Source organism: Micromonospora palomenae, from assembly GCF_007829925.1.
GTDB classification, from domain to species: domain Bacteria; phylum Actinomycetota; class Actinomycetes; order Mycobacteriales; family Micromonosporaceae; genus Micromonospora; species Micromonospora purpureochromogenes.
The window spans coordinates 1-55501 of sequence record NZ_VIXA01000003.1; the positions used below are offsets into that span (position 1 = coordinate 1).

The following is a 55501-nucleotide window of genomic DNA, read 5'->3' on the forward strand; positions in this document are numbered from 1 at the left end:
GGGGGCCGGCGCGGCCGGGTTGGCGGTGGCGACCGGCGGGGGCGACGCCGCCGACATGATCGGCGCGTACCGGACCGGGGTGGCCGGGCAGGCCGGCATCACCCTGGTCAGCCTCGCCTACGCGCCGAACGCCACGGTCTGGTCGACCGCCTACCTGCTCGGGCCCGGCTTCGCCGTCGGCGCCGGCACGGCGGTACGCACCAGCGAGGTCTCGGTGGGCGCGCTGCCGGCCGTACCCCTGCTGGCCGGGCTGCCCAGCGGCCCGGTCGACGGGTTCGGGGCGGCGCTGCTCGCGGTACCGGTGCTGGCCGGGATGGCCGCGGGCTGGCTGCTCGCCCGGCGCCTGCTCCGCGACGCGGACGAGCGCGCGGTGCCGGCGTGGGCTGCGCTGCTCGGCCCGGCGGCGCTCGCCGGCCCGGTGGTCGGCCTGCTCGCCGGTCTCGCCGCCGCGGCCTCCGGCGGGCCGCTCGGCGGTGGCCGGCTGGCCGAGATCGGCCCGGTCCCCTGGCAGGTGGCCGCCGTCTCCACCGCGGTGGTCACGGCCGGCGCGCTGCTCGGGGCCGCCGCCGCCCGGGTGCTCGCCCGCCCGGCACCTCGCGCCTGACCCCGTCCGCCGCCCCGCGCCTCGGGGCCCGACCCGCCGGCCCCCCCGCGCCTGGAAGCCTGGCCCACCGGCCACCCTGCGCTCTCGATCGACTCCGTTTGCGGCGTGTCGCGCTGTCCCGGCCCGCCAACACCGCCACACGCCGCAAAGCGAGTGGATCGACGAAGGGGCGCCCCGGAGATCCGGGACGCCCCTTCCGGGTGTCGACTCGACTCAGGAGTTCGGCAGGGCGATGTTCGCGGCGAGCGCCACGATCTGCAGGATCCCCAGCACCAGACCGATCGCGCCGCAGATCAGACCCGCGAGGGCCTGACCGCCGTTGCTGGCCAGCCCCTGGGCCGCCTTCTGCCGGCCCAGCCATCCGGTGATCACCGCGGCGATGCCCAGCGGGATGCCGAGGTAGCAGCAGACCATCGGGATGGAGACGATGCCCAGGATCATCGATACCAGGCCCAGCGTGTTCTGCTGGCCCTGGGCCTGCGGGTAGCCCGCGTTCGGGTACGCCGGCATGCCGTAGGGCTGCTGGCCGTACGGATCCTGGTAGGGCTGCTGCCCGTACGGCTGGCCCGGCGCCCCGTAGGGCTGGCCCGAGGTGGGCTGGCCGTAGGGGTCACCGGACACCGGCTGCCCGTACGGCTGGCCCGAGGTGGGCTGCTGGCCGTACGGGGCCTGCGGCGGCGGGGCGTACGGATCGTGCGGCTGCTGCCCGTACGGCGCCTGCGGGGGCGATGCGTACGGGTCCTGCGGCTGCCCGTACGGCTGCCCATAGGGCTGCCCGGAGCCGGGCTGGCCGTACGGGTCGTGCGGGGGCTGCTGGCCGTACGGGTCCTGACCGGGGGGTCCGGGCTGCATGGCGGATGCTCCTCAGTCGGTGATCGTCAGTAGCTGCTGGTGCTGGTGTCGGAGCCCATGATCCCGGCCAGACCACCGGCGAGGCAGCACAGCAGGACGATCACGAGCCAGACGGCGCCGATGATGATGGCCCACTTCGACCACTTCTTCGACTCGTTCGCCGCGGCCTGGGCGCCCGCGTAGTCACCCTGCTGCAGCAGCGGGTTGACCTTGGAGGCGTTGATGATGGCCGGGATGGCAAGCGGCCAGAAGAAGAAGATGGCCACGATGGACATCGTCATGTTGTTGTTGATCGGCGGCTGCTGCGCGGGGTTGGGGTAACCGGGCTGCATGGTGCTCCTCGCTCCGTCGGCACTGTCCGTGCCTGATCTTGTGGTGAAGGGTGCGGCGGCGGGCCGGACGGCAGCCACCGAGCGACGGGCAGCGTATCGCGTACGTGCCACTCGCGTGATCACCCGAATCGCCGCTGCCCGATCGCTGGGAGTCCTGACCTGCCCGATAGGGTGGCCGCGTGACCGAGCCCGCGTCCGTCGCCCGCCTCGTCGTCCTCGTCTCCGGCTCTGGCAGCAACCTCCAGGCGCTGCTCGACGCCACCGCCGACCCCGCGTACGGGGCCCAGGTGGTGGCCGTCGGCGCGGACCGCGACGGGATCGCCGCCTGGACCGGGCCGCCGCCGTCGGGGTGCCGACCTTCGTCGACCGGGTGAAGGACCACCCGTCCCGGGAGGACTGGGACCTCGCGCTCACCGCGCACGTCGCCGAGCACCGACCCGACCTGGTGATCTCGGCCGGCTTCCTGAAGCTGGTCGGGCCGCACTTCCTGGCCGCCTTCGGTGACCGCTACCTGAACACGCACAACACCCTGCTGCCGGCGTTCCCCGGCATCCACGGCCCCCGGGACGCGCTCGCCTACGGCGTCAAGGTCACCGGGGCCACGCTCTTCTTCGTCGACGCCGGGATGGACACCGGCCCGATCGTCGCGCAGTCGCCGTGCCGGTACGCGACGACGACGACGTGGAGACGCTCACCGAGCGCATCAAGGAGGCCGAGCGGCGCCAGCTCGTCGAGCAGGTCGGTCGGCTGGTCCGCGAAGGTTGGACGATCACCGGAAGAAAGGTCACGGTCCCGTGAGTTCCACTCAGGACGAGCGTCGCCCGATCAGGCGGGCACTGGTCAGCGTCTACGACCAAGAGCGGCCTGGTCGAGCTGGCCCGGGCCCTGCACGACGCCGGGGTGGAGATCGTCTCGACCGGCAGCACCGCGTCCACCATCTCGGGCGCGGGGGTGCCGGTGACCCCGGTCGAGCAGGTGACCGCTTCCCGGAGATCCTCGACGGCCGGGTGAAGACCCTGCACCCGAAGATCCACGGGGGTCTCCTGGCCGACCTGCGCAAGGACACCCACGCCGCCCAGCTCGACGAGCACGGCATCGCCGGGATCGACCTGCTGGTCTCCAACCTCTACCCGTTCCAGGCCACGGTCGCCTCCGGCGCGAGCCAGGACGAGTGCGTGGAGCAGATCGACATCGGCGGGCCGGCGATGGTCCGGGCCGCCGCCAAGAACCACGCGTCGGTCGCGGTGGTGACCGACCCGGCGGCGTACCCGGCCCTGGTGGCCGCCCTCGCCGACGGCGGCTTCACGCTGGCGCAGCGTCGGGCGCTCGCCGCCCGCGCCTTCGCCGACATCGCCGAGTACGACGTCGCCGTGGCCGAGTGGTTCGCCACCACCCTGGCCCCGGCCGCCGACGGGTGGCCGCAGTTCGCCGGGCTGAGCCTGCGCCGCCGGGCGGTGCTGCGCTACGGGGAGAACCCGCACCAGGCGGCGGCCGTCTACGCCGACCCGTCCAGCCCCGCCGGCCTGCCCAAGCCGAGCAGCTGCATGGCAAGGAGATGTCCTACAACAACTACGTCGACGCCGACGCGGCCTGGCGGGCCGCCAACGACTTCACCGACCAGCCGGCGGTGGCGATCATCAAGCACGCCAACCCGTGCGGCATCGCGGTCGGCGCGGACGTGGCCGAGGCGCACCGCCGGGCGCACGCCTGCGACCCGGTGTCGGCGTACGGCGGGGTGATCGCCGTCAACCGACCGGTCAGCGTCGAGATGGCCCGGCAGGTGGCCGAGATCTTCACCGAGGTCGTGGTCGCCCCGGTTACGACGACGGCGCGGTGGAGATCCTGCAGGCCAAGAAGAACATCCGGCTGCTGCACGCCCCGGCCTTCGACCCGCTGCCGGCGGAGTGGCGGCAGGTCACCGGCGGTGTCCTGGTGCAGCTGCGGGACAAGGTCGACGCCGAGGGCGACGACCCGGCGAACTGGCGGCTGGCCACCGGCGACCCGGCCGACGAGGCCACCCTGCGGGACCTGGCCTTCGCCTGGCGGGCGGTCCGCGCGGTGAAGAGCAACGCGATCCTGCTGGCGAAGGACGGCGCCACCGTCGGGGTCGGCATGGGGCAGGTCAACCGGGTGGATTCGGCACGGCTGGCGGTCGACCGGGCCGGCGCCGAGCGGGCCCGCGGCGCGGTCTGCGCCTCGGACGCGTTCTTCCCGTTCGCCGACGGCCCGAAGATCCTCATCGACGCGGGGGTGCGCGCGATCGTGCAGCCCGGCGGCTCGATCCGCGACGAGGAGGTCATCGCCGCGTGCAAGGAGGCCGGCGTGACCATGTACCTCACCGGCACGCGGCACTTCTTCCACTGACCGACGGCACCGCCGGGGGCCACGCGGCCCCCGGCGGTCCGCCGCCCCAGACCTGTCGATCATGAAGTTGTTGTCCGGCACCGCGGCGTGTCGGGACGACAACTTCATGATCGACGGCGGGAACCGCGGGGGAGCGGTCAGAGGTTGGTGGGGCGGAGTTCGGCGAAGTGGCAGGCGGAGGGGTGGGGGTCGGCGGCGCGGGAGACCGTCAGGGGTTCCTCGCGGGCGCAGACCTCCTGGGCCTTCCAGCAGCGGGTGCGGAAGCGGCAGCCGGAGGGCGGATCGGCCGGGCTCGGCACGTCGCCGGTGAGCCGGATGATGGTCCGGTCGTTGCGGACGTCCGGGTCCGGCACCGGCACCGCCGAGAGCAGCGCCTGGGTGTACGGGTGGGTGGCCCGCTCGTAGATCTCGTCCTCGGTGCCGATCTCCACGATCTTGCCGAGGTACATCACCGCGACCCGGTCCGAGATGTGCCGGACCACCGAGAGGTCGTGCGCGATGAAGATGTACGACAGCCCGAACTCGTCCTGGAGCTGCTCCAGCAGGTTGATCACCTGCGCCTGGATGGAGACGTCCAGCGCGGAGACCGGCTCGTCGCACACGATCACCTCGGGCCGCAGGGCGAGCGCCCGGGCGATGCCGATGCGCTGCCGCTGGCCGCCGGAGAACTGGTGCGGGTAGCGGTTGACGTGCTCCGGGTTGAGCCCGACCACGTCCAGCAGCTCCTGCACCCGCCGCTGCTTGCTGCCCTTCGGCGCCGCCTCCGGGTGGATGTCGAACGGCTCGCCGATGATGTCGCCGACCGTCATCCGCGGGTTGAGCGAGGTGTACGGGTCCTGCATCACCATCTGCATGTTGCGCCGCAGCCGGCGCAGCTCGGCGCCGGAGGCCTTGAAGAGGTCCTTCCCCTCCAGGGTCGCCCCGCCGGAGGTGGGCGTCTCCAGCCGCATCAGCAGCCGGGCCAGCGTGGATTTGCCGCAGCCGGACTCGCCCACGATGCCCAGGGTCTCGCCCCGGCGCAGCTCGAAGCTCACCCCGTCGACGGCCCGGACCGCGCCGGTCTGCTTCTGGAACAGCACGCCCTGGGTGATCGGGAAGTGCTTGACCAGGTTGTCGACGGAGAGGATGGTCTCGCCGCGGACCTTGGTCGGGCTAGCGGGCGCTGTCATCTCGGACCTCCTGCGCGAAGTGGCACGCGCTGGTCCGGCCGTCGCCGAGGACCAGGTCGTGCGGCACCACGTCCACGCAGACCTGCTGCACGTACGGGCACCGGGGGTGGAATGGGCAGCCGGAGGGGATCCGCATCAGGTTCGGCGGCAGCCCCTTGATCGTCGACAACTCCTGGCCGCGCACGTCCATGCGCGGGATCGACTCCAGCAGACCCTTGGTGTACGGGTGGGCGGGCGACCGGTACAGCGAGCGGACGTCGGCGTGCTCGACGATCCGGCCGGCGTACATGACCGCGATCCGGTCGGCGACGCCGGCGACCACGCCGAGGTCGTGGGTGATCAGGATCATCGCCATGTTGAGGTCCCGGCGCAGGTCGGCCAGCAGGTCCATGATCTGGGCCTGCACGGTGACGTCCAGCGCGGTGGTGGGCTCGTCGGCGATCAGCACCTTCGGATTCATCGCCAGCGCCATCGCGATCATGACGCGCTGCCGCATGCCGCCGGAGAACTGGTGCGGGTAGTCGCCGAGCCGCTTCGCCGCGGCCGGGATCCGGACCAGGTCCATCAGCTCGACGGCGCGCCGGCGGGCGTCCGCCTTGGACATCCCCTCGCGCTGGCGCAGCGTCTCGCCGATCTGCCAGCCGACGGGGAAGACCGGGTTCAGCGCGGAGAGGGCGTCCTGGAAGATCATCGCGATCTCCTTGCCCCGCACCTGGCGGCGCTGCTCCTCCGACTGCTTCAGCAGGTCCCGACCCTGGTAGAGGATCTGACCGGAACGGATCACCGCCGGCGGCGTGTCGAGGATGCCCATGATCGCCTGGGCGGTGACCGACTTGCCGGAGCCGGACTCTCCGAGCACCGCGAGGGTCTCGCCGGCGTCCAGGTGGTACGAGACGCCGTTGATCACCTTGGCGACGCCCTCGCTCGTCCGGAACTCGACGTGCAGGTCCCGGATGTCGAGCAGGTGGCCGCCCTCGGGCGTGGGGGAGGCCGGCGTCGGGTGGACAGCGGACTGGGTCATCAGGTTCACCGGAGCTTCGGGTCGAAGGCGTCGCGGATGGCGTCGCCCAGCATGATGAAGGCGAGGACGGTCAGCGCGAGGAAGGCGGACGGGACGACCAGCGGCGTCGCCGACTCGCGCATGTGCACCCGGCCGGCGTCGATGTCGATGCCCCAGGAGATGGTCGGGGCCTTGAGACCGATGCCGAGGAAGCTCAGCGTCGCCTCGGCGGCGATGAACGAGCCGAGCGCGATGGTGAGCACCACGATCGCCGGGGCGAGCGCGTTCGGCAGGATGTGCCGCCACATGATCCGGCCGTTGCCGGCGCCGAGCATCCGGGCCGCCGCCACGTAGTCCTGCTCCTTGGCGGTGATCACCGAGGAGCGGACCACCCGGGCCGCGGTGGTCCAGCCGAGCACCGCCAGCACGAAGATCACCGCGAACAGCCGGACGTTGTCGCTGCTGGTGCTCACCCGCTTGAGCAGCACGATCGCGGCGAGCAGCAGCGGGATGCCGAGCACGATGTCGATCACGCGGGAGAGCACCGCGTCGACCCAGCGGCCGAAGTAGCCGGCCACCATGCCGACGACCAGCGCGATGATGCCGGTGAGCAGCGCGGAGAGCGCGCCGACCAGCAGCGAGGCGCGGGCGCCGTAGACCGCCCGGGCGTACGTGTCGCAGCCCTGGAAGTCGTACCCGAAGATGGCCCCGCCGGACGCCCCGTCGTGCTGCCGGGAGAGCAGGCAGTCGCGCGGGTCGTTGGCGGTGAAGAGCGAGGGTACGGCGGCCATCGCGGCGACCAGCACGACCAGGGTGAGGCTGATCCAGAAGATCGGATTGCGGCGCAGGTCGCGCCAGGCGTCACCGGCCAGGCTGCGGGCCTTCTGCGGTGCGCCGATCTGGTTGGGCGCTCCGGGCTCGCCGGACACGCCCCGCCGCGCGGCCTGGTTCTCCGTGGCCGCCACGGTCTCGAAGTCACTCATAGCGAATCCTCGGGTCGAGTACGGCGTACAGGACGTCCACCACCAGGTTGGACAGCAGGTAGACCACGACGAGCACGCTGACGATGCCCACCACCAGCGGGCCGTCCTCGGTGCGGATGCCCCGGAAGAGGTTGAAGCCGACGCCGGGGATGTTGAACACGCCCTCGGTGATGATCGCGCCGCTCATCAGGTTGCCCAGCTCGACGCCGAGGAAGGTGACCACCGGGATGAGCGAGTTGCGCAGCACGTGCACGCTGACGATCCGCCGCTTGACCAGGCCCTTCGAGCGAGCCGTCCGGACGTAGTCGGCGCGCAGGTTCTCCGCCACCGAGGTCCGGGTCAGCCGCAGCGCGGTGGCCAGCGAGAGCGAGCCGAGCACGATGCCGGGGAGCAGCAGCGCGTACAGGTCGGGCTCGGCGCCGGCGGTCGGGGGGAAGAGCTGCCACTTGACGCCGAGGAGGTACTGCGCCAGCGGGGCCAGCACGATGGTCGGGATGCCGAGCACCAGCAGGGTCAGCACCAGCGTCGAGTTGTCGAAGATGCTGGCCCGGCGGATGCCGGCGAGCACGCCCGCGGTGACGCCGAACAGGATCGTCACGGCCATCGCGATGAGCGCCAGCTTGACCGTCACCGGCCAGGCGGCGGCGAGGATGTCGCCGATCTGGCGGCCGGTCAGCGACTGCCCGAGATCACCCTGGAGCAGGTTCTTGATGTAGTCGAAGTAGCGGTAGAAGAAGCCGCCCACCCCGGTCTGGTCGAGGTGGAACTTCTCAGTCAGGTATGCCCGCTGGGCGGCGGTGACCGGGCGCTCGCCGGCGAGCGCCTGGATCGGGTCGCCCTGACCGGCGAACATCAGTGCGTAGACGATCAGCGTGGTCCCGAAGAAGGCGAGGACCATCTGGAGCAGTCGCCGCAGAATAAAGCGGAACATACTGTGAAGTCTCTCTGAAAAGGGGCGAAGGGCGTGGCGGGTCGGGCCACCTCGCGGTGACCCGACCCGACCAGCGCTGTTACTTGACGGCCTCGATCTTCAGCAGGTCGACCCGGTCGAAGAGATCCATCTCCACGTTCTTGACCTTGGTCGAGTGCCCGAAGTTGTTCTGGCCGTACCGCAGCGGGATCACCGGCAGGTCCTCGGCCAGGAGGTCCTCCGCCGCCTGGTACTTCTTGATCGCCTCTTCCTCGTTCGGCGCCTTGGCGCCCTCGGCCAGCAGCTTGTCGAACTCGGGGTTGCTGTAGCCGTAGTAGTTCGAGGAACCGTTGGTGCTGTACAGCGGGCCCAGGTAGTTCTCCATGGACGGGTAGTCCATGACCCAGCCCATCCGGAACAGGCCGACCGGCTGCTTCGCCTTGAGCTTGGTCAGCAGGTCCGCGAACTTGGGCTCGGCGGTGCCGACGCACTCCACGCCCAGGTTGGCCTTGAGCTGGTTGCAGGTCGCGTCGATCCAGTCCTTGTGGCCGCCGTCACCGTTGTACGACAGCTCGATCTTGGACGGGCCACCCGCGGCCTGGTACATCGCCTTGGCCTTGGCCGGGTCGAACTCGCCCGCCGCGCCGATGGTGTTCTCCCGGTAGCCGGCCACGACCGGCGAGACGAAGGAACGGGCCGGCTGCTGCGAGTCCTTGAAGATCGACTTGGTGATCTCGTCCCGGTCGATCGCCATGGAGATCGCCTTGCGGACCTCCGGCTTGCTGAATTCCTTCTGGAACGTCGGGAAGGCCAGCACCTGCAGCGACGAGGCCGGGCTCTGCTGGAACCGGTCACCGAGGTCGGTGGCGGCCGTCGACAGGCTCTCGGTCGGGATGGTCTTGATGACGTCCAGGTTGTCCGACAGCACGTCCGCGTAGGCCGCGGTCGGCTGCTGGTAGATCCGGAACTCGACGCCGGCCACCTTCGGCTGCTGGCCGGGGAAGGCGTCGTACTTCTCGACCTCGACCTTGGCGTCGTGCTGCCAGGTGCCCTTGATCTTGAACGGGCCCTGACCGATCGGCGCCTGCTCGTAGCCCTCGGCCAGCACGCCCGGGGCGGAGAAGGCCGCCTTCGGCAGCGGGTAGAAGGCCGTGTAGCCGAGCATCGTCTTGAACTCGCTGTACGGCTCGGCCAGCGTCACGGTGAAGGTGAGGTCGTCGACCTTCTTCAGCCCGGACAGCGTCTTCGCGGCCGGCTTCTCGCCCTGCAGGTCCGCGTAGCCGGCGACCTTCTCGAAGAAGTAGCTCGAGTTCTGGCCGTTGGGGGCGTACGCGCCGTAGTTCCAGGCGTCGATGTAGTTCTCGGCCGTGACCTTCTCGCCGTTGTGGAAGGTGTAGCCGTCCTTCAGCTTGATCGTCCAGACCTTGTTGTCCGACGACGTCACCGACTCGGCCGCCACCTCGTACGGCTTGTTGGCCTCGTCGTAGTCGACCAGCGGGCTGAACAGGGCGGCGAGCACCTGCGAACCACTGGTCTCGTTGGTGTTGGTGGGCACCAGGTGCTGCGGCTCGGCGATCTCGATCCGCACGGCCGCGTTGGGGTCGCTCTGCCCTGATCCGCCGTCGCCGCCCGAGCCGCAGGCCACCAGGCCAAGCGTCACCGCGAGCGGGAGAGCGGTCCAGGCGGCAAGCCTACGAACTCGCATTGAGTCTCCTCATCTCCTCACGCTGCGCAGTCTGGCCCGGCGCTGGGTAACGCTGCGCAACGTTGGGCAACGGTAGGTCGCAGCAGGCGGTTCGGCAACGAGAGCGTTGCGAACCAGTAACGGAACGCCCGCCCCGGTCTTGTCGCCCTTCCGCCCCTCTGCTATGAGCGATGCGGTGAAGCCGCTGCTCAATGTCGGTTTCGAGGCTCGCGTTCCGCGCCCGCGACGCGGTCCGGATCGCCGTGCGTGGTTGCCGGCCGGCTGTCCGCTCTGTGGCGGTTCATGAGCGGCTGTCCGCCCCAGGGTGTGGTCGACTCCACATGCGGTAACTCTGAGTGATTAAGCGCACCTCACGGAAAGTCACGGTTGGTCGTCGTCCCAACCTGCGGCTGTTGCCGTGAGACGATCTGGACGTGACGGCGACGATCCTGGACGGCAAGGCGACCGCGGCGGAGATCAAGGACGAGTTGCGGACGCGGGTCAAGGCGCTCGCGGAGCGCGGCATCACCCCGGGCCTCGGCACCGTCCTGGTCGGGGCGGACCCGGGCTCCCAGGCGTACGTCAACGGCAAGCACCGGGACTGCGCCGAGGTCGGGATCGCCTCCATCCGCCGCGAGCTGCCGGCCGACGCCACCCAGCAGCAGGTCGACGCGGTCCTCGCCGAGCTGAACGCCGACCCGGCCTGTCACGGCTACATCGTCCAGCTGCCGCTCCCGGCCCACTTGGACACCCAGCGCGTGCTGGAGATGATCGACCCGGACAAGGACGCCGACGGCCTGCACCCGGTCAACCTCGGCCGGCTGGTGCTCGGCTACGACGCCCCGCTGCCCTGCACCCCGCGCGGGATCGTCGAGCTGCTCCGCCGGCACGACGTGCCGCTGCGCGGCGCGACGGTCGCCGTGGTCGGCCGGGGCAACACCGTCGGCCGCCCGCTGGGCCTGCTGCTCACCCGGCGCAGCGAGAACGCCACGGTGACGCTGTGCCACACCGGCACCCTCGACCTCGCCTCGCACACCCGCGCCGCCGACATCGTGATCGTCGCGGCGGGCGTACCCGGGCTGCTCACCGCCGACCTGATCACCCCGGGCGCGACCGTGGTCGACGTCGGCATCACCCGGGTGATCGGCGCGGACGGCAAGGGCCGGTACACCGGAGACGTGGACCCGGAGGTGGCCGAGGCGGCCGGCAAGCTGGTCCCGATGCCCGGCGGTGTCGGGCCGATGACCCGCGCCATGCTGCTCACCAACGTGGTGGAACGGGCCGAGCGGGGCTGAGGACGCCCATCGTTGTCATAACCGTCCGCCCCTGCCCTGATCGGTGCCAGGATGGCTGATACGGTCCGGAAAACCGACTGGTATCAGGGGAGTGGGACGACCATGGGTAAGAAGGTCACTGTCGTCGGGGCCGGCTTCTACGGCTCCACCACCGCACAGCGCCTGGCCGAGTACGACGTCTTCGACACCGTCGTGATCACCGACATCGTGGAGGGCAAGCCGGCGGGTCTCGCGCTGGACCTCAACCAGTCCCGCGCGGTCGAGGGCTTCGAGACCAAGGTCGTCGGCGTCACCACCGGCCCGAACGGCGAGGGCTACGAGGCCATCGAGGGCTCGGACGTCGTCGTCATCACCGCCGGCCTCCCGCGCAAGCCGGGCATGAGCCGGATGGACCTGCTCGAGACGAACGCCAAGATTGTCCGCCAGGTGTCCGAGAACGTCGCCAAGTACGCCCCGAACGCGGTCGTCATCGTGGTCTCCAACCCGCTGGACGAGATGACCGCGCTGGCCCAGCTCGCCACCCAGTTCCCGAAGAACCGGGTGCTCGGCCAGGCCGGCATGCTCGACACCGCCCGGTTCACCAACTTCGTCGCCGAGGCCCTCCAGGTGCCGGTGAAGTCGGTCAAGACCCTGACCCTCGGCTCGCACGGCGACACCATGGTGCCGGTGCCGTCGAAGAGCACGGTGAACGGCAAGCCGCTGCGCGACGCGATGCCGGCCGAGCAGATCGAGGAGCTGGTCGTCAAGACCCGCAACGGTGGCGCGGAGGTCGTGGCGCTGCTGAAGACCGGCTCGGCGTACTACGCCCCGTCGGCCGCCGCCGCCCGGATGGCCAAGGCCGTCGCGGAGGACTCCGGCGAGGTCATGCCGGTCTGCGCCTGGGTCGACGGCGAGTACGGCATCGCCGGCGTCTACCTGGGCGTCGAGGCCGAGATCGGCGCCGAGGGCGTCAAGCGGGTCGTCGAGACCGACCTGGACGCCGACGAGCTGGCCAGCCTGAAGGAGGCCGCCGAGGCCGTCCGCGCCAAGCAGGCCGACGTCGCCAACATGTGATCCACCAGCACCACCCGAAGGGGGCACGCCGGTACCCACCGGCGTGCCCCCTTCGCCATCCCCACCCACCCCCCCCGATCCACCACGTTGATCAAGAAGTTTGCGTCAGAAATCGCCCCTGGCGTGACGCAAACTTCTTGATCAACCGGGGAGGGGGGTGGGGGGTGGGCGGAAGGGGGTGGGGTTAGAGGGGGGTGAAGGGGGTGCCCAGGTGGGGGGTGGCCAGGTGGGTTCGGCCGGTCGTGGTGAGGGTGCGGAGGAGGGTGGTGCGGGAGGTGCGGGCGGTCGTGGGGTCCTGCTCGTGGGCGTACGCGAGGTCGGGGTCGACGAGTTGCACGGCGTGCACCAGGAGGTCGCCGGTGAGCAGGAGCCGCTCGTCGCCGGAGTCGACCAGCACCGACTGGTGGCCGGGGGTGTGGCCGGGCGTGCTCAGCAGGCGTACCCCCGGGGTGAGCGGGGTGTCGCCGTCGACCACCCGGAGCTGGCCGGCGGCGCGCAACGGCGCGATCAGGCCGGCCGGCAGCCCCGGGTTGATCGTCTCCATCGCGTCCAGCTCGGCCCGCTGCACCAGGTAGTCGGCGTTCGGGAAGTACGGGCGGCCGGGCGTGCCGGTGACCGCCCAGCCGATGTGGTCGCTGTGCAGGTGGGTGAGGACGACGGTGCGCACGTCGGCGGGGTCGATGCCGGCGGCGGCCAGTTCGGCGGGGAGTCGCCCCGGCACCGGGGCCCAGCTCGCGGCGGGCGAGCCGGCCGGTCCGATGCCGGCGTCGACCAGCGTGACCGGCCCGTCGCCGACGCGCACCGCGAAGCTGCGGAACGGCAGCCACCAGCGGCCGTCGGGGGTGACCGAGGTGGGGTCGCGCCGGTCCGCCTCGCGCCAGTGCGCCGCGGTGGCGTCGGGGAACGCCTCGCTGCGGGGCTGGAAGAACGGCCCCTCGCCGTCGGTGAGCGCGGTGACCGTGATAGACCCGAGGGTACGGCTCAGTGGCATCGGGCGATGGTGCCAGTGAACTCCCGTGCCGGGCATCCGGTTATCCGGCCGACCGAGGCCGGCTGGGGGGTGCCGGCCCGTTTCCAGTACGCTCGTACTGCTTGAGCACGTGTCCCCCGAGAGGAGCGCCGGTCGATGGCGAAGATCAAGGTAAACAACCCGGTCGTGGAACTCGACGGCGACGAGATGACCCGGATCATCTGGAAGCAGATCCGTGAGCAGCTGATCCTGCCCTACCTCGACGTCGACCTGCACTACTACGACCTCTCGATCCAGCACCGCGACGAGACGAACGACCAGGTCACCGTCGACGCCGCCAACGCCATCAAGGAGCACGGCGTCGGCGTCAAGTGCGCGACCATCACCCCGGACGAGGCCCGGGTGGAGGAGTTCGGCCTGAAGAAGATGTGGCGGTCGCCGAACGGCACCATCCGCAACATCCTCGGCGGCGTAGTCTTCCGCGAGCCGATCATCATGTCCAACGTGCCGCGGCTCGTCCCCGGCTGGACCAAGCCGATCATCATCGGCCGGCACGCCCACGGTGACCAGTACAAGGCCACCGACTTCGTCGTTCCGGGCCCGGGCACGGTGACCATCACCTACACCCCGGCCGACGGCGGCGCCCCGATGGAGATGGAGGTCGCCAACTTCCCCGGCGGCGGCATCGCCATGGGCATGTACAACTTCGACGAGTCGATCCGGGACTTCGCCCGGGCCTCGTTCCGGTACGGCCTGGACCGCAACTACCCGGTCTACCTGTCCACCAAGAACACCATCCTCAAGGCGTACGACGGCCGCTTCAAGGACATCTTCGCCGAGGTGTTCGAGAACGAGTTCAAGGCCGAGTTCGACGCCGCCGGCATCACCTACGAGCACCGGCTGATCGACGACATGGTCGCCGCGGCGCTCAAGTGGGAGGGCGGCTACGTCTGGGCGTGCAAGAACTACGACGGTGACGTGCAGTCCGACACCGTCGCGCAGGGCTTCGGCTCGCTCGGCCTGATGACCTCGGTCCTGCTCTCCCCGGACGGCCGCACCGTCGAGGCCGAGGCCGCGCACGGCACGGTCACCCGGCACTACCGGCAGTGGCAGAAGGGCGAGAAGACCTCGACCAACCCGATCGCGTCGATCTACGCCTGGACCCGGGGCCTGGCCCACCGGGGCAAGCTGGACGGCACCCCGGCGGTCACCGAGTTCGCCAACACCCTGGAGCAGGTCATCGTGGACACCGTCGAGGGCGGCCAGATGACCAAGGACCTCGCGCTGCTCATCTCGCGGGACGCCCCGTGGCTGACCACCGACGAGTTCATGAACGCGCTCGACGAGAACCTGGCGCGCAAGCTCTCCGCCTGATCCTCGTACGCGTCACCGACCGAGCCCGCCGGCCTCCGCCGGCGGGCTCCGTCGTACCCGGGGCCGGGTCGCGGTGTCCGAGAGACCGGACCGCGCGACACGCCGCAAACGGTGGCGATCAATCCGTGGCCGCCGCCCCCGGCGTCACCGGGGTGGGCGTGGGTCGTTGAAGTGGGTGGACGTGATGCCAGTCTCGTCCAGGAAGGTTGACCGCGGTCGCCTCGCGGCACGAGTGCCGATCAGCCAACCTTCCCGGCTGTCGCGCACAGCCAGCCGTCCCTTCCCTGCGGGGGGCCCTGTCCCGGGCCCCCCGCGCCCTGTTCCCCGGGCGCTGCCGCACCCGCCGCCCGGACGCGGGCCAGGATCAGGCGGCGCGGAGCAGCTCCGCGGCCCGCTCGGGCGCGATGTCGTTGATGAAGACGCCCATGCCGGACTCCGAGCCGGCCAGGTACTTCAGCTTGTCCTTGGCCCGCCGGATGCTGAACAGCTGAAGGTGCAGGTGACCCAGCTCCCGGTCGATCCGCACCGGCGCCTGGTGCCAGGCCGCGATGTACGGCATCGGCAGGTCGAAGAGCCCGTCGAAGCGGCGCAGCACGTCCAGGTAGAGCGGGCCGAACGCGTCCCGCTCGGCGTCGGTCAACGCCGGGATGTCGGGCACCGGCCGGTGCGGCGCCACGTGCACCTCGAACGGCCAGCGGGCGGCCGCCGGGACGTACGCCGTCCAGTGCTCGTTGCTGGTGACCACCCGGTCGCCGGCGGCCCGCTCGGCGGCGAGCACGTCGGCGTAGAGGTTGCCGCCGCCGGTGCGCTCGGCGTGCCGACGGGCGGCGGCCAGCAGCGACCGGGTCCGCGGCGTCACGAACGGGTACGCGTAGATCTGCCCGTGCGGGTGGTGCAGGGTCACCCCGATCTCCACGCCCCGGTTCTCGAAGCAGAACACCTGCTCGACGCCGGGCAGCTCGGCGAGGGCCACGGTCCGGTCGGCCAGCGCGTCCAGCACGGTGCGTACCCGGCGCGGCGGCAGGCCGGCGAACGAGGCGTTGTGGTCGTCGGTGAAACAGACCACCTCGCAGCGGCCCCGGCCCGGGCGTACCGGGGTGAACGGAGTGATCTCGGCCGGCTCGTCGGCCACCCGCTGGCTCAGCGAGGGGAACCGGTTCTCGAACACGGCCACGTCGTAGTCGGGGGCCGGGATCTCGCTGAGCCGGTCGCCCCGGGTGGGGCAGAGCGGGCACTGGTCGGCCGGGGGGAGGAAGGTGCGGGTCTGCCGGTGCACCGCCACCGCCACCCACTCGTCGGTCAGCGGGTCGTACCGCAGCTGGGAGGCGGGCGGGGGAGGGGGCAGCTCGCGCCGGTCGAGCTGGTCGCGGACCGCGTCGTCCCGCTCGTCGAAGTAGATCAGCTCGCGGCCGTCCGCCAGTTCGATCGCCGTACGCTTCACCGCGCCGTCCCCTCCGTCGTCGCCCGGCCCGTGCTCGCCACGACCACCAGCTCTCCCACCTTCTCGTCCAGTACCCGGCGCGCCTCGGGAGCCAGCCGGTCGTCGGTGACCAGCACGTCGGCGGCGCCGAGGCCGACGATCGAGGAGATGCCCACGGTGCCCCACTTGGTGTGGTCGGCCAGCACCACCAACCGGTCGGCGGCGGCCACCAGGGCCCGGTCGGTCTCCGCCTCCATCAGGTTCGGCGTGGTGAAGCCGGCCCGTTCGGTGATCCCGTGTACGCCGAGGAAGAGCAGGTCCAGGTGGAGCGAGCGGATCGCCTCCACGGCCAGCGGGCCGACCAGCGCGTTGGAGGGGGTACGCACCCCGCCGGTGAGCACCACGGTCTGATCGGTGCGGCCCTGCGCGTGCAGGATCTCGGCCACCGGCAGCGAGTTGGTCACCACGGTCAGCCCGGGCACGTCGACCAGGCGGCGGGCCAGCTCGGCGGTGGTGGTGCCGGCCGACAGCGCGACCGCCGCGCCGGGGCGAACCAACTCGGCGGCCCGGCCGGCGATGGCGGCCTTCTCCGCGAGCTGCCGCACCGACTTGGCGTGGAAACCCGGCTCGTCGGTGGAGCTGGGGCCGGGGACGGTGGCGCCGCCGTGCACCTTGGCCAGCAGGCCCTGCTCGTGCAGCGTCTCCAGGTCACGCCGGATGGTCATGTCGGAGACGCCGAACTCCGCCGCCAGCTCGGTGACGCGAACGCCACCGGTGGTGCGGACCCGGTCGAGGATGGCCGCCTGCCGCTGCCGCGCCAGCATCCGTCCGTACCTCCGGCTCCCGCGCACTCTCACACGCGCTCAAACGTGTTCCAACAAAGATGAACACTAGCGCGCAGGGGGCAGCGACGGAAGGTGACCCTGGCGGGAATCAGGCGGACTGGAGGCGGGGCTCCACCCAGCCGGTCTCGGTGAGGTGGTTCATCACCGACAGCACCGCCTCGTCGACGGTCAGGTCGGTGGTGTCGACCACGATCTCGGCGTCGGTCGGCTCCTCGTACGGGTCGTCGACGCCGGTCATCCCGGTGAGCAGGCCGGCCCGGGCCCGGGCGTACAGGCCCTTGCGGTCACGCCGCTCGCAGACCTCCAGCGGGGTGGCCACGTGGACCAGCACGAAACCGGCCCCCGCCGCCAGCGCCATCTCCCGGGCGGTCGCCCGCGCCTGGGCGTACGGGGCGATCGGGCAGCAGATGCCCACTCCCCGGTGCCGGGCGACCTCGGCGGCCACCCAGCCGATCCGGCGGACGTTGGCGTCCCGGTCCGCCCGGCTGAAGCCCAGCCCCGCCGACAGCTCCCGGCGCACCACGTCGCCGTCGAGCAGGGTCACCGTGCGGTCGCCCTGCTCCCGCAGCACGTCCGCCAGCCCGCGGGCGATGGTCGACTTGCCGGAGCCGGACAGGCCGGTCAGGAAGACCACCAGACCCCGGTGCCGCCGCGGCGGGCGGGCCCGGCTCAGCTCCTTGGCCACCGCCGGCGGGGTGTGCCACTCGGGCAGCGGGAAGCCCCGGTCCAGCAGGTCGTCGATCTCCTCCTGGCGCAGCGCCAGCCGCCGGTTGCGCGGCGGGATGTCCTCCCGCCAGCGCCACTGCCCGTCCCGGTTGTCGTAGGCCAGCTCGCGGGGGACCAGCACCCGCAGGCCGGCGCCGGAGAGCATCTCGCCGGTGGAGAGCAGGTGGGTCACCCCGTACGCGGCGGAGATCCGGGCCCGCAGCAGGGCGTCGCCGATCTCGTCGCGGCCGCGCGGCATCGGCACCGCGACCAGGGTCGCCGGGGGCATCCGGTCGCGGGCGGCGAAGACGCTGCGCACCAGGGCCTCCGGCGGCACGCTGCCGGAGCGGCCCTCACCCACCGGGATCATCACCAGCAGGTGGGCGCCCAGGGTACGGGCGGCGTGCGCGATCTGCGCCAGCTGCGGCCGGTGCAGGGGCCGGTCGGCGATCACGCCGAGCACCCGGCCCGGGGGCAGCAGCGCCCGGACCTCCTCCGGGTTGCGGCGCAGCCGCTGGAACGGGCCGTGCCCGCCGTCGCCGAGCCGGCGGACCGGGCCGCCCACCCCGGCCACGCCCTCGCGGGCCGCCCAGACGTCGGCGACCTCCAGCGCGGCCACCGGTGCGCCCTCGCCGTCGCTGAGCACCAGCGTGCGGCGTCCCGGGTCGGTCGGGTCCAGCCCGGCGGCCAGCGTCGCCGGCACCTGGAGGGTCACCGGCACCGGCCACGGCGTGCCGTCGGCGAGCCGGCCGCGACGCTGCAGCGAGGCCAGGTCGGCGCGGGTCATGAAGCCGACCAGCGGCGCGTACGCCCCGGTCAGCAACAGCTCCAGATCGGCCAGCTCACCCGGGCGCGGCGTGTACGCCGGCGCGTCCCGAAGCACCTCGTCGGGCAGCACCCACCCGTTGCTCATCCGTACCCCTCACTCGCTGACCGGCACACAGTTTCGCAGCCGACCGGCGATCGGTCGAGAGCGCCACTCCACTGCGGCCCGGGCGGTTGGGAACGGCTCAACCGGTCGGGGTGAGCGGGGCGGCCCCGAACGAGACCGCGAACCGCTTGCACCAGATGGACACGCTGGTCAGCCCGGCCAGATCGGTGCCCGGCGGGATGTCGTACGCCTGGTCGCCACGGTTGCCCTTGAGCCGGCCCAGCTCGACCCACCGGCCGTCGTCGAAGACGTCCCAGCCGGCGCGGCCGGCGCGGACCGGCTGGTCGGTCAGCCAGACCCGCAGGTCGGGGCCGTTGGAGGTGGCCAGGCCCACCAGTTCCAGCCGGTGCCGCCCGTCGCCGGCGCGGACGACCCGGGCGGTGCCCGAGGTGTCGTGCTCGTGGGTGACGAACTCTCCCCGGCTGAGCAGCGTCGGCCCCGCCGGGGTCGGCGTCGGCCCGGCCGGTCCCGCGCCCCCCGTGGGCGCGGGACCGACCGACGGCGTGGCGGCCACGTCCACGTCGGACAGCCGCTCGGCGACCCGGGTGTCGGTGACCGCCTTCCAGGGCTGGAACCACCAGAGCCCGACGGCCGCCCCGGCGGCGAGCACGACGACGACGGCCCAGGTCAACGGAGTACGCAGCAGGCGGGTGACCACGTCGTCCAGTGTGCCGGGCCGGGCCGCCCCGGTCATCGCGCCGCCGGGTTACGAAACCCTTACCGAGGGCTCCGGCCGGGGCGCACCGGCTGCAGGAAGTCCGGCCGGTGTCCCCCGGACGGGTTCTCAGGGACGACCACGGGCGATTCCTGATACCCCCACGGGCGTCGGCTTCCTACGCTGACGGGCGTGACACTCATAGCGACCGAGTCGCTGACCAAGACGTACGGGGGTCGGGTCACCGCGTTGGCCGACCTGACCGTCGCGGTGGAGCCCGGGATCATCGGCCTGGTGGGCGCGAACGGCGCCGGCAAGTCGACCCTGATCAAGATCCTGCTGGGCCTGCTCGCCCCGACCAGCGGCCGGGTCTCCGTGCTCGGCCTCGACCCGACCACCGACCCGGCGGCCGTCCGGGCCCGGGTGGGTTACATGCCCGAGCACGACGCGCTGCCGCCCGACCTCACCGCCGCCGAGCTGGTCACCCACCTCGGCCGGATCAGCGGCCTGCCCCGGACCACGGCCCGCGAGCGGGCGTCCGAGGCGCTGCGGCACGTCGGCCTCTACGAGGAGCGCTACCGGCCGGTCGGCGGCTACTCGACCGGCATGAAGCAGCGGGTCAAACTGGCCCAGGCCCTGGTGCACGACCCGGACCTGCTGCTGCTCGACGAGCCGACCAACGGCCTCGACCCGGCCGGCCGGGACGACATGCTCGCGCTGGTGCACCGGATCGGCACCGAGTTCGGCATCTCCGTGCTGGTCTGCTCGCACCTGCTCGGCGAGGTGGAGCGGATCTGCGACACGCTGGTCGCCATCGACGGCGGGCGGCTGCTGCGGGCCGGCCCGATCGCCGCGATGACCTCCGCCACCGACGTGCTCGCCGTCGAGGTCAGCGAGGGTACGGACGAACTGGCCACCCGGCTCGCCGCGCTCGACCTGCCGGTCAGCCGGGACGGGCGGATGCTGCTCGTCCCGCTCGCCGACGAGGCCACCTACGACCTGATCCTCGGCGCGGTCGCCGAGCTGGACCTGCCGCTGCACCGGCTCGACCAGCGGCGGCACCGGGTGGCCGAACTCTTCGCCACGAGGGAGCCCAGCCATGTCTGAGCCGACCGGCGTCATCCACGACATCGGCTACCAGCGCTACACCGGCCCCCGCCTCGGCCGCCGGCACGTCTTCGGCGCGCTCTACCTGCACGGTCTGCGGACCGCCTTCGGGCTGGGCCGCAGCGCCAAGGCCAAGATCTTCCCCTGGCTGGTGGTCGGCATCGTCACCATGGTGGCCGCCGGCGCCACCGCGGTCCGCAGCCAGATCGGCGAGGTGGTGATGACGTACGCCCAGTTCGCCGACTCGATGAGCTGGCTGGTCATCTTCTTCGCCGCGGTGGCCGCGCCGGAGCTGGTCTCCCGCGACCTGCGCAGCGGCGTGCTGCCGCTGTACTTCTCCCGGCCGCTGCCGCGCGGCGACTACGCCCTGGCCAAGCTGCTGGCCCTGGTCAGCGCGCTCTGGCTGCTGCTCGGCGCGCCACAGCTGGTGATGTTCCTCGGCGCGGCGTTCACCACCGGCGACGGGATGCGCGGCGTCTGGAACGAGCTGCTCGACCTGCTGCCGGGGCTGCTCTACGCCGGCCTCTGGGCGGTCGTCTTCGCCTCGGTCGGCCTGCTGGTCGCCTCGCTCACCGGCAAGCGGGCGTTCGCAGCCGGCGGGATCGTGGCGGTCTTCCTGATGACCACCCCGATCGTCGGCACCCTGTCCATCCTGCCCTCCCGCACCGTCAACGAGCTGGCCGGACTCGGCTCGCCGTCGACCATCGTGCAGGGGGTCGGCATCTGGTCGCTGGGGGACCTGCTGGTCTCCGAGGACCAGGGTGGACCGGACATCGGCGGCTTCGGCCCGGTCTACGCCCTCGCCGCCGTGCTGCTGGTCGCCGGCTGCGTCGCCCTGCTGCTGCTGCGATACCGGAAGGTGGCCGCCCGATGACCACGATCAGCGCCGATCCCACGGCGAGCGTCCCGACCACCGCCACCAGCACCCTCGACCTGGCCGGGGTGTCCCGCTGGTACGGCAACGTGGTGGCGGTCAACGACATCACCATGCGGCTGGGCCCCGGGGTCACCGGCCTGCTGGGCCCGAACGGCGCCGGCAAGACGACCCTGCTGCACATGATGGCCGGTTTCCTCGCCCCGTCCCGGGGTGCGGTGACCCTGGACGGCGAGCCGACCTGGCGCCACCCGGAGGTCTACCGTCGGCTCGGGCTGGTCAGCGAGCGGGAGGCGGTGCACACCTTCCTCACCGCGTACGAGTTCGTGCTGGCCAGCGCGAAGCTGCACCGGCTGCCCGACCCGGCGGCGGCAGCCCGACGGGCGATCGCCCTGGTCGAGCTGGAGGGGGCCCAGGACCGGCGGATCGGGACGTACTCCAAGGGCATGCGGCAGCGCGCCCGGGTCGCCGCGGCGCTGGTGCACGACCCGCAGGTGCTGCTGCTCGACGAGCCGTTCAACGGGATGGACCCGCGCCAGCGGCTGCACATGATGGGGCTGCTGCACTCCCTGGGCGACGCGGGCCGGACGATCCTGTTCAGTTCGCACATCCTGGAGGAGGTCGAGCAGGTCTCCGGCACCGTGCAGGTGATGGTGGCCGGCCGGCTCGCCGCCTCCGGGGACTTCCGGACCATCCGCCGGCTGATGACCAACCGGCCGCACGTGTTCACCGTCCGCTCCACCGACGACCGGGCGTTGGCGGTCGCGCTGATGGCCGAGCCCTCGGTCGCCGGCGTCGAGCTGGACCGCACCGGCCTGACCGTCAAGGCCGGCGACTACGGCGCCTTCACCCGGGCGCTGCCGAAGATCGCGCTGGCCCACGGCGTCCGGGTCCGGCAGTTGCTGCCCGAGGACGAGTCCCTGGAGAGCGTCTTCTCCTACCTGGTGGAGGCCTGATGTCGACCGTTTCCTGGATCACCGCGCGCGGGCTGTTCGGCCGGCGTCGCTTCCTGATCCTGCTGCCGTTGCCGCTCCTGCTGCTCGGGCTGGCGATGCTCTGCCGGTCGCTCGGGGTGGAGCCGGGTGACTGGGGGCCGCCGGTGCTGGTCGGCCTCGGCCTGGCGGTGGTGCTGCCGGTGGTCGCCCTGATCGTGGGCACCGGCGTGCTGGGCGCCGAGATCGACGACGGCACCGTCGTGCACATCCTCACCAAGCCGCTGCCGCGCTGGCAGATCGTGCTGCCGAAGCTCGCGGTGGCCGCCGTGGTCAGCGCGACCACCGTCGCCGTGCCGCTCTTCGTCGCGGGCGTGCTCGCCGATTCGGTACGCCTCGGGCTGGCCCTCGCCGCCGCCTCGGCGCTCGGCGCGCTGGCGTACTCGGCGTTGTTCCTGGCGCTGAGCCTGATCACCCGGCGGCCGGTCCTGCTCGGGCTGGTCTACGTGCTGATCTGGGAGGGGCTGCTGGGCAACTTCGTCAGCGGCACGAAGGTGCTCTCGATCCAGCAGTGGGTGGTCGCCATGGCCGACCGGATGGCCCCCACCGACCTGCTGTCGACCAGCGTCTCCGTCCCGGTCGCGGCGGTGCTGACCGGCGTCGTCGCGGTCGGCTTCACGGTTCTGGCGATCGACCGCCTCCGCTCCTTCTCCATGGCCGGCGAAACCAGCTGACCCCGTCCACCCCACCCCGGGATGCACATTCAGAGAAAGAGTGGCCTCAGCGTGCTGAATGGCCACTCTTTCTCTGAAACTGCGCGCATCTCGGGGAGGTCAGAAGGCGCAGGCGATGACCAGTTCGGGGGTGCGGTCGGGGAGGAGGTCGAGTTTGGCGATGCGGCCGGCGGCGCGGAGGTCGTCGGCGATCAGGGTGAGCTGCTCCAGCAAGGGGGCGGGGCCGAGCGCCTCGGCCAGCGGCACCTCCGCCTTCATGGACAGCTTCCGTTCCGACTTGGCCCGGCGCACCTGGCCGAGCGCGTCCCCGGCCAGCCGCAGCAGGTGCGGGTCGGCGGTGCCCTCGACCGCCCGCCCCACCTCGTACGTGGTCGGCCAGGTGGCCCGGTGCACCGAGCCGTACCGCCACCACGACCAGACCTCCTCGGCCACGTACGGCAGGACCGGGGCGAAGAGCCGCAACTGCACCGACAGCGCGGTGGCCAGCGCCGCCCGGGCCGACTCGGCACCCGGCCCGGAGCCGTAGGCGCGCTCCTTCACCAGCTCGATGTAGTCGTCGCAGAACCGCCAGAAGAACGCCTCGGTGACCTGGAGCGCCGCCGTGTGGTCGTACGAGTCGAAGGCGGACGTCGCGGCGGCGACCACGCCGGAGAGTTCGGCGAGCATGGCGGTGTCCAGCGGCGCGGTGGCCGGGGCGCGCAGCGCGTCCGCGGCGCCCAGCCCCAGGGCGAACCGGGAGGCGTTGAGCAGCTTGGTGGCGAGCCGCCGGCCCACCTTGATCTGCGCCGGGTCGAAGGCCAGGTCCATGCCGGGCTTGCCGTTGGCCGCCCAGTACCGCACCGCGTCGGAGCCGTGCTGCTCCAGCAGCGCCATCGGGGTGACCACGTTCCCCTTGGACTTGGACATCTTCTTCCGGTCCGGGTCGAGGATCCAGCCGGAGAGCACCGCGTCCCGCCAGGGCAGCACGCCGTGCTCCAGGTGGGCACGGACCACGGTGGAGAAGAGCCAGGTCCGGATGATCTCCTGCCCCTGCGGGCGCAGGTCCATCGGGAAGACCCGGCTGAACAGGTCCGGGTCGGTCTCCCACCCGCCGACGATCTGCGGGGTCAGCGAGGAGGTCGCCCAGGTGTCCAGCACGTCCGGGTCGCCGACGAAGCCACCCGGCAGCCCGCGCTGCGACTCCTCGAAACCGGGCGCCGGATCGCTGGACGGATCGACCGGCAACATCGCCTCGCCCGGTGTGAGAGGGTGGGACCAGTCCGGCTCGCCAGCGTCGTCGAGCCGGTACCACACCGGCACCGGCACCCCGAAGAAGCGCTGCCGACTGACCAGCCAGTCACCGGTCAGCCCGCCGACCCAGTGGTCGTACCGGTGCTTCATGTGCTCCGGCACCCAGCGCAGCTCGCCGCCCCGGGCCAGCAGCTGCTCCCGCAGGCCGGCGTCCCGCCCGCCGTTGCGCAGGTACCACTGGCGGGTCGAGACGATCTCCAGTGGCCGGTCGCCGCGCTCGTAGAACTTCACCGGGTGGGTGATCGCGCGCGGCTCGCCGACCAGGTCACCGGCGTCGGCCAGCAGCTGCACCATGGTCCGCCGGGCCCCGTTGACGGTCTGCCCGGCCAGGGCGGCGTACGGCTCGGCCGGCACCCCGTGCGGCGGCTCCGGCAGCAGCCGGCCGTCCCGGCCGATCACCACCCGGGTGTCCAGCTGCAGCTCCCGCCACCAGGTCACGTCCGTCAGGTCACCGAAGGTGCAGACCATCGCGATGCCGGTGCCCTTGGCCGGGTCCGCCACCGGGTGCGCGCGCACCGGCACCTCGACGGCGAAGACCGGGCTACGCACCGAGCTGCCCACCAGGTCCGCGTACCGCTCGTCGTCGGGGTGGCAGACCAGCGCCACGCAGGCCGGCAGCAGCTCCGGGCGGGTGGTGTCGATCAGCACCTCACGCCCGCCCGGCCCGGCGAACCGCAGCCGGTGGTACGCCCCGGGCCGCTCCCGGTCCTCCAGCTCCGCCTGGGCCACCGCGGTGGCGAAGCCGACGTCCCAAAGCGTCGGCGCCTCCGCCTGGTACGCCTCGCCCCGCGCCAGGTTGCGCAGGAACGCCCGCTGGCTCGTCGCCCGCGCCACCCGCCCGATCGTCGTGTACGTCAGCGACCAGTCCACCGACAGCCCGAGCCGCCGCCACAGCGCCTCGAAGACCTGCTCGTCTGCGGCGGTCAGCCGCTCGCACAGCGCCACGAAGTTGCGCCGGTCGATCGGCGTCGGGTCCTTGCGCCGCTCCTCGCTCACCGGCGTCGCCGGCGGTTGCCAGTGCGGGTCGTACGGCAGCGACGGGTCGCAGCGCACCCCGTAGACGTTCTGCACCCGTCGTTCGGTGGGCAGGCCGTTGTCGTCCCAGCCCATCGGGTAGAAGACCGTCCGGCCGCGCATCCGCTGGAAGCGGGCCACCATGTCGGTGTGCGTGTACGAGAAGACGTGCCCCATGTGCAGCTCGCCCGATACGGTCGGCGGCGGGGTGTCGATCGCGTACACGTCCGACCGCTCCTTCGAGCGGTCGAACGCGTACGTGCCCTCCTCCTGCCAGTGGCGCGCCCAGGTCTCCTCGAGCCCGTCCAGGGTCGGACGCTCGGGGACGCCGGCGCGGGCCGTCCTCGCCGTATCAGTCATCGGTCGATCGTAGGCAGCCCGCGTCGCCCTGCCCACGGCTTATCCGCGGTGTCGCCTAACGGTTCGTGGAGCCGATCGGGTTGAGCAGCGGGCCGCGGGTGGCGAGCTGGATGCCGAGGCCGGTGTTGGCGTTCACCCGGTCCAGGATGGTGGAGACCGGCATGTAGAAGTTCTGCTCGTTCGGGTTCGTGCAGGCGCCGCTGCCCGGGTCGCCGTCGTTCAGGATGCCGAGCGCCCGGCCGTCGGACTCGGTGAAGAGCGGGCCGCCGCTGTCACCGGGGCGGGCGCAGACCCGCACGTTGATGCGGCCGTTGGTCTTGCTGGTGACCGTGCCGCAGCGGGTGCCGGGAACGTAACCGGCGCCCGCCCCCGAGTCGACGTACACCTCGCCCGCCTTCGGCGTGTACCCCGAGCCGGTCGCGCAGACGACCCAACCGATCTGCACCGCGCTGTAGGGGGTGTACCCGGTGATCTTCACGTCGCGGCTGCCCCTGGTGGCGCAGGCCGGGTTGTCCGTCACGCAGAAGTAGTTGACCAGGCTGGCCTGGTCGCCGCCGCTGCGCCGCGGGTACGCCCACCGGTCGATCGCGCCGTCCTGGTACGGGATCACCGCGTAGTCGTACGTGGTGGTGTTCTCGGCGAGCACCGGGCTGGTGGACTCCACGCCGACCGGCACCTTCGGTCCGAGGAACTGGTGCCAGGTCTTGTCGACCTCCTGGTGCCGCCCGCCGACCACGCAGTGCCCGGCGGTCAGCACGTAGTACCGCCCGGACCGCGCCCGCAGGTTGAAGCCGCTGGTGCAGCCGCCGACCGTGTCGTCGTCCCGGGGCACGTCCAGCCGGATGCCGCCACGCATCGGCGCCTGGGCGCAGTAGCGCGGGTCGCACCACTTCTCGATCGAGGGCGGAAGCTGTCGGCTCCGGGCCGGCACCCCGGCGGCCTCGATCGCGCCGGCCAGTCGGGCGTCGTCCGCCGCGACCGCGCCGCCTGTGAGCACCACGACCTCGTTGGCCTGCTCGTCGACCACCACGTCGGTGCCCGCGGTCGCACCGAGCGCGCCGGCCACGCGGGTCGCCGCCTCGGTGAGCTCGCGCAGCGAGTGGCGCACCGGGACGACCTTGACGTGGACGGCGTCCGGCACCCCGGCGACCGCCTTGGTGACCGGGGCCGGGTCGGTGGCCGCGATGGTCAGTACGCCGCCGCCGGCCTGGTCCAGCCACATGCCGGCGTACTCGGCCGGGTATGTCGCGGCGAGGGTGGCCGCGAGCGGCGCGGAGAATTCCTGGAGGGCGACCCGGCGGGCGGCCTCGTCCTGGCTGATCCGGTAGCGGTCGCTCAGGTAGGCCACCGAGGCCGGTGCGTCCTTCGCCACCTCAACGGCGGGCCGCCCGACGGCGGTGACCGGTCGGGCGTCCGACGTGGAGCGTTTCGCCCCGGCCCGGCTGCCGATGCCGCTGTCCGCGCTGGGCGGCGTGTCCGCCGGGGCGGCACCGGCCGTCGCCGACAGGTCGCCGGCCGCCGAGACGGCGGTCGGTGTGGCACCGGTGTCGCCCTCCCTGGTCAGCGCGACAGTCCCCGCGCCCACCGTGCTGATCACCAATGCCGCCGCGACAACCACTCGTCGTCGGATCCGCACGCCGCAACCTCCCCGTGTGTTCGGCTGTGCCTGACCGGTCCCACCGGACGTCGCCCTCGGGCGATCGCCGGGCCGATCGACGAGCGGCAGTCTAGCCGGGCGACGGGTCCCCGGGTTGCCCGCGTCGTCGCGACGGCGCCCGGGGACCGGCGGTTCAGACCAGCGAGTCGCGCCACTGCCGGTGCAGGGCGGCGTACCGGCCACCGGCGGCGGCCAGCCGCGCGGGCGGTCCGTCCTCCACCACCCGACCGCCGTCGAGGACCAGTACCCGGTCGGCGGTCTCGACCGTGGAGAGCCGGTGCGCGATCACCAGCGCGGTGCGGTCGCGCAGCACGGTGGCGAGCGCCCGCTGCACCAGCCGCTCGGTCGGCACGTCCAGCGACGAGGTCGCCTCGTCGAGGATCAGCACCCGCGGGTCGGCCAGGAACGCCCGGGCGAACGCGACGAGCTGCCGCTGCCCGGCGGAGAGCCGGCCGCCGCGCCGGTGCACCTCGGTGGCGTACCCGTCGGGAAGCGCGGCGATGAAGTCGTGCGCGCCGATCGCCCGCGCGGCGGCCTGCACCGCCGCGTCGTCGGCGCCGGGACGGCCGAACCGGATGTTCTCCGCGACCGTGCCGTTGAACAGGTGGTTCTCCTGGGTCACCAGCACCACCGCGCGGCGCAGCTCCGGATCGGCCAGGTCGCGCAGGTCGATCCCGTCCAGCTCGACGCTGCCGCTGTCGGGGTCGTGGAAGCGGGCCAGCAGCTTGGCGACGGTGGACTTGCCGGCCCCGGTCGGCCCGATCAGCGCGACCGTCTGCCCGGCCGGCACCCGCAGGTCCAGCCCGACCAGGATCGGCGTGCCCGGCCGGTAGCCGAAGGAGACCGACCGGAACGCCACCGCCCCGCGCCCCGGCCCGGTGGGCAGCGGCACCGGCTGCGCCGGTTCGGGTACGCCGGGCCGTTCGTCGAGCACCCCGGCCAGCTTCTCCAGCGCCGCCGTCGCCGACTGCAACGAGTTGTAGAACTGGCTCAGCTCCTGCATCGGCTCGAAGAAACGGCGCAGGTAGAGCAGGAAGGCGGCGAGCACCCCCACCTCCGTCGCGCCGCCGAGCACCCGCCAGCCGCCGTACCCGAGCACCACCGCGACGGTGACGTTGCCGATCACCTTGATTCCCGGCGAGTAGGTGGCGATCAGCCGGAACGCCCGCAGGTTGGCCCGCCGGTACCCGTCGTTGACCGCCCCGAAGATCTGCTGGTTGCGCGGTTCCCGGCGGTACGCCTGCACGGCGCGGATGCCCCGCAGCGACTCCACGAAGTGCACGATGACCAGCGCCACCGCCTCCCGGCTGCGCCGGTACGCGTCGGCCGACGCCCGGGCGAACCAGCGGGAGAGCAGGTAGAGGAACGGGAAGGCGAGCAGGGTGACCGCGGCCAGCGGCAGGTCCAGCCAGAGCAGGATGGCGGCCACGGAGAGCACCGACAGCGCCGCGGTCACCAGGCTGTCGATGCCGCCGTCGACCAGCTCGGCGATGGACTCCAGGTCGCTGGTCAGCCGGGACACCACCCGGCCGGAGGTGTAGCGCTCGTGGAAGCCGACGGAGAGGCGCAGGAAGTGTCCGTACACCCGCCGGCGCAGCTCCAGCAGGACGGCCTGGCCGATCCGCGCGGAGAGGGTGAGGAAGCCGCGCCGGGCCGCGTACTCGGTCACCGCCGCGACCACGAAGGCGCCGGCGACGGTGGCCAGCGGGCGCGCGTCGCCGGCCCGCAGCGGCGCGATGGCCCGGTCGATGCCGAGCATGACCAGGTACGGCCCGGACATCGCGGCCGCGTTCTGCGCCAGTAGCAGGCCCACCGCCAGGCCCAGCCGGCCCCGGTGCGGGCGCAGCAGCTCACCCAGGAGCACCCGGCTGCGGGCGCGCAGCCGGGCCACCGCCTCGGGTGCGGTGTCCTCGGCGCGGCTGCGGTCGGCGTCCGGGTCAGTGGCCAGCCCCCGCCAGCGGGACTCCTCCGGTGGTTCGGCCCGCTGCCGGGGCAGCCGGAGTGTCACGAGCGCACCAGACCGGGCGCGGAGTTCGGCTCGGCGGAGAGCACCGCCCGGTACGCCGGCACGGTGGCCAGCAGCTCGGAGTGCCGCCCCACCGCGGCGATCCGGCCCCCGTCGAGCAGCGCCACCCGGTCGGCCAGCGCGACGGTCGACGGGCGGTGCACCACCAGCAGCGCGGTGGTGTCCCGCAGCACCCGTCTCAGCGCCGCCTCGACCAGCGCCTCGGTGTGCACGTCCAGGGCGGAGAGCGGGTCGTCCAGCACGAGCAGCGCGGGCCGGCCGAGCACCGCCCGGGCCAGCGCGAGCCGTTGCCGCTGCCCGCCGGAGAGCGACAGCCCCTGCTCGCCGACCCGGGTCGCCAGCCCCCACGGCAGGTCGTACGCGAAGTCGGCCTGGGCCAGCGCCAGCGCGGCCCGGACCTCCTCCTCATCGGCGTCCGGGCGGCCCAGGGTGAGGTTCTCCCAGACCGACATGGAGAAGAGCGTCGGCTCCTCGAAGGCCACCCCGACCAGCCGGCGCAGCGAGGCCAGCCGCAGGTCGCGCAGGTCGTGCCCGTCCAGGGTGATCCGCCCGCCGGTCACCTCGTGCAGCCGGGGCACCAGGGAGAGCAGGGTGCTCTTGCCGCTACCGGTCGCGCCCACCAGCGCCAGCGTCTCGCCCGGCTCCACGGTCAGCTCGACCTCCCGCAGCACCGGCTCGGGTGCGCCCGGATAGCGGAACGAGACGCCCTCGAAGCGCAGCCGGCCCCGCACCGCCGCCGGGGCGAGCGTGACCGCGTGCGGAGCGTCCACGATGGACGGCGGGGTGTCCAGCACCTCCTGGATCCGGTCGGCCGCGGTCGCCGCCTCCTGGGCGTTCGCGATGATCCAGCCCAGCGACTGCACCGGCCAGATCAGCATCAGTTGCAGGCTGACGAAGGCGACCAGCTCGCCGATGGTGAGGGTGCCCCGGGCGGCGAGCGCCGCCCCGCAGACCAGCACCACGCCGAGGGTCAGGTTGGGCACCAGGTCGAACAGCGCGGAGGTACGGGCCAGCAGCCGGGCCTTGTCGACGCCGGTGTCGTGCAGCGCCCGGGCCCGCGCGCCGAACCGGGCGGCCAGTTCCGGCCCCCGCCCGTACGCCTTCATGGTGCGCAGGCCCTGCGCGGTCTCCTCGACCAGGGTGGCCACGTCGCCCTGCTGGTCCTGCATCCGACGGGACGCGGCGTGGTAGTGCCGGGCGAACCGGCGACTGATCAGGAACAGCGGCACCGCGCTGGCCGCCACCAGCAGCCCCAGCGGGCCGTGCAGCCGGATCAGCAGGGCCACCACCGCGAGGTAGGTGACCAGGTTGAGCACCAGGAAGAGCAGGCCGAAGGAGAGGAACCGGCGGATCACCGACAGGTCGCTGGTGATCCGGGAGAGCAGCTGGCCGGACTGCCACCGGTCGTGGAAGCCGGCCGGAAGCCGTTGCAGGTGGGCGTAGATGTCGGCGCGGATCGCGGACTCCATGCCCACCGAGGAGGAGGACTGGGTCCACCGCCGGATGAAGATCAGCACCGCCTCGGCGAGCCCGAGCAGCAGGGCCAGGCCGCCGAGGCGGAGCAGCCCGTCGACGTCGTGCCGGGCGATCGGGCCGTCGACCACCCGCTGCACCACCAGCGGCACCGCCAGGCTGGCCGCGGTGGCGGCCAGCGCCGCGAGCAGCAGCCAGCAGTACTCGCCCGCGTACGGGCGCAGGTAGGGGCCCAGTCGCCGGAGGTTGTGCAGCGGGCGCGGCCGGGCGTCCACCCGGTGGGTCGGGTCGCCGTCGCGCTGCGCGGGCACTACCCGACGGTAGCGTCAGATGACGGCCGCGCCGGTGTCAGCTTGCCGTCAGCCGCCGTTCGTGACCGAGCAGCCATTCCTTGACGTCCAGCCCCCAGCGGTAGCCGCCGAGCGTCCCGTCGGTGCGCAGCACCCGGTGGCAGGGGACGAAGAGGGCGGCGGCGTTGCGGGCGCAGGCGGCTGCCGCCGCCCGTACGGCGGCCGGCCGGCCGGCCAGCCCGGCGAACCCGGTGTACGTCACCGGGTCGCCCGGCTTCACCTCGCGCAGCACCTCCCAGGCGTGCGTCATGAACGCCCCGCCGCTGTGCTGCCGCACCGGCACCCCGTCGATGGCGGTCAGGTCACCGTCCAGGTAGGACCGGACGGCGACCGTGACGGGGCCGAGGTCGGTGCGGTGCCGCAGCGCCCCGCGCAGGCTCGGGTGCACCAGCGGGAGCAGGTTCTCCGGGGCCGGGGTGAAGCCGGCCGCCCGGACGGCCCCGTCCGGGCCGGCCAGGATGCTCAGCGGGCCGACGGGGGTGTCGATGACGGTGCTGTCGATGCTCATGCTGCTCTCCAGAGTCGGATCACCGCGTACGAGCGCCAGGGGCGCCAGCGTTCGGCGTGGGTGTCGAGGGTCTTCGGGTCGGTGGGCAGGCCGAGCGCGGCGGCGCCCCGGCGTACCGCCAGGTCGGTGGGGAGCAGGACGTCCGGGTCGCCGAGGGCGCGCATGGCCACGTAGCCGGCGGTCCACGGCCCGATCCCGGGCACGGCGGTCAGTCGCCGGACCACCTCCTCCCGGTCCCCGCCCGGGTCGAGGTCGATCTCGCCGGAGGCGACGGCCCGGGCCAGCGCGCGCACCGTCTCCCGCCGCCCCGCCGGCATCCCGAACGCGGAGTCCGGCAACCCCGCCACCTCCTCCGCCCGGAGGAACCCCCGCAGCCCCGGCCGATCATGAGCATGACCGGGGCTCTGGAGCTCCACATCGCCGTCGACCTCGTGATCGACGGGGGGCTGCGGGACGGGGGCGGCGGTGAGGAGGCGGGTGAGGGTGGTGCGGGCGGAGCGGACGGAGACCTGCTGGCCGACCACGGCGCGCAGGGCCGCCTCGAAGCCGTCCACCGCGCGGGGCAGGCGGATGCCGGGCTCGGCCGCGACCGCGGCGGCCAGGGCCGGGTCGGCGGCCAGGGTCTCGTCGATGGCCTGCGGGTCCGCGTCGAGGTCGAGCAGCCGGCGGCAGCGGGCCACCGCGGGGGCCAGGTCGCGCATGTCGGCCAGGCGCAGGGTCGCCGAGACGTGGCCGGCCGCCGGGGTCAGCGCCACCTCCGCGGCGCCGTGCGGCAGTCGCAACCCCCGGCGGTACGTCCCGTCGCGTACCTCCTCCACACCGGGCAGCGCGCGGAGGGCGAGGAAGTCCAGCAGCGCGGCGGCGTGCAACGGTGGCCGGTACGCCAGCCGCAGCGTGATCGTTCCCGCGCCGCCGGCCACCGGCCGGCCGCCCCGCGCCACCCGCAGCTCCGACGGGGCGGTGCCGAAGACCTCGCGGACCGTGTCGTTGAACTGCCGGACGCTGCCGAACCCGGCCGCGAAGGCGATCTCCGCCATGCCCAGCCCGGTCGTCTCGATCAGGGTGCGGGCGGTCTGCGCCCGCTGGGCCCGGGCCAGCGCCAGCGGGCCGGCGCCCAGTTCGGCGCGGAGCATCCGGTGCAGGTGCCGCTCGGTGTAGCCGAGCCGGGTGGCCAGCCCCGGTACGCCGTCCCGGTCGACCACCCCGTCGGCGATCAGCCGGACGGCCCGGCCCACCACGTCGGCCCGGACGTCCCACTGCGGCGAGCCGGGCGCCGCGTCCGGGCGGCAGCGACGGCAGGCGCGCAGCCCGGCGCCCTGCGCGGCGGCGGCCGACGGGAAGAACCGGACGTTCTGCCGCTTCGGCGTCATCGCCGGGCAGGACGGCCGGCAGTAGATCCCGGTCGACGTCACGCCGGTGTAGAACCAGCCGTCGAAGCGCTGGTCACGGCTGTCCACGGCCCGGTAGCACCGTTCGAAGTCCAACTCCACGCCACCGATGATGCCCGCCGTTCAGGCCGATGGCTCGCGGGAATCGGACGTGAGCGTGGTGACGCCCGACGCCCCGGGCGCGGCGCGTCCCGGGGCGTCGGGCCGGGGGATCAGCGCGGCGACGGCCGGCCCGGCGGCGGCAACTCGGTGCCTATCGGGCTCGGCGTCGCCGTCGGTGGGGTCGGGACGGGGCGTGGCGGGCCCGACGGCCGGCCGGGCGCGGGCGCGGCGGGGCTGGGCGTGGCCGTCGGCCGGGGCGCCGGCGGGGTGGACGGGGCGGGCAGCGGTGGCCGTGGTGCGGGTGTCTCCGTCGAGCGGGGGGAGGGGGTCGGCTCGGCCGGGCGCGGCGAGGGCGTCGGCGGAGCGGTGGGGGCGGCCGGCCGGGGTGTGTCCGGGCCGGTCTGGGCGATGGCGAGCGGGGCGGCGATCAGGACGGCGGCGAGCGTGCCCACCGCGCCCATGGTCACCGTGGCGCGGCGTCGGGTCCGGGCTCGTCGTTCCGCCGGCGGCAACTGGTCCTGCACTGTCGGGGCCTCCTCGGCAAGGTCGGTCAGGGTGTCGCGGATCAGGTCTTCGAGGGGGGACGTCATCGCCGTACCTCCAGGAGTTCGACATCCGGCAGGAGCTCGCGCAGCCGGGAGACGGCGCGATGGGTACGGCTGCGGACGGTGCCGACCGAGCAGCCCAGCACCTGGGCCACCTGGGTCTCGGTGAGGTCCTCGTAGTAGCGCAGGACCACCACGGTCCGCTGCGCCGGCGGCAGGTGCCGCAGCGCCGCCCGCATGGCCAGCCGCAGGTCGGTGCCGCCGCTGGGATCGGCGGCGGGCACCTCGTGCGCGCCGGTGAGCAGCGACTCCCGGTATCGGCGCAGCCGCCGCCACCAGCTCACCTGCTCCCGGTACATGACCGTGCGCAGGTAGCCCTCGGGATCGGCGTTGCGCAGCGACCGCCAGCGCGGGATCGTCCGCGCCAGCGCCGACTGGACCAGGTCCTCCGCCGCGTGCCGGTCGCCGGTGAGCAGGTACGCGACCCGCATCAGCGCCGGCGTACGGCTCGTCACGAACTCGGCCAGCCGGGCCCGTTCGTCCTCGTCCACGCATCCTCCCCGGTCCGCTCCTACCGATACAGACGCCGCAGCTCGGGCCAGCTATCCGTTGCGTGGCAAGGAATTGGACGCGAGAAATTGTCGGTAGTGGTCGGTACGGTCCGGCCACCAACTCAAGAAGGGTGCGGGGGCGATGGCGAGCGTGGCCGGGCGGGGTGCCCGCTGATGCGGTCGGGGCGGGCACGGCTCGACCGCGCGGTGGTGCAGGGCTTCTACGACCGGATGCGGGCGGTGGCGCCGGCGGCGTACGGGGCGATCGAGCGGGACCGGGTCGGTGAGCCGGGGCGCCCCTTCGGGGAGACGGCGTGCGGCCGGCTCGCCGCGTCGCTGGATCCGGCCGGCGTGCGGGCGCTGGGCATGTGGGCGCACCACTGGTGCATGCGCTTCTACGACGACGACACCCGCCCGGGGCTGCGGCTGGTCCGCGAGATCGCCGGCCGGCGCGGGCTGGGCTGGACGGCCGACGAGGTGCGCTGGATGCTCGGCGAGTCGCACGCTGCCGGCCCGTCCGCCGCGCACCGGTTCACCCTGCCGCTGGCCGCGGCGGCCGAGCTGCCCGCCGGGGCGCTGCCGGAGGCCGACACCCTCGGGGCGGACTGGCGCCTGGCCGGCTGACCCGCCGGGCGGGCGGGCAGTTGCGCCACCACCATCGCCCCCACCGCCAGCGCGAAGCCGGTGAGCTGGGTCGGGCTCAGCGCCTGGTCCAGCACGATCCAGCCCAGCGCGGCGGCGGTCAGCGGGCTCAGCGCGCCGAGCACGGAGACCTGCGTCAACGGCAGCCGCGCCGCGCCCCGGAACCACAGCACGTACGCCAGCGCGGTGCCGACCAGCCCGAGCCAGGCGTACCCGAGCAGGGCCGGGCCGTCCGGGGCCGGCGGCGCGCCCTCGACCGTGACGGCGACCGGCGTGACCAGCAGGCCGCCGGCGGTGAGCTGCCAGCTCGTCGCGGCGAGGGTGCTGATCCCGGCCGGGCGGCCCCAGCGGCGGGTGAGCACCAGCCCGGTGGCCATCGCGGCGGTGCCGGCCAGGCCGGCGGCCACGCCGAGCGGGTCGGTGCCGGCGTCCGGCCGGAGCACGACCAGCGCGACGCCCAGCGGGGCGGCCAGGGCAGCCAGCAGGGCGAGCCGGTGCGGCCGGTCCCGCAGCACCAGCACGGTGAGGCCGGCGACGAGCAGCGGCTGGGCGGCGCCGAGCACGGCGGCCGTGCCGCCCGGCAGCCGGTACGCCGCGAGGAAGAGCAGCGGGAAGAACGCGCCGATGTTCAGCGCGCCGAGCAGGGCGGCCCGCCACCACCAGGAGCCGTGCGGCCGGCGGCGGGTCAGCGCGAGCAGCAGCAGCCCGGCGGGCAGCGCCCGCAGCGCGCCGGACCAGAGCGGCCGGTCCGGCGGCAGCAGCTCGGAGGTGACCAGGTAGGTGGTGCCCCAGACGGTGGGCGCGAGGGCGGTCAACGCGATGTCGGTGCGGCGACGGCTCATCGGGCACTCGATTCTCTTTGCAGTAAGTAGCTTAGTGCTAAGCTAATCACCCGTGAGAGAAAAGTGGAAGGGCGACGTGGGGCACAATCCGGGGGTGACCGACCGGGACGACGTCGACCTCATCGTCGAGCAGTGGCGGCGCGAGCGCGCCGGGATGCGGCCCGAGCCGATGGCGGTCTTCGGCCGGATCTACCGGCTGGCCCGGATCGTCGGCGACGCGCAGGAGCGGGTCTACGCCGACTGGGGCATCGGCCGGGGCGAGTTCGACGTGCTGGCCGCGCTGCGTCGCAGCGGCGAGCCGTACACGCTGGCGCCGAAGGAGCTGGCCGCCGCGCTGATGCTCACCTCGGGCGGGATGACCGGCCGGCTCGACCGGCTGGAACGGGCCGGGCTGCTGCGCCGCGCGCCCGACCCCGCCGACCGGCGGGGCCTGCGGGTGACCCTGACCGACACCGGCCGCCGCGCGGTCGAGGAGGCCGCCGAGGCGGGCCTGGCGGTGCAGCGACGGATCCTCGACGCGCTGCCCCCGGCGGACCAGGCCCGCCTGGGCGACCTGCTGCGCGCGCTGCTCGCCGCCGCCGAAGCGGGCTGACCGGGCCGACGGCCGGGCGGGCGATGACGCAGGATGGGGGGCGTCACCCGCCCGACGGAAGGATCATCCGTGCCCGCCAGCGAACCCACCATCGTCGCGACCAGCATGGGCTTCACCAGCCGGGACCGTGGCCCCTGGGACGCGAAGCCCGGGCCGGTCTTCGACCTGATGGCCGAGCTGGCCGGGGCCGACGAGCCGAAGATCTGCTACCTCAACCAGGCCGTCGGCGACCAGCCCACCGCGTTCACCGTCTTCTACGGCGCCTTCGCCGGCACCCGGTTCCGCCCCTCCCACCTGGCGCTGTTCCCGATGCCGACCGTCGACGACATCCGCGCCCACCTGCTCGCCCAGGACATCATCTGGGTCGGTGGCGGCAGCGTCGCCAACCTCTGCGCCGTCTGGCGGGTGCACGGCCTGCCGGAGATCCTGCGCGAGTGCTGGGAGGCCGGCGTGGTGCTCGGCGGCGTCTCCGCCGGTTCGATCTGCTGGCACGTCGGCGGCGCCACCGACAGCTTCGGCCGCACGCTGCGCGCCTTCACCGACGGCCTCGGGTGGCTGCCGTACGGCAACGGGGTGCACTACGACAGCGAGGAGCAGCGCCGCCCGCTGATGCACCGGCTGGTCGGCGACGGCATCCTGCCGGTCAGCCACTGCACCGACGACGGAGTGGGGCTGGTCTACCGGGGTACCCGGCTCGCCGAGGCGGTCGCCGACCGCGAGGGCGTGGCCGCGTACGAGCTGACCCCGGACGGCGCGGGCGGCGCCCGGGAGACCCGGATCGAACCCCGGCTGCTCACCGCCTGAGCGCCGGTCCCTTCGGTTACGCGGACGGCGCGGCCCGGTTCAGCCCGCCTCGGCCCGCCCGGGGCGGTGCCGGAGCGCGGCGTCGAAGACCTGGGCCAGCTCGGCCGCGTCCTCCCCGGCGTGGTGGGTGTGCGGCACGTCGGTCAGGCCCAGCTCGTGCTTGATGATTCCCTTGCGGGTCCGCACCCACTCGCAGCCGGTCCGCCCCATCCACCAGCTGCGCAGGTCCACGCCGGAGCCGGTCGCGCCGAACGGGCTGCGGCCGGTGAACCGGACGAAGTACCAGTGCACGAACATGCCGTCCCAGACGGCGGGCGCGGCCAGGAAGACCGGCCGGCCGATCCGGCGCAGCCCGTTGACCCAGCTCGCGGCGGCGGCCATCGCCTCCTCGGCGGTGGGCGCCTCCCGCAGCAGCCGGTCCCGGTCGAGCCCGGAGACCGCGAGGGCGGCCGGCACGAACTCATCGGAGATCGGCTTCAGCTCGGTGTAGAAGATGAGGTCGGGCCGCCCGGCCACCGCCATGCCCAGCGAGATCATGCTGTACGGGCCGGGGATCGGACCGTCCGCCTCGACGTCCACCGCCACGTAGAGCTCCGGCAGCCGCTCGTCCGCCCCGCTCGTCATCCGGGCAGGCTAGCAACGCTGCGGGCGTACCCGGGACGTCTTTTCCCCCGGCTGGTGGGCCTACCTGCCGGGTGTCGGCCGACACCGGCGTAAGCTGGCTCGTCGTGAGTCTCACCATCGGCATCGTCGGCCTGCCCAACGTCGGCAAGAGCACCCTGTTCAACGCGCTCACCAAGAACGACGTGCTCGCCGCGAACTACCCGTTCGCCACGATCGAGCCCAACGTCGGCGTCGTCGGGCTGCCGGACGAGCGGCTGGCCACGCTCGCCGAGATCTTCTCCTCGCAGAAGGTGCTGCCGGCGCCGGTGTCGTTCGTCGACATCGCCGGCCTGGTGCGGGGCGCCTCCAAGGGGCAGGGCCGGGGCAACGCCTTCCTGGCCAACATCCGCGACGCCTCGGCGATCTGCCAGGTGGTGCGCGCGTTCTCCGACCCGAACGTGGTGCACGTCGACGGCAAGATCTCCCCGGCCGACGACATCGAGACGATCAACACCGAGCTGATCCTCGCCGACCTCCAGACGCTGGAGAAGGCGCTGCCGCGGCTGGAGAAGGAGGCCAAGCTCCGCAAGGACCGGGCCGCCGCGGTCGCCGCCGCCAAGGCCGCCGTCGACGTGCTCGACGGCGGTACCACGCTCTACGCCGGCGCCGCCGCCGCGAAGATCGAGCTGGAGCACCTGCGCGAGCTGCACCTGCTCACCACCAAGCCCTTCCTGTACGTCTTCAACGTCGACGAGGCCGAGCTGGCCAACGCCGAGTTCCTCGACGAGCTGCGCGCGCTGGTCGCACCCGCCGAAGCGGTCTTCATGGACGCGAAGATCGAGTCCGAGCTGGTGGACCTGCCCGAGGAGGAGGCCCGCGAGCTGCTGGAGTCGATCGGGCAGAACGAGCCCGGCCTGAACCAGCTCGTCCGAGTCGGCTTCCGCACGCTCGGGCTCCAGACGTACCTGACGGCGGGCCCCAAGGAGGCGCGCGCCTGGACCGTTCCGGTCGGCGCGACCGCGCCGGAGGCCGCGGGCGTCATCCACAGCGACTTCCAGCGCGGCTTCATCAAGGCCGAGGTCGTCTCCTACGCCGACCTGGTCGAGGCCGGATCGATGGCGGCGGCCAAGGCCGCCGGCAAGGTCCGGATCGAGGGCAAGGAGTACGTCATGCAGGACGGCGACGTGGTGGAATTCCGCTTCAACGTCTGAATCCGGCCCGTTCCCGCAGGTCAGGCGGTTGTGTCGTTGCTCTGGGGCACACCGGGGGCACAGCCCCACGGTGCTCCGGTGGGAGTTCAACACCGAGGACGAGGCCCGACAGATGGTCCAGCGTCTCGTCCAGGCCGACGGCGGCCAGTGGCGAGAGCAGACGGGTGATGCAGCCACACAGCCGCCAAGGTGAGGGCCGGCCGGGCTGCCGGCGTGTCTAGTCCCACCACCTGCTTGACGAATCCGTCCCCGCACATGCACGACAGCCGGCCTTGGTTCCTCGGTCGTCCTGGTGTCAGTCGGTGACGTCTGAGTGCCTGCGGGCGCACTCAGGCTCAGGCAGACAACGAAGCAATGCCGCCAAGTCGCCGAACAGCAGGGGAAGGCCGCCCAGCTCGCTGATCCCGACCCATGCGATGTCGTCATGCTCGTCAGGTGCACGGTTGGTGGGAGAGCCAACCCAGTCTCCAATGTGCCAGACGCCCACGTGGACGGCGTCCTCACCAGTGCCGGCATGCCAGTCGCCCAACCGTGAAGCGGACTCCGCCACGATGTGCACACCGAGTTCCTCGTGCATCTCACGCGCGAGGGCTTGTAGTTCCGACTCACCCGCTTCGACATGCCCCCCGGGCAGGTCCCAGAGATCTGGGTATGCCCGTTTGGTCGGGCTGCGGTGTACTAGCAGGACCGCGCCGTTTTCAACGAGTGCGCCTGTGACGACGACATGCATGACGGGATTGGAGCACAGGGATAGGACAAGTTCGCCCCAGCCAAAGCGCCCTTTGAGGATCATGTCGGGCATCAGGTGGGACGTGAGCGTCAAGCATGTCCCGTGACGGGACAGGCCGGCTATTCGTGGCCCGCACTCCGGCACCTCGGACGATCAGGTGGCTGGGGAGGGCGAACGGCTATTTCCATGTGCGACGGGCACCCCGACCTGCGTAGGAAGGGAGGCATGGCCAACGAGGTGACCGTTCCGCTGCTGCCCTGCGCCTCCATCGACGACATGGTCAATTTTTACGAGGTTCTCGGTTTCCGTACGACCTACCGGCAGCGCAAGCCCAACCCGTACGTGGCATTGCAGCGTGAAGACCTGCATCTTCACTTCTTCGAGATCGCCGGCTTCGACCCGGAGCAGTCCTACGGCTCCTGCCTGGTCCTCACCTCGGACATCGAAGGACTGCACCGGGCGTTCGCCGTAGGCATGCGCGCCGCGTACGGGAAGGTTCTGGTGTCCGGAACGCCGCGCATGACCCGGCCTCGGGCGCGGAAGAACTCTGACGGGATGAGCGGGTTCAGCGTCATCGACCCCGGCGGCAACTGGATCCGCGTCGTCGACCAGGCCGCCGCCCCTGAACCCACGCCGGCGGGGCGCCTGGCCAGGGCTCTGGCGAGCGCTGTCGTGCAGGCCGATTCCAGGGGCGATGTCCGGCAGGCCGTCCGGATCCTCGACAGCACACTGGCCCGCCCCCGGGCCGGGGACGATCCGGTCGCACAGGTAGAGGTCCTCGTGTACCGCGCCGAACTCGCGGTGGTGCTGCACGACCTTGATACCGCAACCGAGATGCTGGCCCGTGCCGAACGCGTCGTGCTGAACGCGGATGAATCAGAACGGGCGGCCGCTGCGTTCCAGAACGCCGCCGAACTCGCAGCGGCACTCAGGTGATTCGGCAACGCGGGCGAGTCGAGGTTCCGAATCGGCAACCGCCGAGGTTGAACCCGACCGCGACTGTGCCGTGCGCGAGGTCGGGGGTCCGAGAGAAGTCGCCGGCCAGTCAACCTTCGGGCCGTACCCGTCGTCCTTGGTGGGGACGGAAGGAGATCGGGTGCGGCGGAAGAAACGCTTCGACGGGTTGGACGTCCTCGTCGCCGAACGCGGCGGTGCGCTCCTCGCGACGGCGGTACTGCTGACCGGCAGCCGGGTCGCTGGGGAGGACCTGTTGCAGGTGGCGCTGGAGCGGCTGATGCGGAACTGGAGCCGGGTACAGGGCGACAAGGAGGGGTACCTGCGTCGCACGCTGTACCACCTTGCGGTTGACCGGTGGCGGCTCCGCGGGCGCCGGCCGGAGGTGTTGGCCGAGATCGAGCCGCCGGGCCAGGCGGATGGTACCGAGGCGCTGCACCTCCGGCAGGCACTCATCCAGGCGCTGGCCATGCTGCCGCCGCGGCAGCGGGCCGTGCTGGTGCTCCGCTACTGGGAGCAGTTCAGCGAATCCGAAGCCGCCGAGATGCTCGGCTGCTCGGTCGGCACCGTCAAGTCGACCGCCTCCCGGGGGCTGGCCCGGCTACGCGAGCTCACGGCCGCCTGGGCGCTCGAAGGCGCAGGAATGAACGGAGCAGGTAAATGATCACCGACTTGGAAGATCAGCTGACCGTCGGGATGCGGGATGAGGTCGCCGGCCTGGCGTTCACCCGTGACGTACTGGGGGAGGCCGCTCGACGGCACCGGCGGCGCACCGCCTTGCACCGCACCGCGTACGCCGCTGGCGTTATCGGTGTGGTCGGGGCGCTGGCCACGGCCTTGACCGTGGGCACCGGCGGCACGGCAGTCTCGCCCGGGCCGGTTGCCGAGCGGCCCACGGCGACGACGGTCGACACGCCGCGGTTGCGGCTGGCCGCAGCTGCCGCGGCCAGCGAGAACATCAGTTGGCGGGTGAAGGTCACGACCACCGTGAAGGACAAGCTCCCGCCGAAGAATGAACTGCCCGAGCCGGTGAGCGCGAGTTGGGTCACGGAGGGAGCCTTCGATCCGGCGACGGCCACCGGCTACCTGGACTCGCCGTACACGGGTCTGCGTCCCGTGGTTGCCGCAGGTTTCGAACATGAGCGGCTGGTCAACGGCGTCCGGTACATCGGTACCCGGGATGGCTCCGCGCCGGACAACGGCAAGATCGTTTGGAGCCGACACCCGGGCCAGCAGGACAACCTGGACTACGACCTCGCGTTGGGCGGTGGCCTGACCGCTTCGGCGGATCCGCAGGAGCTGTTCCGTACCCTGCAGCGGGCCGGGGCCAAGGTCACCGAGACCCCCGATGGCGCCTACCACTTCGAGGTCCAGGTGAAGGACGCTCCCTCGCGGGGCGTCGTCGACCGTCTCGTGGGCGAGGTGACGCTCGGCGCGGACAAGCGAATCGCGAAGGTGGCCTACGACCGCACGGTGTTCGTCACCAGGGGTGAGGTCCACACCTACCACCTGCACGTGGTCACCGAACTGTCCGACTACGGCACGCCGGTGAAGGTCGAACCGCCGGCTTACGTCCATACGTGGCCGTCCAAGTAACTAATTCGGGATGAACGCTTCGGCGAGGACGACGGCCGTCCCCGCAGCGAGCGACCGATCGCCCTGAGATGCGGTCGTCACAAGCGCCCGGCGACTGGCGGTGGCGGGACCCGTACTGCCGGTTGGTGCCGTTGTAGTCATCAAATTTTACGTCGGTGTGGGCCGTGCTCCAGCCCACACCGACGCGTTCTCATACCGCAAGTCCTGGGCCGTGTCAGACGGGATAGTCGGTCCGATGAGCGTAGGTGAGCTGGCTCGGATCGATGCCCCACGCTGAGAGCACCTGGTTGAGTTTCACCTCGTCTTGGGCGTGCGCGGTCTGCACGTCGGTCATGCCGTCACCTGGTCCCACGCACCAGCCGTTGTCGATGTAGCTGGCTTCGAACTCACGGTGGAAGAGGTTGAACCGCTGGTCGGTGGTGGCAGCAGCGGCAGGGGTCTGTAGGGGGTAGATCGCGATCCAGGCGCGGCGGTCGGGCCGGGAGGCGGGAACCTCCGCGACGACTAGTTGCCCGCGCCGGAGCGCGGTGCGCAGTGCCATGGGCCAGCTGTCGGTCACGGCGATGATTGAAGCATCGCTGGCTCGCTGACGAGGTGGGTGAAGGCTTCGCGGGCGATGGGGCGCTTGAGGCAGCGCATGATCTCGGTCTTGGTCGTGCCGCCGGCCGCACCGGCGAGCTGGCGGTGGTCGCAGGGTGGCGGTTAGTGCGCCTCCGGCGGGGGCGCTCCGGCTCCAGGATGGTTGGGGCTCTGCCGGCGGGTCACGGTCCGTGGGTGGTTGCGGTAGGCCATCCCGCTGCCATCGATCCGGGCAAGCCGAGCAGACCACCGCCCGACCCGCCAGCGCCCGTACGAGCCGTCAAGGCCGTCTTGACGTGGCGGCCCGGGCGACGGCCCCCGCTCTCAGAGGGGCGGGTCGACGGCAACGGGATGGCGAGCAGCACCCTTTGTCTGATGATGCCGCTCTGAAGGCCCTATGCGGCCAGCCTCGTGACCACAACGACAAACATGAAGCAGACAGGCCCGACTACGAGCCCAGATAGGTACCCGATACCGAGCGCCCGTGTCTGCCGGAAGAACAACGACACAAGTGCGCTCACCAGCAGGAAGCCGCCGAGCGCTAAGCAGGCCAGCGCCCCGAGGGTGTAGATGTTAAACCCGCTGTCCGGTGTGGCGGTGGCCCCGAACACCTCCACGTACTGATGAATGAGTGCCAGCGGAGCAAGCGACAGGGCCACTCCGGGAACAGCCCCGATTAGGCTCGTCACCACCGCTGCCACGGTTCGGGGCGGAGGTGTCGGCACCGGTGCCGCCAGGTTTCCGGCTGTAGGCACGAACCACGGCCAATGCTCGTCTGATCCGGACATTCGTGGAGCCTCCCGCGCCAACCGTACCAATGACGTGGCAGCCAAGGAGGGACGCAACGACCGATGCTGAGTGACCATCGACCACGGCGCAAGCATGTCGGACGCTTGCGGACGCTGGTGGACCTTCGACAGGCGACTCCCAGGATCGGCGGCCGCAAGCTGAAGACCAGGCGACTGTATGTGAGCCAGCGTCAATCGATGCCGTCTGGAGAGGGCCTGGCAGTCTGGGGCACACAGGGGCACAAGACACCGTGAAGCGTTGCCAACCAGCGACCAACGACGGCAGCTTGAGACGCCGTGCGAGCGGGCGTCGGGAGCCGTTGCCGCTGGTGGATCCGTTGGGGCTCGAAGTTCCGCTTCAAGGTCTGATTGCGGCCTGTTCCCGCAGGTCAGGCGGTTGGCTACGTCCGCTTCGAGGGCCGACGGGAACGGAAGGCGGCCTATTTCGTGCGCTCAGGGTGCATGTCGCCCGGCTTCACTGGGCGGCCAGGGACGCTCATGCACAACTGTCCCGGCTCAGCACCGCACACAGGGCAGGGGCGGTACGACTCGACGGACCCCGGATCGAGGCCCCTCGCCTGGGCCGCTCGGACGATGTCGTCGGCCGCGCGGTGCAGCTCAAGGTCCCGATGTCTCACGGCAGCCTTGTGGATTCGCTGGAGCGCGCTTCGCCCCAGCTCCCCGGGGTCGGTCATCCGACCGACCCCGGGGGTCGGTCATCCGACCGACCTTCCCGCTGTGCGTGCCGTCACACACGCCCCTGTTGACCTGCGGAAACGAGCGATACGGGCCTGCCTGGAAGCCCAAATGGGCCGATCATGTCAAAAGCGCCTGGTGGATGGCAGCCCTGGCTGCCGTACTAGGCATGGTCTCGCTCGCACGATGCGTACAGAGAAAGAACCACCAGACGGCCGGACGCCACAAGAGCGAGCTCCTCGGTGGACAGCCTCCAACTGTCAAACGGTTCGCGGTCACGCTGGTACCGGTACATGACCACCCGGCAGTTACCGCTCGCCTCGCTGGCTCCCTCACCCTCGAGGATTTGATCCCAAACGGCGATGGATCCATCCGTGGGTTGAAGGGTGAGCGTAGGGCCGGAAAAGACCTGTGCCGGATCCGTGTGGCTAGGGCCGAGGTAGAAGTACTGAAGGTTGCAGTTGCAGTTGCCCTGGCCACCCTGACCCACTTGCCGGTACGCGGGATCCACCTGCACCTGACTTAGATACCGGCGCGCATGCTCTGGGCCGTCGGGCAGCAGCAGCACAAGCGTGCCAAGGCAGCCCAGCAGCCCTACCACCAGAGAGCTGGCCACGACGCAGCCAATGATGATCCCGGCCGCCGTGCGCTGGCGCATGAGTGGTCCCTTCTTGCTGCGGGCACGCAGCTAATACCAAAACGCTTTGATCACGGCATGTCCGGCTCGCGTAGCCCGCTCGTAGAAGGTGCGCAGGTCGTTGTGGTAGCCGAGAAAGATGCTCCTGGCCGCGTTCTTGTCTTCCCACCCGATGTACGGCTTGGAGAGCTTCGTCCCCGCGATCTGCCAGCGTTCGTCGAACGGAAGGCTCCGGAGAAACAACGCCGTCCTCCGCACCTCGGCCGGGGTGAGGATGACGAACGGCGGTTGGTCTTCTGTCGGGCTGTGCATGTGGCGACCGCCGAAGATCGGCAGAGTGTTGGCCGGATTCGTGGTGTCGCCATGGTCTGCACCCGTGGTGTAGAGCTCGTGGACGTGGCCGAAGTCCTTGTCGATGGAATCGGCGATGCCAGCAGTGTGCTCCTCCTGGTGCGCCTCCCAGGCGGTCGACATGAAATCAAGCAGCGACGAGAAATCCTCCGGGACCTCGTTGGAGGCCGTGGCCCGCAGGCGCATGTAGAAGCTCACCGGGCTGCTACTCCTGGATCTGATTGTCGAAGCACTACTGCTCGCGGCACCGACGCGCGAGGTGGACGGTGAGGTCGGCGGCAATCTCGACCGTCTCGGGCAGGACCTGCATGATCTGGCTGAATACCTGCTCCCGCTCCGGGGTCGGCAATTCGAGATAAGCCGAGATGGTCGAGAGATGGCCGACGTAGTCGCGAGCACTCATCGTCGCCCGCCGCACCATCACGGACTGCCGAACATCGGCGAACCACTCAGACCGTTGGAGCTCCGTACCCGGCCACTGCATGTGTCCCGGAGGCGTCCCATCTGGAGACGGAACATCGTCGCTCTCCAGGAACGGTGCCCGGGCCGCGCGAACAGCTTCTTCCACAGCCGGGTCGGCCAGCTGGAGTGGTCCACCGAACGAGGCGAACACGCCACCCGGCTCCAGCAGCGCGGCGATGCGCGCCCACCGGCCCTCCGGGTTCGTCCAGTGCAGCGCCGCCGCCGCGTACACCAGCCCGTAGCGCTCGCCCGGTCGCAAGTCCTCGAACGCGGCGTGCACGGTCTTGACGTTTGCGGCCACGTGCTTACGCAGCTCGGCGAGCATGGCCCCGTCAGGCTCGGTCGCGGTGACCGTGACCCCTCGTTCAGCGAAGAGACGGGTTGCTTTGCCGGTCCCGGCGCCAATCTCCAGGGCAGTCCGGACCGGCTGACCCGCGTACGTCATCACCATGTCGAAGAGCTCCACGGGATACCCCAGCCGGAACCGTTCGTATGCTTCCGCCACCACTCCGAAGCTCAGTGCGCGACGAGACATGACGAGCATCCTGACACGATCTGCGCCGTCGATGCCCGGACTTCCCGCGCCAAGTTCCGCCTCAACGTCCGGTTCCGGCCCTGTTTTTGCTGGTCAGGCGCGGTGGGCGAGGTCGTTCGGTCTGCCAGTCGGCGTCGGGCTCGGCAGCGTGGCCCGACGCTGATGAATGGCTGCAGCCCCATCGGGTACGCGGAGTGCGAAGGATCAATTGTCCGGTGCGGAAACGCGCACGACTGATCTGACGTACGCGAGAGGGGATGCCGGCGATGAAGGACAGGATCCTGAAAGGGTTGCGGAAAAGGGCAAACGCGATCGTGGTACGCCGCCGAGCCAAGGATTCCGTGATCACCAAGCCGACCGGCGCCAGAAGGCCCGGCAGGCGTTTTCAGTGAGACCGCGACCGGCCGGGGGCTGAATGGCCGCCCGGCCGGTGGCGAGGGGCTGTGTCCTCCCCGGTCGTCGGCCAGGGAGTCGATGGGTCAGTCGCCGGAGAACCCGCTGAACGAGGACCTGGTCCGGCGCGGGGTGGACCGTGCCGAAGTAGGCGAGCAACTGCTCGCCGGTCAGCGGGGACACGGTGCACGGCGCCGGCTCGTCCGAGACGCCGTTGACCATGTCGATGACGGAGGGGTCGGTCGGCCCGTGATCCATGCGCCGAGGGCTCCACTGTGACCCACCCGTGGCCGGGCGTCTCTAGGCTGAGGAGAGCCGTACCCTTGGGGGACGAGATGCGGATGCGCCCGGTGGCCGTCGCGACGTCCCTGATCCTGGTCGTGTCGGGTCTCGCGGCCTGCACCCCGCGCCTGCGCGGCGAGCTGGGCGTGAGCGTCGACCCGCAGGGACGCGTCGTCGGCCTGATCGCCGTCTGCCCGGATGCCCAGTTGGACCACCTGACCCTGACCGACGTCTCGCAGGGCGGGGTACCGGTGACGCTCCGGCCGGCGGGCGACGACCGCCCCGACAGCGTCGTGTTGAGCGATCCTGGGGACGCCTGGACGGGCGATTGGCCGCAGCAGCCCACGCCGGGGCGGGACCCGCGGGCGTTGACCGCCGACCACGAGTACGTCCTGGCCGGCGTGCTCACCGGCACGGGCTCCGGGGACGGGAAGCTGGACGGCGTCAGCTTCGTACCCGAGCAGGTGCTGGCCGACCCGCAGCTCCGCTCGGGGATGGTGCGGACCTGGCGCGCGGGGGAGATCGTCTCCGTCGACGAGTTCCGCCGCCTGGACCAGTGCTGACGTTTGTCCGTCCCTCAGTGGCAGAGGGACTCGATGAACGGCTCGAAGTCGGGGAACTCGGCCCGCGCCGCCTCGATCACCTCGGGTGCGGTCTGTCGCGCCTGCGGCGCGTACCGCTCGGCGATCGTGGTGCGACGGGCGTCCGGGCGGGGCCGGTGCTCGTGCTGCGGCCACATCGTCGCCTCCATCGGGCCGAAACCGTCTGCGAGCAGCCAGAGGTAGGCCGCCAGGTCGCGGGCGACCACGGACATCTCACCCTCGGAGCCGAGGAACACCACCGGCTGGCGCTCGATCGGCTCGCCGGGGCGGACCAGCCAGCAGGCCGCCAGCCCGCCCGTACCGTCCTGGCCGAAGATCCGGAAGTCGACTCCGTCCATCGAGGGGTTGCCGCTCCACGCCTGCCACCACTCGGCGGTTTCGGCGAGGGTGAGGAAGGCGTCGTACGGCTCGAAATCGATGCCGTCGCCGCCGTCGTAGTCGAAGCCACCGTCGTGGGCCTCCCGCAGCGGGGCGGGGAGCGTGAGCTGATCTCCGGTCACCGCCGCACCCTAGCGACGGCCCCCGACACGCCCGCTCAGCTCGTTCCCTCGTCCGGGTGCCGGACCAGCAGGTAGCAGCGCCGCGTCTCGCCCTCCTGCGGGTGGTGTGCCCGTTCCAGCCGAGCCTCCTCGGTGAAGCCGGCCTCGCGCAGCGCTCCGGCGACGGTCTCCACCCCGTGGTAGTGGAAGTCGACATCGACCTGGTGACCCCACCAGTCGGTCAGCCGCTGCACCTCGGCGCCCATGTGGAATGCCACCAGCAGCGAGCCGCCGGGCCGCAGCACCCGCCGCATCTCGACGAACGCCGGCCGCAGCTCCGCCGGCCGCAGGTGGATGACCGAGTAGAGCGCCACCGCCGCCCCGAACTCGCCGTCCGTCGCCGGCAGGCTCAGCAGGTCACCGTGGCGGAACTCCACCTCCGGGTACCTGCGCCGGCCGGCGGCGACCATCGCGGGGGAGAGGTCGACGCCGACGGCGGTGACGCCCCGCTCCGCCAGCCAGGCCGCCACGTGCCCCGGCCCGCACCCCAGGTCGGCCACCGGAGCGTCGCCGGTCCGCTCGACGAGGGCCGCGAGCAGCGCCCGGTCGAGGGGCTTGCCGGCCAGTTCGTCGCCGATGCGTTCCCAGTAGGTCTCGGCCACCGTGTCGTAGCTCCGGCGTACCCGATCGTGGTCGGCCGCGCGGGACACACCGTCGGAACCGTCCTGGGCGGTCACCGGTCCACGACCTCGACCATCCGGCCGTTCTCGTAACGGAACCGGCGGGGCGACCCCATCGTTCGTACCAGCTCCAACATGGCGGCGCGCTCGGCGGCCTCACGGCCGGTCGGATCCACCACCCGGAAGCCGAGCAGGGCGATCCTGTCCCCGTCCAGATCGTCGGGCTTCCGGCGACCCTCCACGACGAAGCCGAACAGGTGGCGCAGCGCCTCCTCGCCCAGCGTCAGCGGGTGGTAGGGCAGCGGGTACGGCTTGTCGTCGGTCCACCCCGGCACGGGCCGCACCGGGTGCTCGCCCGCCCGGTACGGCAGCTCGAAGGCGTACGGCGTGCCGATGTCCTCGCCGACACCGCCGCCGGGGGAGACGCTCAGTGAGCGGACCAGCTCGCCGTCCTCCCAGACGGCGAAGGCCAGCCAGTCGACGACGGAGTGCATCGCGTGCAGGACGACCCGCCGGCCGGCGGCCAGCCCCAGCAGGTGAGCCGACAGCTCGGATGGACGGTCCACCATGAACCGCCGGTCGCAGAGGAGGTCGACGCCGGGCAGGCTCGCCGCGTAGGTCACGTCGTCCGGCGGGTAGCTGCCGTCGGAGAGGGTGCTGCCATCGGTGGCGCTCACGTCGAAACCCGGGTGCGCGCGGCGGACCAGTTCGGCCGTGCGGCGAGCGTCGGGTGTGCCGCCGCGCCGGAGTGCGGTCGGCACGTCCCCGTCGGCGAAGGCCAGCAATCCGGTCTTGGCACCCATCCACCACTCCCCGTTGGTTGTACGCGATGCCGGCGACGGTAGCCGGAAGCTACGACAGCCGGGGAGTCAGGAGATGTAGTGCAGGATCACGTTGTGCACGTGGTGGCTCTTCTGCGCGCCCCGGAACTCCACCTCGTAGGTGTGCGTGCCGACGTGGACGGCGATCGCTCCGGTGGAGAAGAACGAGCCGCCCCACGACTTGTTGCTCACCACACTCACGCTGGTGATCTTCGAGTACGGGATGCTGGTGATGGCGTACCGCTTGCCGATGAACGACCGGTCCTGGATGATCACGCGCCGGTCGGTGAGCCCGATGAACCCGGTGCCGGTCCCGACGGCGTCGTAGACGGCGATGATCTGCTCTCCGTCGAGCAGTCCACTCTGGATCTGCTGGAACTGCTCCTTGCGGTCGTACGTCGCATTGGCCATGGACCCCACGGTAGGAAGCGGACGCCAGCCGGCCCGGTCGACTAGTCTGCACGCCGCACGGGGGACACGGGGGAAGGAACGCGACATGACCACGGACGACACCAGGTCGAGGCAACCGGCGTCGCCCGGCCTCGCCGAGGCGGCCGCGGGCGAGTGGGAGCCGTGGGCGGGGCCCCGGCCGTCGCACGGGCGGATGAACCGCCTGGCGATCGCCGCCTTCGTCCTCGGCCTGCTCGGCGGCGTGCTGGGGGCGGTGGCCGGAGTGGTCGCGCTGCGCCGGATCAGGCGGACCGGGGAGCGGGGCCGGGGTCTGGCGGTCGCCGGCCTGGTGCTCTGCGGCGTCTGGGCGCTCGCGCTGGCGCTGGTCCTCACCGGGGTGGTGTCCCGGCCTGACCCGGCGGTCGGCGTCCGGGGGCTGCGGGCGGGTGACTGCTTCCGCGTCGACGACACCCCCACGGGTACGCGCACCGCGCCGGAGGAGGTCGCCACGGTGCCCTGCACCGCGCCGCACGACGCGGAGCTGGTCGACCGCCTGCCCGCCTACGTGCGGCACGCCGGTGAGGCGTACCCGGGCACGGCCGCGCTGTCGGCGCGGGCCGAGACGGCCTGCCGGCAGCAGCAGCGCAGCTACGTCCTCGACCCGCTCTCGCTCCCGCCGGACGTGCGGCTGCGCTGGTACGTCCCGTCGCGGGTCGAGTGGCCGACCTATCCGCAGATCACCTGCTATCTGGCCGCCGGGTCGACGCCGTTGACCCGGCAGCTGCGCCAGGACGCCACGGTGGTCCGTCCCGAGCAGCTGGCCTACCTGATGGCGACCCGCGAGCTCGACGAGGCCCGGGCCGTCCTCGCCGCCCAGGGTCCGACCGCCGCGCCGGCGGAGCTGCGCGCCATGGTGGCCCGGACGGCGACGGCCAACGGCCGGTTCTGGCTCGCGCTCAGCGCCCAGGCGTGGCCGGCGCAGGTCAAGGAGCCGATGGAGAAGCTGATCGCCGAGGCGCAGGAGGCCGCGGCGTACTGGCGGGACGCCGAGAAGGCCGCCGACCGTGACCAGACGCTCCGGCTGGTGGCGCAGGCCGAGCAGCGTCGCGAGCCGCAGACGGAGCTGGCCGTACGCCGGGCCCTGGGTCTGTCCACCGTGCAGGGCGAACCGGCGCGCTGACACGCGCGAGCCCCGCCGGTCGCGTCCGGGGACGCGGCGCGGCGGGGCTGCGGAGGTGCGGTCGTCAGTGGTTGGTGCGCGGGTCGTCGTCGCGGCTGCGGCTGCCCGCCTTCGCCAGGCCCCGGCTGACCAGGTAACCGATCGTCAGCAGGGTGATGAACCACCAGGCCTTGTCGGCGGCGAAGTAGTCCCCGCCGTTGTTGGCGGCGCCGTCGCCGACGGCGTTCGAGGCGATCAGCACGCCGATCACGGAGAGCAGGTAGACGGCGAGCTCGCTGGTCTTCCACGAGGGCTTGGTCTCGTCGCCGTGCCGACGGGCGACCCGCACGTCGTGGTGGCCGAGGTGGTCGTCGTGGTGGTCGACGCCGTGGGTGGTGACGTTGGTGCCGGTGGGCGTGGTCATGTCAGCTCCAAAGGGGATAACTTCGTGTGGTTAGTCCTCTACGGGCTTTTTCAGCCTGCCCGTGCCGAAGCTTGTACCCTGGGCGACTTCGCCGAAACGACAGATTTTCAGGAAAGTCTCAGGAGGGGGCGACGGACCGTCCCCGACCGGCCACTCGGCCGGCCCGGTGCCGCACGTTCCGGCGAGGCCGGGCGGCACCGGCGAGCCCTAGGCTGGGAGCGACGCCGCTGATCACCCCGGCGGTGGGGGACGGGGGCCGACGATGGAGACGTGCCACCAGGCTGCAGCCTCGACGGGTGCCGCTCAGGAAGCGGTGACCGCCCGGTACGCGTCCTCGATGCGGGCCGCCAGCAGAACCTCGCCCTCGGTCAGCGGCTCACCGTCGCCGTGCCCGACCCGGATCTGGGTCTCCTCGTCCCGACGACTGATCTCGGGACGTAGCCGGAGCGCGTCCGCGACCACCTTGACCCGCTCGGTCAGCGCCGCGTGCTGGGTGTCGTCCATCACGAGGGTCCGCCGGATCTGCTCACCCTCGCGGGTCCACCCGGTGAGGAGCGTCAGCGCGTCGCTGAGGTAGTCGTGCTTCGACCGGCTGTTGAACAGCCCGCGCATCACCGCACCTCCCAGGCGTCGTTGCCGGCTTGTGGCCAAATCGTCGCCGTCCCGTGTCCTCGCGATGTTCCCTAGTCTGTCGTCAGTGGGACGGTGTGTCCACGCCCACACTTCCGTGTTCTGCTGACCTACCGGTCGGGGACGGTACCCAAACCGACGATTGATCTGGCACGCTGGACGCCCGTGCGGACCGAACGGGTAGGCGGAAGCGGACAGGTCGAACGGCGTGAGCCGAAGGTGATCGTCGGGGCGGCGATCATCCGCGACGGGCGGGTGCTGGCCTGCGCGCGGTCCGCGCCGCCGGAGGTGGCCGGGATGTACGAGTTCCCCGGCGGCAAGGTCGAGCCGGGCGAGAGCGAGACCGCCGCGCTGGCCCGTGAGTGCGCCGAGGAGCTGGCCGTACGCGTCGAGATCGGTGACCGCGTGGGGCGCGACGTCCGGATGGCCCACGGCCGCTCGGTGCTCAAGGTGTACACGGCCCGGCTCCTGCACGACGACCAGCCGAAGGCGCTGGAGCACCTCGCCATGCGCTGGCTCTCCGCCGCCGAGCTGGACACCGTCACCTGGCTCCCCGCCGACGTCCCCATCGTGGCCGCCCTCCGCCCCCTGCTGCTGGCCGCTCCCTGACCCCGGGGGGTCCTCCGGCGATCATGAAGTTGTCGCTCCGACACGCCGAGCCGGCGGGCAACAGCTTCATGATCGACGAGCGGGACGACCCGGGGGAAAGCGACAGGGGGATTAAAAGGGGACGGGGGCCGGCGGCTGTCGCCGCGGCCCCCGTCGATGCTTGTCCTGATCAGTGCTTCTCGTCCTGGCTCGGGTGAGCGAAGTTGAGGTGCTCCGGCGGCAGCGGGAAGGTGACGTCGTCGCCGAACGGGGACGGGGCCGCCGCCCGGTCGAAGGTCAGCTCCGTCAGCGGCAGCCGGCCGGTGGCGTCCACCGCCGGGGCGGTCGGGTGCGGGACCTCGCGGTGCCAGTTCACACCCTGCTGGGCCTGCACCTCGGCGTGCGGATCGTGCGAACCCCCCGCGTGCGAGTGGACCCCAGCCTGACGAGCGCCGCTGTGCACCACGGACTCCTTCCCCGCGCTGCCCGCGGTGCTTTGGGGCGTGTCACCCCGACGGAAGATCTTGCTACCAAGCCACACAAGGGGATCGTACCTGCGGTCGACGACCCGCTCCTTCATGGGGATGATCCCGTTGTCAGTGATCTTGATGTGCTCGGGGCAGACCTCGGTGCAGCACTTGGTGATGTTGCAGAACCCCAGCCCCTGCTCGGCCTGCGCGTAATCCTTGCGGTCCGTCTTCGCGTCCAGCGGGTGCATGTCCAGCTCCGCGGCCCGGATGAAGAACCGAGGGCCGGCGAAGGCCTGCTTGTTCTCCTCGTGGTCGCGGATCACGTGGCAGACGTTCTGGCACAGGAAGCACTCGATGCACTTGCGGAACTCCTGCGAGCGCTCCACGTCGACCTGCTGCATCCGGTAGTCCCCGGGCGCCACGTCGGCCGGCGGCGCGAAGGCCGGCGTCTCCCGGGCCTTCTCGTAGTTGAACGAGACGTCGGTGACCAGGTCCCGGATGACCGGGAAGGTACGCAGCGGGGTGACCGTGACCGTCGCGCCCTCCTCGAAGGTCGACATCCGGGTCATGCAGCTCAGCCGCGGCTTGCCGTTGATCTCCATCGAGCAGGAGCCGCACTTGCCCGCCTTGCAGTTCCACCGGCAGGCGAGGTCGGGCGCGTCGGTGGCCTGGAGCCGGTGGATGACGTCGAGGACCACCTCGCCCTCGTTCACCTCGACCGTGTAGTCCTGCAGGTCGCCGCCGGTCTCGTCGCCCCGCCAGATCCGGAACTGTCGCTTGTTGCCCATTACTTGCCCGCCTCCTCAGCGAGGGCGTCGAACTCCGCGAGCTCCTCGTCGGTCAGGTACTTGGCCAGCTCGGCACGGTCGAAGAGGCCGATCAGCTCCGGCCGCATCGTCGGCAGCGGCTTGTGGTCCAGGCGTACGGTGTCGCCGTCCAGGGAGCAGACCAGGTTGACCCGCCGCCACTTCGGCTCCATCGCCGGGAAGTCCTCCCGGGTGTGCCCGCCGCGGGACTCCTGCCGCTCCAGCGCGGCCTTCGCGGTGCACTCCGACACCACCAGCATGTTGCGCAGGTCCAGGGCCAGGTGCCAGCCCGGGTTGTAGCGCCGGCCGCCGCTGGCGCTGACCTTGGCGACCCGCTCACGCAGCTCCGCCAGCCGGCGCAGCGCGTCGACCAGCTCACCCTCACGCCGGATGATCCCGACCAGGTCTCCCATGACCGCCTGGAGGTCCTGCTGGAGGGTGTACGGGCTCTCGCCGGTGTCCCGCTGCAGGGGTGCCAGCGCCGTCTCCACCGCCGCCTCCACCGCGCCGATCGACACCTTCGGCCGCGCGCCGAGCTGGTCGGCGTACGAGGCCGCGTGCCCGCCGGCCCGCTTGCCGAAGACCAGCAGGTCGGACAGGGAGTTGCCGCCGAGGCGGTTGGAGCCGTGCATGCCCCCGGAGACCTCGCCCGCGGCGAAGAGCCCGCGCACGGTGCCGTACGCGGCCCCCGAGTCCGGGTCCACCTCCACGCCACCCATCACGTAGTGGCAGGTCGGGCCGACCTCCATCGGCTCGGCGGTGATGTCGACGTCGGCCAGCTCCTTGAACTGGTGGTACATCGACGGCAGCCGGCGACGGATCTCCTCCGCCGAGCGGCGGGAGGCGATGTCCAGGTAGACGCCGCCCGCGGGCGTACCCCGGCCGGCCTTGACCTCGCTGTTGATCGCGCGGGCGACCTCGTCGCGGGGGAGCAGCTCCGGCGGGCGCCGGTTGTTGTCCGGGTCGGTGTACCAGCGGTCCGCCTCCTCCTCGGTCTCCGCGTACTGCTTGCGGAAGACGTCGGGGACGTACTCGAACATGAACCGCTTGCCCTCGGAGTTCTTCAGCACGCCGCCGTCGCCGCGCACCGACTCGGTGACCAGGATGCCCTTCACCGAGGGCGGCCAGACCATGCCGGTGGGGTGGAACTGGAGGAACTCCATGTTGATCAGCGTCGCCCCGGCGCGCAGCGCCAGCGCGTGACCGTCCCCGGTGTACTCCCAGGAGTTCGAGGTGACCTTGTAGGACCGGCCGACGCCGCCGGTGGCCAGCACCACCGCCGGCGCCTCGAAGAGGACGAACTCGCCGGACTCCCGGTAGTAGCCGAACGCGCCGGCGATCCGGTCACCGTCGAGCAGCAGCTCGGTGATCGTGGTCTCGGAGAAGACCTTGATCCGGGCCTCGTAGTCGCCGTGGTCGCGCTTGTCCTCCTGCTGGAGGGAGACGATCTTCTGCTGGAGGGTGCGGATCAGCTCCAGGCCGGTGCGGTCGCCGACGTGCGCCAGCCGCGGGTACTCGTGACCGCCGAAGTTGCGCTGGGAGATCTTCCCGTCCTTGGTGCGGTCGAAGAGCGCCCCGTAGGTCTCCAGCTCCCAGATCCGCTGCGGCGACTCCTTCGCGTGCAGCTCGGCCATCCGGAAGTTGTTGAGGAACTTGCCGCCGCGCATGGTGTCGCGGAAGTGGACCTGCCAGTTGTCC

Annotated in this window: 54 protein-coding genes and 3 pseudogenes (1 of these 57 cut by a window edge); 20 read left to right on the top strand and 37 right to left on the bottom strand. The window is 72.0% G+C overall.

The genetic code is table 11. The features are described from left to right. Positions 1-604, top strand: a 604-nt coding sequence (locus tag FHX75_RS20925; protein ID WP_246158405.1) for a cell division protein PerM, incomplete at its 5' end; no start/stop codon positions are given. A 213-nt stretch (positions 605-817) separates the two neighbouring features. Here the strand turns inward: FHX75_RS20925 and FHX75_RS20930 are convergent. After that, positions 818-1456: a DUF4190 domain-containing protein gene (locus FHX75_RS20930; protein WP_154941911.1), complete on the bottom strand. Its 639-nt coding sequence runs from the start codon at positions 1454-1456 to the stop codon at positions 818-820. A 26-nt stretch (positions 1457-1482) separates the two neighbouring features. Further along, entirely contained in the window at positions 1483-1788 is a 306-nt protein-coding gene (locus FHX75_RS20935; RefSeq protein ID WP_088960358.1) for a CD225/dispanin family protein, read from the bottom strand. A gap of 179 nt (positions 1789-1967) precedes the next feature. Between FHX75_RS20935 and purN the strand changes: the two are divergent. Beyond that, positions 1968-2586: pseudogene (gene purN / locus FHX75_RS20940) on the top strand (phosphoribosylglycinamide formyltransferase). Next, positions 2583-4152, top strand: a pseudogene (purH, locus tag FHX75_RS20945) (bifunctional phosphoribosylaminoimidazolecarboxamide formyltransferase/IMP cyclohydrolase). Before purN ends, purH begins: the two co-directional pseudogenes overlap by 4 nt. Before the next feature lie 137 nt (positions 4153-4289). On the opposite strand, the gene FHX75_RS20950 reads toward purH, so the two are convergent. The 5 genes from FHX75_RS20950 to FHX75_RS20970 all read right to left on the bottom strand — a co-directional run bounded on the left by FHX75_RS20950 (position 4290) and on the right by FHX75_RS20970 (position 9919). Further along, positions 4290-5321 (bottom strand): ABC transporter ATP-binding protein, encoded by a 1032-nt coding sequence (locus FHX75_RS20950; protein ID WP_154941914.1) that lies wholly within the window; start codon positions 5319-5321, stop codon positions 4290-4292. Beyond that, positions 5305-6342, bottom strand: a complete 1038-nt coding sequence (locus FHX75_RS20955) for an ABC transporter ATP-binding protein (RefSeq protein ID WP_154941915.1) — start codon at positions 6340-6342, stop codon at positions 5305-5307. The genes FHX75_RS20950 and FHX75_RS20955 overlap by 17 nt, the downstream gene beginning before the upstream one ends. A 5-nt stretch (positions 6343-6347) precedes the next feature. Continuing rightward, complete coding sequence (locus tag FHX75_RS20960; protein WP_154941916.1) at positions 6348-7304, bottom strand: ABC transporter permease; 957 nt, start codon at positions 7302-7304, stop codon at positions 6348-6350. Beyond that, positions 7297-8235, bottom strand: a complete 939-nt coding sequence (locus FHX75_RS20965; RefSeq protein WP_154941917.1) for an ABC transporter permease — start codon at positions 8233-8235, stop codon at positions 7297-7299. The genes FHX75_RS20960 and FHX75_RS20965 overlap by 8 nt, the downstream gene beginning before the upstream one ends. A gap of 79 nt (positions 8236-8314) precedes the next feature. After that, a complete protein-coding gene (locus FHX75_RS20970) occupies positions 8315-9919 on the bottom strand; it encodes a peptide ABC transporter substrate-binding protein (RefSeq protein WP_154942075.1) in 1605 nt (534 codons plus the stop codon). Positions 9920-10332: 413 nt separating this feature from the next. On the opposite strand from FHX75_RS20970, the gene FHX75_RS20975 reads away from it, so the two are divergent. Both FHX75_RS20975 and FHX75_RS20980 read left to right on the top strand, forming a co-directional pair. Then, complete coding sequence (locus FHX75_RS20975; RefSeq protein WP_154941918.1) at positions 10333-11193, top strand: bifunctional methylenetetrahydrofolate dehydrogenase/methenyltetrahydrofolate cyclohydrolase; 861 nt, start codon at positions 10333-10335, stop codon at positions 11191-11193. A 102-nt stretch (positions 11194-11295) separates the two neighbouring features. Continuing rightward, positions 11296-12246 carry a malate dehydrogenase gene (locus FHX75_RS20980; protein ID WP_154942076.1) on the top strand — a complete coding sequence of 317 codons (951 nt, stop codon included), beginning with the start codon at positions 11296-11298 and terminating at the stop codon, positions 12244-12246. Positions 12247-12430: 184 nt separating this feature from the next. Here the strand turns inward: FHX75_RS20980 and FHX75_RS20985 are convergent, their stop codons facing one another. Further along, complete coding sequence (locus tag FHX75_RS20985) at positions 12431-13237, bottom strand: MBL fold metallo-hydrolase (protein WP_154942077.1); 807 nt, start codon at positions 13235-13237, stop codon at positions 12431-12433. A 135-nt stretch (positions 13238-13372) separates the two neighbouring features. On the opposite strand from FHX75_RS20985, the gene FHX75_RS20990 reads away from it, so the two are divergent. Then, positions 13373-14590, top strand: coding sequence for an NADP-dependent isocitrate dehydrogenase (locus FHX75_RS20990; RefSeq protein ID WP_154942078.1), 1218 nt, complete (start codon positions 13373-13375; stop codon positions 14588-14590). A 364-nt stretch (positions 14591-14954) separates the two neighbouring features. Here the strand turns inward: FHX75_RS20990 and galT are convergent, their stop codons facing one another. The 4 genes from galT to FHX75_RS21010 all read right to left on the bottom strand — a co-directional run bounded on the left by galT (position 14955) and on the right by FHX75_RS21010 (position 19149). Continuing rightward, positions 14955-16031, bottom strand: coding sequence for a galactose-1-phosphate uridylyltransferase (gene galT, locus FHX75_RS20995; RefSeq protein ID WP_154942079.1), 1077 nt, complete (start codon positions 16029-16031; stop codon positions 14955-14957). Then, positions 16028-16834 carry a DeoR/GlpR family DNA-binding transcription regulator gene (locus tag FHX75_RS21000; protein WP_154942080.1) on the bottom strand — a complete coding sequence of 269 codons (807 nt, stop codon included), beginning with the start codon at positions 16832-16834 and terminating at the stop codon, positions 16028-16030. Before FHX75_RS21000 ends, galT begins: the two co-directional genes overlap by 4 nt. A 109-nt stretch (positions 16835-16943) precedes the next feature. Then, positions 16944-18473, bottom strand: a complete 1530-nt coding sequence (gene cysC / locus FHX75_RS21005; RefSeq protein ID WP_154942081.1) for an adenylyl-sulfate kinase — start codon at positions 18471-18473, stop codon at positions 16944-16946. A 97-nt stretch (positions 18474-18570) separates the two neighbouring features. Continuing rightward, on the bottom strand, positions 18571-19149 hold the full coding sequence (locus FHX75_RS21010) for a DM13 domain-containing protein (RefSeq protein ID WP_154942082.1): 579 nt from the start codon (positions 19147-19149) through the stop codon (positions 18571-18573). 189 nt (positions 19150-19338) lie between these two features. On the opposite strand from FHX75_RS21010, the gene FHX75_RS21015 reads away from it, so the two are divergent. Genes FHX75_RS21015 through FHX75_RS21030 form a run of 4 tightly spaced genes read left to right on the top strand, consistent with a single transcriptional unit; the run spans position 19339 to position 22793 of the window. Next, complete coding sequence (locus tag FHX75_RS21015) at positions 19339-20253, top strand: ABC transporter ATP-binding protein (protein ID WP_154942083.1); 915 nt, start codon at positions 19339-19341, stop codon at positions 20251-20253. Next, entirely contained in the window at positions 20246-21127 is an 882-nt protein-coding gene (locus FHX75_RS21020) for an ABC transporter permease (RefSeq protein WP_088960376.1), read from the top strand. The genes FHX75_RS21015 and FHX75_RS21020 overlap by 8 nt, the downstream gene beginning before the upstream one ends. Continuing rightward, complete coding sequence (locus tag FHX75_RS21025; RefSeq protein ID WP_154942084.1) at positions 21124-22083, top strand: ABC transporter ATP-binding protein; 960 nt, start codon at positions 21124-21126, stop codon at positions 22081-22083. Before FHX75_RS21020 ends, FHX75_RS21025 begins: the two co-directional genes overlap by 4 nt. Then, positions 22083-22793 carry an ABC transporter permease gene (locus FHX75_RS21030; RefSeq protein ID WP_154942085.1) on the top strand — a complete coding sequence of 237 codons (711 nt, stop codon included), beginning with the start codon at positions 22083-22085 and terminating at the stop codon, positions 22791-22793. Before FHX75_RS21025 ends, FHX75_RS21030 begins: the two co-directional genes overlap by 1 nt. Before the next feature lie 99 nt (positions 22794-22892). Here FHX75_RS21030 and valS read toward each other — a convergent pair whose 3' ends face one another. The 8 genes from valS to FHX75_RS21070 form a co-directional block, all read right to left on the bottom strand. Beyond that, entirely contained in the window at positions 22893-25457 is a 2565-nt protein-coding gene (gene valS, locus FHX75_RS21035) for a valine--tRNA ligase (protein WP_154942086.1), read from the bottom strand. 55 nt (positions 25458-25512) lie between these two features. Continuing rightward, positions 25513-27054 (bottom strand): trypsin-like serine protease, encoded by a 1542-nt coding sequence (locus FHX75_RS21040; RefSeq protein WP_154942087.1) that lies wholly within the window; start codon positions 27052-27054, stop codon positions 25513-25515. A gap of 193 nt (positions 27055-27247) precedes the next feature. After that, the gene (locus FHX75_RS21045) at positions 27248-29122 is read right to left on the bottom strand and encodes an ABC transporter ATP-binding protein (protein WP_154942088.1); all 1875 of its coding nucleotides are present in this window, start codon (positions 29120-29122) and stop codon (positions 27248-27250) included. Next, positions 29119-30924 carry an ABC transporter ATP-binding protein gene (locus tag FHX75_RS21050; RefSeq protein WP_154942089.1) on the bottom strand — a complete coding sequence of 602 codons (1806 nt, stop codon included), beginning with the start codon at positions 30922-30924 and terminating at the stop codon, positions 29119-29121. Before FHX75_RS21050 ends, FHX75_RS21045 begins: the two co-directional genes overlap by 4 nt. Before the next feature lie 37 nt (positions 30925-30961). Beyond that, positions 30962-31471, bottom strand: coding sequence for a methylated-DNA--[protein]-cysteine S-methyltransferase (locus tag FHX75_RS21055; protein WP_154942090.1), 510 nt, complete (start codon positions 31469-31471; stop codon positions 30962-30964). Further along, on the bottom strand, positions 31468-32961 hold the full coding sequence (locus FHX75_RS21060; RefSeq protein ID WP_154942091.1) for a DNA-3-methyladenine glycosylase 2 family protein: 1494 nt from the start codon (positions 32959-32961) through the stop codon (positions 31468-31470). The genes FHX75_RS21055 and FHX75_RS21060 overlap by 4 nt, the downstream gene beginning before the upstream one ends. Positions 32962-33071: 110 nt before the next feature. Then, positions 33072-33551: a hypothetical protein gene (locus FHX75_RS21065; RefSeq protein WP_154942092.1), complete on the bottom strand. Its 480-nt coding sequence runs from the start codon at positions 33549-33551 to the stop codon at positions 33072-33074. Continuing rightward, entirely contained in the window at positions 33548-34057 is a 510-nt protein-coding gene (locus FHX75_RS21070; protein ID WP_154942093.1) for a SigE family RNA polymerase sigma factor, read from the bottom strand. The genes FHX75_RS21065 and FHX75_RS21070 overlap by 4 nt, the downstream gene beginning before the upstream one ends. A gap of 174 nt (positions 34058-34231) precedes the next feature. Between FHX75_RS21070 and FHX75_RS31750 the strand changes: the two genes are divergently transcribed. Beyond that, positions 34232-34681 carry a hypothetical protein gene (locus FHX75_RS31750; protein ID WP_246158407.1) on the top strand — a complete coding sequence of 150 codons (450 nt, stop codon included), beginning with the start codon at positions 34232-34234 and terminating at the stop codon, positions 34679-34681. A gap of 86 nt (positions 34682-34767) precedes the next feature. On the opposite strand, the pseudogene FHX75_RS21075 reads toward FHX75_RS31750, so the two are convergent. Further along, positions 34768-35541, bottom strand: a pseudogene (locus tag FHX75_RS21075) (EamA family transporter); the annotation flags it as partial. 52 nt (positions 35542-35593) lie between these two features. Between FHX75_RS21075 and FHX75_RS21080 the strand changes: the two are divergent. Together FHX75_RS21080 and FHX75_RS21085 are read left to right on the top strand one after the other, a co-directional pair. After that, entirely contained in the window at positions 35594-36133 is a 540-nt protein-coding gene (locus FHX75_RS21080) for a MarR family winged helix-turn-helix transcriptional regulator (protein WP_246158410.1), read from the top strand. Positions 36134-36202: 69 nt separating this feature from the next. Continuing rightward, the gene (locus tag FHX75_RS21085) at positions 36203-36937 is read left to right on the top strand and encodes a Type 1 glutamine amidotransferase-like domain-containing protein (RefSeq protein WP_154942095.1); all 735 of its coding nucleotides are present in this window, start codon (positions 36203-36205) and stop codon (positions 36935-36937) included. A gap of 39 nt (positions 36938-36976) precedes the next feature. On the opposite strand, the gene FHX75_RS21090 is transcribed toward FHX75_RS21085, so the two are convergent. After that, positions 36977-37561, bottom strand: a complete 585-nt coding sequence (locus FHX75_RS21090; protein WP_154942096.1) for an exonuclease — start codon at positions 37559-37561, stop codon at positions 36977-36979. Positions 37562-37665: 104 nt separating this feature from the next. On the opposite strand from FHX75_RS21090, the gene ychF reads away from it, so the two are divergent. Continuing rightward, the gene (gene ychF / locus FHX75_RS21095) at positions 37666-38751 is read left to right on the top strand and encodes a redox-regulated ATPase YchF (protein WP_154942097.1); all 1086 of its coding nucleotides are present in this window, start codon (positions 37666-37668) and stop codon (positions 38749-38751) included. 295 nt (positions 38752-39046) lie between these two features. Here ychF and FHX75_RS21100 read toward each other — a convergent pair whose 3' ends face one another. Continuing rightward, complete coding sequence (locus FHX75_RS21100) at positions 39047-39553, bottom strand: NUDIX domain-containing protein (protein ID WP_281290826.1); 507 nt, start codon at positions 39551-39553, stop codon at positions 39047-39049. 153 nt (positions 39554-39706) lie between these two features. On the opposite strand from FHX75_RS21100, the gene FHX75_RS21105 reads away from it, so the two are divergent. From FHX75_RS21105 to FHX75_RS21115, 3 genes are all read left to right on the top strand, one after another. Further along, positions 39707-40417: a VOC family protein gene (locus FHX75_RS21105; protein WP_154942098.1), complete on the top strand. Its 711-nt coding sequence runs from the start codon at positions 39707-39709 to the stop codon at positions 40415-40417. A 160-nt stretch (positions 40418-40577) separates the two neighbouring features. Beyond that, positions 40578-41099 carry a SigE family RNA polymerase sigma factor gene (locus FHX75_RS21110; RefSeq protein ID WP_246158412.1) on the top strand — a complete coding sequence of 174 codons (522 nt, stop codon included), beginning with the start codon at positions 40578-40580 and terminating at the stop codon, positions 41097-41099. After that, complete coding sequence (locus tag FHX75_RS21115; protein WP_154942099.1) at positions 41096-42031, top strand: hypothetical protein; 936 nt, start codon at positions 41096-41098, stop codon at positions 42029-42031. The genes FHX75_RS21110 and FHX75_RS21115 overlap by 4 nt, the downstream gene beginning before the upstream one ends. 214 nt (positions 42032-42245) lie before the next feature. On the opposite strand, the gene FHX75_RS21120 is transcribed toward FHX75_RS21115, so the two are convergent. From FHX75_RS21120 to FHX75_RS21140, 6 genes are all read right to left on the bottom strand, one after another. Continuing rightward, a complete protein-coding gene (locus FHX75_RS21120) occupies positions 42246-42590 on the bottom strand; it encodes a hypothetical protein (protein WP_154942100.1) in 345 nt (114 codons plus the stop codon). Positions 42591-43005: 415 nt separating this feature from the next. Beyond that, positions 43006-43311 carry a hypothetical protein gene (locus tag FHX75_RS21125; RefSeq protein WP_154942101.1) on the bottom strand — a complete coding sequence of 102 codons (306 nt, stop codon included), beginning with the start codon at positions 43309-43311 and terminating at the stop codon, positions 43006-43008. Positions 43312-43838: 527 nt separating this feature from the next. Next, entirely contained in the window at positions 43839-44093 is a 255-nt protein-coding gene (locus FHX75_RS32275; RefSeq protein WP_425463522.1) for a zinc finger domain-containing protein, read from the bottom strand. Positions 44094-44257: 164 nt separating this feature from the next. Further along, complete coding sequence (locus FHX75_RS21130) at positions 44258-44752, bottom strand: hypothetical protein (RefSeq protein WP_154942102.1); 495 nt, start codon at positions 44750-44752, stop codon at positions 44258-44260. A 30-nt stretch (positions 44753-44782) separates the two neighbouring features. Beyond that, positions 44783-45280, bottom strand: coding sequence for a DUF1877 family protein (locus FHX75_RS21135; protein WP_154942103.1), 498 nt, complete (start codon positions 45278-45280; stop codon positions 44783-44785). Positions 45281-45314: 34 nt separating this feature from the next. Then, on the bottom strand, positions 45315-46088 hold the full coding sequence (locus tag FHX75_RS21140) for a class I SAM-dependent methyltransferase (RefSeq protein WP_342799400.1): 774 nt from the start codon (positions 46086-46088) through the stop codon (positions 45315-45317). A 707-nt stretch (positions 46089-46795) separates the two neighbouring features. Between FHX75_RS21140 and FHX75_RS21145 the strand changes: the two genes are divergently transcribed. Then, positions 46796-47317, top strand: coding sequence for a hypothetical protein (locus FHX75_RS21145; protein ID WP_154942104.1), 522 nt, complete (start codon positions 46796-46798; stop codon positions 47315-47317). A gap of 14 nt (positions 47318-47331) precedes the next feature. Here FHX75_RS21145 and FHX75_RS21150 read toward each other — a convergent pair whose 3' ends face one another. The 4 genes from FHX75_RS21150 to FHX75_RS21165 all read right to left on the bottom strand — a co-directional run bounded on the left by FHX75_RS21150 (position 47332) and on the right by FHX75_RS21165 (position 49747). Continuing rightward, positions 47332-47856 (bottom strand): SMI1/KNR4 family protein, encoded by a 525-nt coding sequence (locus FHX75_RS21150; protein WP_154942105.1) that lies wholly within the window; start codon positions 47854-47856, stop codon positions 47332-47334. Positions 47857-47891: 35 nt separating this feature from the next. After that, positions 47892-48572, bottom strand: coding sequence for a class I SAM-dependent methyltransferase (locus FHX75_RS21155; protein ID WP_154942106.1), 681 nt, complete (start codon positions 48570-48572; stop codon positions 47892-47894). Further along, positions 48569-49318 carry a DUF6928 family protein gene (locus FHX75_RS21160; protein WP_154942107.1) on the bottom strand — a complete coding sequence of 250 codons (750 nt, stop codon included), beginning with the start codon at positions 49316-49318 and terminating at the stop codon, positions 48569-48571. The genes FHX75_RS21155 and FHX75_RS21160 overlap by 4 nt, the downstream gene beginning before the upstream one ends. Positions 49319-49384: 66 nt before the next feature. After that, positions 49385-49747 (bottom strand): PH domain-containing protein, encoded by a 363-nt coding sequence (locus FHX75_RS21165; protein WP_088960401.1) that lies wholly within the window; start codon positions 49745-49747, stop codon positions 49385-49387. An 85-nt stretch (positions 49748-49832) separates the two neighbouring features. Here FHX75_RS21165 and FHX75_RS21170 point away from each other — a divergent pair, with 85 nt between their 5' ends. Continuing rightward, entirely contained in the window at positions 49833-50906 is a 1074-nt protein-coding gene (locus FHX75_RS21170) for a DUF4190 domain-containing protein (RefSeq protein ID WP_170285427.1), read from the top strand. Between the two features lie 64 nt (positions 50907-50970). Here the strand turns inward: FHX75_RS21170 and FHX75_RS21175 are convergent, their stop codons facing one another. Beyond that, the gene (locus tag FHX75_RS21175) at positions 50971-51309 is read right to left on the bottom strand and encodes a hypothetical protein (RefSeq protein WP_246158415.1); all 339 of its coding nucleotides are present in this window, start codon (positions 51307-51309) and stop codon (positions 50971-50973) included. A 303-nt stretch (positions 51310-51612) separates the two neighbouring features. Further along, positions 51613-51921, bottom strand: a complete 309-nt coding sequence (locus FHX75_RS21180; RefSeq protein ID WP_154942109.1) for a 4a-hydroxytetrahydrobiopterin dehydratase — start codon at positions 51919-51921, stop codon at positions 51613-51615. Between the two features lie 237 nt (positions 51922-52158). Between FHX75_RS21180 and FHX75_RS21185 the strand changes: the two genes are divergently transcribed. Then, the gene (locus FHX75_RS21185) at positions 52159-52548 is read left to right on the top strand and encodes a (deoxy)nucleoside triphosphate pyrophosphohydrolase (protein WP_425463529.1); all 390 of its coding nucleotides are present in this window, start codon (positions 52159-52161) and stop codon (positions 52546-52548) included. Positions 52549-52717: 169 nt separating this feature from the next. Here the strand turns inward: FHX75_RS21185 and FHX75_RS21190 are convergent, their stop codons facing one another. Continuing rightward, on the bottom strand, positions 52718-53785 hold the full coding sequence (locus FHX75_RS21190) for a succinate dehydrogenase/fumarate reductase iron-sulfur subunit (protein WP_154942111.1): 1068 nt from the start codon (positions 53783-53785) through the stop codon (positions 52718-52720). Continuing rightward, positions 53785-55501, bottom strand: partial view of a fumarate reductase/succinate dehydrogenase flavoprotein subunit gene (locus tag FHX75_RS21195; protein ID WP_154942112.1) — the 3' portion only. Its footprint extends 200 nt past the window's final position; the window shows 1717 of its 1917 coding nt (coding positions 201-1917); the start codon falls outside the window, past its right edge; the stop codon is at positions 53785-53787. Before FHX75_RS21195 ends, FHX75_RS21190 begins: the two co-directional genes overlap by 1 nt.

What these genes read in the sequence shown, in the direction of transcription:
- FHX75_RS21180 (WP_154942109.1), bottom strand. Translation starts at nt 51,921, where the DNA reads ATGCGCGGGCTGTTCAACAGCCGGTCGAAGCACGACTACCTCAGCGAC.
- FHX75_RS21090 (WP_154942096.1), bottom strand. Translation starts at nt 37,561, where the DNA reads ATGACGAGCGGGGCGGACGAGCGGCTGCCGGAGCTCTACGTGGCGGTG.
- FHX75_RS20965 (WP_154941917.1), bottom strand. Translation starts at nt 8,235, where the DNA reads ATGTTCCGCTTTATTCTGCGGCGACTGCTCCAGATGGTCCTCGCCTTC.
- FHX75_RS20960 (WP_154941916.1), bottom strand. Translation starts at nt 7,304, where the DNA reads ATGAGTGACTTCGAGACCGTGGCGGCCACGGAGAACCAGGCCGCGCGG.
- FHX75_RS21105 (WP_154942098.1), top strand. Translation starts at nt 39,707, where the DNA reads ATGGCCAACGAGGTGACCGTTCCGCTGCTGCCCTGCGCCTCCATCGAC.
- FHX75_RS20930 (WP_154941911.1), bottom strand. Translation starts at nt 1,456, where the DNA reads ATGCAGCCCGGACCCCCCGGTCAGGACCCGTACGGCCAGCAGCCCCCG.
- FHX75_RS21130 (WP_154942102.1), bottom strand. Translation starts at nt 44,752, where the DNA reads ATGCGCCAGCGCACGGCGGCCGGGATCATCATTGGCTGCGTCGTGGCC.
- FHX75_RS21170 (WP_170285427.1), top strand. Translation starts at nt 49,833, where the DNA reads ATGACCACGGACGACACCAGGTCGAGGCAACCGGCGTCGCCCGGCCTC.
- FHX75_RS20980 (WP_154942076.1), top strand. Translation starts at nt 11,296, where the DNA reads ATGGGTAAGAAGGTCACTGTCGTCGGGGCCGGCTTCTACGGCTCCACC.
- FHX75_RS21000 (WP_154942080.1), bottom strand. Translation starts at nt 16,834, where the DNA reads ATGCTGGCGCGGCAGCGGCAGGCGGCCATCCTCGACCGGGTCCGCACC.
- cysC (WP_154942081.1), bottom strand. Translation starts at nt 18,473, where the DNA reads ATGAGCAACGGGTGGGTGCTGCCCGACGAGGTGCTTCGGGACGCGCCG.
- FHX75_RS21160 (WP_154942107.1), bottom strand. Translation starts at nt 49,318, where the DNA reads ATGGGTGCCAAGACCGGATTGCTGGCCTTCGCCGACGGGGACGTGCCG.
- FHX75_RS21020 (WP_088960376.1), top strand. Translation starts at nt 20,246, where the DNA reads ATGTCTGAGCCGACCGGCGTCATCCACGACATCGGCTACCAGCGCTAC.
- FHX75_RS21030 (WP_154942085.1), top strand. Translation starts at nt 22,083, where the DNA reads ATGTCGACCGTTTCCTGGATCACCGCGCGCGGGCTGTTCGGCCGGCGT.
- valS (WP_154942086.1), bottom strand. Translation starts at nt 25,457, where the DNA reads ATGACTGATACGGCGAGGACGGCCCGCGCCGGCGTCCCCGAGCGTCCG.
- FHX75_RS31750 (WP_246158407.1), top strand. Translation starts at nt 34,232, where the DNA reads ATGCGGTCGGGGCGGGCACGGCTCGACCGCGCGGTGGTGCAGGGCTTC.
- FHX75_RS21175 (WP_246158415.1), bottom strand. Translation starts at nt 51,309, where the DNA reads ATGACCACGCCCACCGGCACCAACGTCACCACCCACGGCGTCGACCAC.
- FHX75_RS20990 (WP_154942078.1), top strand. Translation starts at nt 13,373, where the DNA reads ATGGCGAAGATCAAGGTAAACAACCCGGTCGTGGAACTCGACGGCGAC.
- FHX75_RS20935 (WP_088960358.1), bottom strand. Translation starts at nt 1,788, where the DNA reads ATGCAGCCCGGTTACCCCAACCCCGCGCAGCAGCCGCCGATCAACAAC.
- FHX75_RS32275 (WP_425463522.1), bottom strand. Translation starts at nt 44,093, where the DNA reads ATGACCGACCCCGGGGAGCTGGGGCGAAGCGCGCTCCAGCGAATCCAC.
- FHX75_RS21115 (WP_154942099.1), top strand. Translation starts at nt 41,096, where the DNA reads ATGATCACCGACTTGGAAGATCAGCTGACCGTCGGGATGCGGGATGAG.
- FHX75_RS21140 (WP_342799400.1), bottom strand. Translation starts at nt 46,088, where the DNA reads ATGCTCGTCATGTCTCGTCGCGCACTGAGCTTCGGAGTGGTGGCGGAA.
- FHX75_RS21025 (WP_154942084.1), top strand. Translation starts at nt 21,124, where the DNA reads ATGACCACGATCAGCGCCGATCCCACGGCGAGCGTCCCGACCACCGCC.
- FHX75_RS21190 (WP_154942111.1), bottom strand. Translation starts at nt 53,785, where the DNA reads ATGGGCAACAAGCGACAGTTCCGGATCTGGCGGGGCGACGAGACCGGC.
- FHX75_RS20950 (WP_154941914.1), bottom strand. Translation starts at nt 5,321, where the DNA reads ATGACAGCGCCCGCTAGCCCGACCAAGGTCCGCGGCGAGACCATCCTC.
- FHX75_RS20985 (WP_154942077.1), bottom strand. Translation starts at nt 13,237, where the DNA reads ATGCCACTGAGCCGTACCCTCGGGTCTATCACGGTCACCGCGCTCACC.
- FHX75_RS20955 (WP_154941915.1), bottom strand. Translation starts at nt 6,342, where the DNA reads ATGACCCAGTCCGCTGTCCACCCGACGCCGGCCTCCCCCACGCCCGAG.
- FHX75_RS21065 (WP_154942092.1), bottom strand. Translation starts at nt 33,551, where the DNA reads ATGACGTCCCCCCTCGAAGACCTGATCCGCGACACCCTGACCGACCTT.
- FHX75_RS21100 (WP_281290826.1), bottom strand. Translation starts at nt 39,553, where the DNA reads ATGCCCGACATGATCCTCAAAGGGCGCTTTGGCTGGGGCGAACTTGTC.
- FHX75_RS20970 (WP_154942075.1), bottom strand. Translation starts at nt 9,919, where the DNA reads ATGCGAGTTCGTAGGCTTGCCGCCTGGACCGCTCTCCCGCTCGCGGTG.
- FHX75_RS21165 (WP_088960401.1), bottom strand. Translation starts at nt 49,747, where the DNA reads ATGGCCAATGCGACGTACGACCGCAAGGAGCAGTTCCAGCAGATCCAG.
- FHX75_RS21055 (WP_154942090.1), bottom strand. Translation starts at nt 31,471, where the DNA reads ATGAGCATCGACAGCACCGTCATCGACACCCCCGTCGGCCCGCTGAGC.